The sequence below is a fragment of the Halolamina pelagica genome (assembly GCF_900115675.1).
In the GTDB taxonomy this organism is placed as follows: domain Archaea; phylum Halobacteriota; class Halobacteria; order Halobacteriales; family Haloferacaceae; genus Halolamina; species Halolamina pelagica.
Genome location: NZ_FOXI01000001.1, coordinates 267,815 through 324,127, shown reverse-complemented (window position 1 = coordinate 324,127; position 56,313 = coordinate 267,815). Strand labels below are relative to the sequence as shown.

General features: G+C 69.8%; 52 protein-coding genes (1 of these 52 running past the window's edge). 25 read left to right on the top strand and 27 right to left on the bottom strand.

Annotated elements, in window-relative coordinates:
* Positions 1 to 117: 117 nt before the first annotated feature.
* Together BMZ83_RS01725 and BMZ83_RS01720 are read right to left on the bottom strand one after the other, a co-directional pair.
* The gene (locus tag BMZ83_RS01725) at positions 118 to 459 is read right to left on the bottom strand and encodes a hypothetical protein (protein WP_074874972.1); all 342 of its coding nucleotides are present in this window, start codon (positions 457 to 459) and stop codon (positions 118 to 120) included.
* Positions 456 to 1,328, bottom strand: a complete 873-nt coding sequence (locus tag BMZ83_RS01720; protein ID WP_079990075.1) for a type II CAAX endopeptidase family protein — start codon at positions 1,326 to 1,328, stop codon at positions 456 to 458. The genes BMZ83_RS01725 and BMZ83_RS01720 overlap by 4 nt, the downstream gene beginning before the upstream one ends.
* 106 nt (positions 1,329 to 1,434) lie before the next feature.
* Between BMZ83_RS01720 and BMZ83_RS17170 the strand changes: the two genes are divergently transcribed.
* Together BMZ83_RS17170 and BMZ83_RS01710 are read left to right on the top strand one after the other, a co-directional pair.
* Positions 1,435 to 1,776, top strand: a complete 342-nt coding sequence (locus BMZ83_RS17170) for an ArsR/SmtB family transcription factor (protein WP_074874967.1) — start codon at positions 1,435 to 1,437, stop codon at positions 1,774 to 1,776.
* Position 1,777: 1 nt separating this feature from the next.
* Complete coding sequence (locus tag BMZ83_RS01710) at positions 1,778 to 2,080, top strand: DUF7521 family protein (protein WP_074874965.1); 303 nt, start codon at positions 1,778 to 1,780, stop codon at positions 2,078 to 2,080.
* An 8-nt stretch (positions 2,081 to 2,088) separates the two neighbouring features.
* Here the strand turns inward: BMZ83_RS01710 and BMZ83_RS01705 are convergent, their stop codons facing one another.
* Positions 2,089 to 2,880, bottom strand: coding sequence for an SDR family oxidoreductase (locus BMZ83_RS01705; protein ID WP_074874963.1), 792 nt, complete (start codon positions 2,878 to 2,880; stop codon positions 2,089 to 2,091).
* 110 nt (positions 2,881 to 2,990) lie between these two features.
* On the opposite strand from BMZ83_RS01705, the gene BMZ83_RS01700 reads away from it, so the two are divergent.
* The gene (locus BMZ83_RS01700; protein ID WP_074874961.1) at positions 2,991 to 3,692 is read left to right on the top strand and encodes a dolichyl-phosphate hexose transferase; all 702 of its coding nucleotides are present in this window, start codon (positions 2,991 to 2,993) and stop codon (positions 3,690 to 3,692) included.
* Between the two features lie 266 nt (positions 3,693 to 3,958).
* On the opposite strand, the gene BMZ83_RS01695 is transcribed toward BMZ83_RS01700, so the two are convergent.
* From BMZ83_RS01695 to BMZ83_RS01660, 8 genes are all read right to left on the bottom strand, one after another.
* The gene (locus tag BMZ83_RS01695) at positions 3,959 to 6,181 is read right to left on the bottom strand and encodes a DUF7846 domain-containing protein (RefSeq protein WP_074874959.1); all 2,223 of its coding nucleotides are present in this window, start codon (positions 6,179 to 6,181) and stop codon (positions 3,959 to 3,961) included.
* Complete coding sequence (locus BMZ83_RS01690) at positions 6,182 to 7,462, bottom strand: ABC transporter ATP-binding protein (protein WP_074874957.1); 1,281 nt, start codon at positions 7,460 to 7,462, stop codon at positions 6,182 to 6,184.
* Entirely contained in the window at positions 7,459 to 9,123 is a 1,665-nt protein-coding gene (locus tag BMZ83_RS01685; protein WP_079990074.1) for an ABC transporter permease, read from the bottom strand. Before BMZ83_RS01685 ends, BMZ83_RS01690 begins: the two co-directional genes overlap by 4 nt.
* On the bottom strand, positions 9,123 to 10,304 hold the full coding sequence (locus BMZ83_RS01680) for an extracellular solute-binding protein (protein WP_074874955.1): 1,182 nt from the start codon (positions 10,302 to 10,304) through the stop codon (positions 9,123 to 9,125). The genes BMZ83_RS01685 and BMZ83_RS01680 overlap by 1 nt, the downstream gene beginning before the upstream one ends.
* Entirely contained in the window at positions 10,297 to 11,457 is a 1,161-nt protein-coding gene (locus BMZ83_RS01675; RefSeq protein ID WP_074874953.1) for an alpha-1 4-glucan-protein synthase, read from the bottom strand. The genes BMZ83_RS01680 and BMZ83_RS01675 overlap by 8 nt, the downstream gene beginning before the upstream one ends.
* 86 nt (positions 11,458 to 11,543) lie before the next feature.
* Positions 11,544 to 13,139 carry a GMC family oxidoreductase gene (locus BMZ83_RS01670; protein WP_074874951.1) on the bottom strand — a complete coding sequence of 532 codons (1,596 nt, stop codon included), beginning with the start codon at positions 13,137 to 13,139 and terminating at the stop codon, positions 11,544 to 11,546.
* Positions 13,136 to 13,687 (bottom strand): gluconate 2-dehydrogenase subunit 3 family protein, encoded by a 552-nt coding sequence (locus tag BMZ83_RS01665; protein ID WP_074874949.1) that lies wholly within the window; start codon positions 13,685 to 13,687, stop codon positions 13,136 to 13,138. The genes BMZ83_RS01670 and BMZ83_RS01665 overlap by 4 nt, the downstream gene beginning before the upstream one ends.
* A gap of 42 nt (positions 13,688 to 13,729) precedes the next feature.
* A complete protein-coding gene (locus BMZ83_RS01660; RefSeq protein WP_074874947.1) occupies positions 13,730 to 14,884 on the bottom strand; it encodes a cobalamin-independent methionine synthase II family protein in 1,155 nt (384 codons plus the stop codon).
* Between the two features lie 108 nt (positions 14,885 to 14,992).
* On the opposite strand from BMZ83_RS01660, the gene BMZ83_RS01655 reads away from it, so the two are divergent.
* On the top strand, positions 14,993 to 16,255 hold the full coding sequence (locus BMZ83_RS01655) for an MFS transporter (protein WP_074874945.1): 1,263 nt from the start codon (positions 14,993 to 14,995) through the stop codon (positions 16,253 to 16,255).
* A 13-nt stretch (positions 16,256 to 16,268) separates the two neighbouring features.
* On the opposite strand, the gene BMZ83_RS01650 is transcribed toward BMZ83_RS01655, so the two are convergent.
* A complete protein-coding gene (locus BMZ83_RS01650) occupies positions 16,269 to 17,267 on the bottom strand; it encodes a Gfo/Idh/MocA family protein (protein ID WP_074874943.1) in 999 nt (332 codons plus the stop codon).
* Between the two features lie 61 nt (positions 17,268 to 17,328).
* On the opposite strand from BMZ83_RS01650, the gene BMZ83_RS16160 reads away from it, so the two are divergent.
* On the top strand, positions 17,329 to 17,568 hold the full coding sequence (locus tag BMZ83_RS16160; protein ID WP_074874941.1) for a hypothetical protein: 240 nt from the start codon (positions 17,329 to 17,331) through the stop codon (positions 17,566 to 17,568).
* On the opposite strand, the gene BMZ83_RS01640 is transcribed toward BMZ83_RS16160, so the two are convergent.
* A complete protein-coding gene (locus BMZ83_RS01640) occupies positions 17,565 to 18,041 on the bottom strand; it encodes a DUF5683 domain-containing protein (protein ID WP_074874939.1) in 477 nt (158 codons plus the stop codon). The two genes, BMZ83_RS16160 and BMZ83_RS01640, sit on opposite strands and share 4 nt — an antisense overlap.
* A gap of 86 nt (positions 18,042 to 18,127) precedes the next feature.
* Between BMZ83_RS01640 and BMZ83_RS01635 the strand changes: the two genes are divergently transcribed.
* From BMZ83_RS01635 to BMZ83_RS01610, 6 genes are all read left to right on the top strand, one after another.
* Positions 18,128 to 19,318 carry an MFS transporter gene (locus BMZ83_RS01635; RefSeq protein ID WP_074874937.1) on the top strand — a complete coding sequence of 397 codons (1,191 nt, stop codon included), beginning with the start codon at positions 18,128 to 18,130 and terminating at the stop codon, positions 19,316 to 19,318.
* A 108-nt stretch (positions 19,319 to 19,426) separates the two neighbouring features.
* Positions 19,427 to 20,881 (top strand): MATE family efflux transporter, encoded by a 1,455-nt coding sequence (locus BMZ83_RS01630; RefSeq protein WP_074874935.1) that lies wholly within the window; start codon positions 19,427 to 19,429, stop codon positions 20,879 to 20,881.
* Between the two features lie 53 nt (positions 20,882 to 20,934).
* Positions 20,935 to 22,494, top strand: a complete 1,560-nt coding sequence (locus BMZ83_RS01625; RefSeq protein WP_074874933.1) for an amidohydrolase — start codon at positions 20,935 to 20,937, stop codon at positions 22,492 to 22,494.
* Positions 22,491 to 23,150 (top strand): cyclase family protein, encoded by a 660-nt coding sequence (locus BMZ83_RS01620; protein ID WP_074874931.1) that lies wholly within the window; start codon positions 22,491 to 22,493, stop codon positions 23,148 to 23,150. The genes BMZ83_RS01625 and BMZ83_RS01620 overlap by 4 nt, the downstream gene beginning before the upstream one ends.
* A gap of 45 nt (positions 23,151 to 23,195) precedes the next feature.
* A complete protein-coding gene (locus tag BMZ83_RS01615) occupies positions 23,196 to 24,029 on the top strand; it encodes a rhodanese-like domain-containing protein (RefSeq protein ID WP_079990073.1) in 834 nt (277 codons plus the stop codon).
* A 184-nt stretch (positions 24,030 to 24,213) separates the two neighbouring features.
* Positions 24,214 to 24,507: a helix-turn-helix transcriptional regulator gene (locus BMZ83_RS01610; protein ID WP_245748678.1), complete on the top strand. Its 294-nt coding sequence runs from the start codon at positions 24,214 to 24,216 to the stop codon at positions 24,505 to 24,507.
* Between the two features lies 1 nt (position 24,508).
* Here BMZ83_RS01610 and BMZ83_RS01605 read toward each other — a convergent pair whose 3' ends face one another.
* The 6 genes from BMZ83_RS01605 to BMZ83_RS01580 are packed head-to-tail and all read right to left on the bottom strand — an operon-like array spanning position 24,509 to position 30,494.
* Positions 24,509 to 25,024: a DUF7529 family protein gene (locus tag BMZ83_RS01605; protein ID WP_074874929.1), complete on the bottom strand. Its 516-nt coding sequence runs from the start codon at positions 25,022 to 25,024 to the stop codon at positions 24,509 to 24,511.
* Between the two features lie 38 nt (positions 25,025 to 25,062).
* Complete coding sequence (locus BMZ83_RS01600; protein WP_074874927.1) at positions 25,063 to 25,536, bottom strand: DUF7555 family protein; 474 nt, start codon at positions 25,534 to 25,536, stop codon at positions 25,063 to 25,065.
* The gene (locus BMZ83_RS01595; protein ID WP_074874925.1) at positions 25,536 to 26,891 is read right to left on the bottom strand and encodes an ABC transporter ATP-binding protein; all 1,356 of its coding nucleotides are present in this window, start codon (positions 26,889 to 26,891) and stop codon (positions 25,536 to 25,538) included. Before BMZ83_RS01595 ends, BMZ83_RS01600 begins: the two co-directional genes overlap by 1 nt.
* Positions 26,888 to 28,018, bottom strand: coding sequence for an ABC transporter ATP-binding protein (locus tag BMZ83_RS01590; protein ID WP_074874923.1), 1,131 nt, complete (start codon positions 28,016 to 28,018; stop codon positions 26,888 to 26,890). The genes BMZ83_RS01595 and BMZ83_RS01590 overlap by 4 nt, the downstream gene beginning before the upstream one ends.
* Entirely contained in the window at positions 28,018 to 29,481 is a 1,464-nt protein-coding gene (locus BMZ83_RS01585; RefSeq protein WP_074874921.1) for an ABC transporter permease, read from the bottom strand. The genes BMZ83_RS01590 and BMZ83_RS01585 overlap by 1 nt, the downstream gene beginning before the upstream one ends.
* Entirely contained in the window at positions 29,478 to 30,494 is a 1,017-nt protein-coding gene (locus BMZ83_RS01580; RefSeq protein ID WP_074874919.1) for an ABC transporter permease, read from the bottom strand. Before BMZ83_RS01580 ends, BMZ83_RS01585 begins: the two co-directional genes overlap by 4 nt.
* 139 nt (positions 30,495 to 30,633) lie before the next feature.
* On the opposite strand from BMZ83_RS01580, the gene BMZ83_RS01575 reads away from it, so the two are divergent.
* Positions 30,634 to 32,487 (top strand): ABC transporter substrate-binding protein, encoded by a 1,854-nt coding sequence (locus tag BMZ83_RS01575; protein ID WP_074874918.1) that lies wholly within the window; start codon positions 30,634 to 30,636, stop codon positions 32,485 to 32,487.
* Positions 32,488 to 32,537: 50 nt separating this feature from the next.
* Positions 32,538 to 33,506 (top strand): TIGR03557 family F420-dependent LLM class oxidoreductase, encoded by a 969-nt coding sequence (locus tag BMZ83_RS01570; protein WP_074874916.1) that lies wholly within the window; start codon positions 32,538 to 32,540, stop codon positions 33,504 to 33,506.
* Positions 33,507 to 33,520: 14 nt separating this feature from the next.
* Here the strand turns inward: BMZ83_RS01570 and BMZ83_RS01565 are convergent, their stop codons facing one another.
* Together BMZ83_RS01565 and BMZ83_RS01560 are read right to left on the bottom strand one after the other, a co-directional pair.
* Positions 33,521 to 33,847, bottom strand: a complete 327-nt coding sequence (locus tag BMZ83_RS01565; protein ID WP_074874914.1) for a hypothetical protein — start codon at positions 33,845 to 33,847, stop codon at positions 33,521 to 33,523.
* Entirely contained in the window at positions 33,840 to 34,652 is an 813-nt protein-coding gene (locus BMZ83_RS01560; RefSeq protein ID WP_074874912.1) for a ParA family protein, read from the bottom strand. Before BMZ83_RS01560 ends, BMZ83_RS01565 begins: the two co-directional genes overlap by 8 nt.
* 385 nt (positions 34,653 to 35,037) lie before the next feature.
* On the opposite strand from BMZ83_RS01560, the gene BMZ83_RS01555 reads away from it, so the two are divergent.
* Both BMZ83_RS01555 and BMZ83_RS01550 read left to right on the top strand, forming a co-directional pair.
* Entirely contained in the window at positions 35,038 to 36,369 is a 1,332-nt protein-coding gene (locus tag BMZ83_RS01555; RefSeq protein WP_074874911.1) for a sodium:calcium antiporter, read from the top strand.
* Between the two features lie 212 nt (positions 36,370 to 36,581).
* Positions 36,582 to 38,642, top strand: a complete 2,061-nt coding sequence (locus BMZ83_RS01550; protein ID WP_074874909.1) for a S9 family peptidase — start codon at positions 36,582 to 36,584, stop codon at positions 38,640 to 38,642.
* Positions 38,643 to 38,688: 46 nt separating this feature from the next.
* Here BMZ83_RS01550 and BMZ83_RS01545 read toward each other — a convergent pair whose 3' ends face one another.
* A complete protein-coding gene (locus tag BMZ83_RS01545) occupies positions 38,689 to 39,612 on the bottom strand; it encodes an alpha/beta hydrolase (protein ID WP_074874907.1) in 924 nt (307 codons plus the stop codon).
* A 76-nt stretch (positions 39,613 to 39,688) separates the two neighbouring features.
* Between BMZ83_RS01545 and BMZ83_RS01540 the strand changes: the two genes are divergently transcribed.
* Both BMZ83_RS01540 and katG read left to right on the top strand, forming a co-directional pair.
* A complete protein-coding gene (locus BMZ83_RS01540; RefSeq protein ID WP_074874905.1) occupies positions 39,689 to 39,934 on the top strand; it encodes a DUF7120 family protein in 246 nt (81 codons plus the stop codon).
* 744 nt (positions 39,935 to 40,678) lie between these two features.
* On the top strand, positions 40,679 to 42,838 hold the full coding sequence (katG, locus tag BMZ83_RS01535; protein WP_074874903.1) for a catalase/peroxidase HPI: 2,160 nt from the start codon (positions 40,679 to 40,681) through the stop codon (positions 42,836 to 42,838).
* A 434-nt stretch (positions 42,839 to 43,272) separates the two neighbouring features.
* Here katG and BMZ83_RS01530 read toward each other — a convergent pair whose 3' ends face one another.
* Positions 43,273 to 45,645: an ATP-dependent DNA helicase gene (locus tag BMZ83_RS01530; RefSeq protein ID WP_074874901.1), complete on the bottom strand. Its 2,373-nt coding sequence runs from the start codon at positions 45,643 to 45,645 to the stop codon at positions 43,273 to 43,275.
* A gap of 256 nt (positions 45,646 to 45,901) precedes the next feature.
* Between BMZ83_RS01530 and BMZ83_RS01525 the strand changes: the two genes are divergently transcribed.
* The 3 genes from BMZ83_RS01525 (at position 45,902) to BMZ83_RS01515 (ending at position 47,396) form a co-directional block, all read left to right on the top strand.
* Positions 45,902 to 46,477: a DUF2391 domain-containing protein gene (locus BMZ83_RS01525; RefSeq protein WP_074874899.1), complete on the top strand. Its 576-nt coding sequence runs from the start codon at positions 45,902 to 45,904 to the stop codon at positions 46,475 to 46,477.
* 85 nt (positions 46,478 to 46,562) lie between these two features.
* Positions 46,563 to 47,174 (top strand): DUF6517 family protein, encoded by a 612-nt coding sequence (locus BMZ83_RS01520; RefSeq protein ID WP_074874897.1) that lies wholly within the window; start codon positions 46,563 to 46,565, stop codon positions 47,172 to 47,174.
* A gap of 42 nt (positions 47,175 to 47,216) precedes the next feature.
* Entirely contained in the window at positions 47,217 to 47,396 is a 180-nt protein-coding gene (locus BMZ83_RS01515) for a DUF7836 family putative zinc-binding protein (RefSeq protein ID WP_074874895.1), read from the top strand.
* A 22-nt stretch (positions 47,397 to 47,418) separates the two neighbouring features.
* On the opposite strand, the gene purD is transcribed toward BMZ83_RS01515, so the two are convergent.
* Both purD and rocF read right to left on the bottom strand, forming a co-directional pair.
* Positions 47,419 to 48,726, bottom strand: coding sequence for a phosphoribosylamine--glycine ligase (gene purD, locus BMZ83_RS01510; protein ID WP_074874893.1), 1,308 nt, complete (start codon positions 48,724 to 48,726; stop codon positions 47,419 to 47,421).
* A gap of 73 nt (positions 48,727 to 48,799) precedes the next feature.
* Positions 48,800 to 49,735 carry an arginase gene (rocF, locus tag BMZ83_RS01505; protein WP_074874891.1) on the bottom strand — a complete coding sequence of 312 codons (936 nt, stop codon included), beginning with the start codon at positions 49,733 to 49,735 and terminating at the stop codon, positions 48,800 to 48,802.
* 292 nt (positions 49,736 to 50,027) lie between these two features.
* Between rocF and BMZ83_RS01500 the strand changes: the two genes are divergently transcribed.
* From BMZ83_RS01500 to BMZ83_RS01490, 3 genes are all read left to right on the top strand, one after another.
* On the top strand, positions 50,028 to 51,392 hold the full coding sequence (locus tag BMZ83_RS01500) for an amidohydrolase (RefSeq protein ID WP_074875347.1): 1,365 nt from the start codon (positions 50,028 to 50,030) through the stop codon (positions 51,390 to 51,392).
* Between the two features lie 177 nt (positions 51,393 to 51,569).
* Positions 51,570 to 51,968 carry a DUF5805 domain-containing protein gene (locus BMZ83_RS01495; protein ID WP_074874889.1) on the top strand — a complete coding sequence of 133 codons (399 nt, stop codon included), beginning with the start codon at positions 51,570 to 51,572 and terminating at the stop codon, positions 51,966 to 51,968.
* A complete protein-coding gene (locus BMZ83_RS01490) occupies positions 51,958 to 52,989 on the top strand; it encodes a tyrosine-type recombinase/integrase (protein ID WP_074874887.1) in 1,032 nt (343 codons plus the stop codon). Before BMZ83_RS01495 ends, BMZ83_RS01490 begins: the two co-directional genes overlap by 11 nt.
* Before the next feature lie 108 nt (positions 52,990 to 53,097).
* On the opposite strand, the gene BMZ83_RS01485 is transcribed toward BMZ83_RS01490, so the two are convergent.
* On the bottom strand, positions 53,098 to 53,772 hold the full coding sequence (locus tag BMZ83_RS01485) for a plastocyanin/azurin family copper-binding protein (protein ID WP_074874885.1): 675 nt from the start codon (positions 53,770 to 53,772) through the stop codon (positions 53,098 to 53,100).
* A gap of 150 nt (positions 53,773 to 53,922) precedes the next feature.
* Between BMZ83_RS01485 and BMZ83_RS01480 the strand changes: the two genes are divergently transcribed.
* Complete coding sequence (locus tag BMZ83_RS01480; protein WP_074874883.1) at positions 53,923 to 54,954, top strand: ABC transporter substrate-binding protein; 1,032 nt, start codon at positions 53,923 to 53,925, stop codon at positions 54,952 to 54,954.
* A 44-nt stretch (positions 54,955 to 54,998) separates the two neighbouring features.
* Entirely contained in the window at positions 54,999 to 55,712 is a 714-nt protein-coding gene (locus BMZ83_RS01475; protein ID WP_166623241.1) for an ABC transporter permease, read from the top strand.
* Here BMZ83_RS01475 and BMZ83_RS01470 read toward each other — a convergent pair whose 3' ends face one another.
* Positions 55,713 to 56,313: the 3' portion of an ABC transporter permease gene (locus BMZ83_RS01470; protein ID WP_074874881.1), read on the bottom strand. It continues 152 nt past the right edge of the window; 601 of the gene's 753 nt are visible here — the last part of the coding sequence; its start codon lies off the right edge, out of view — the gene reads right to left on this strand; it ends in the stop codon at positions 55,713 to 55,715.

Genomic DNA, 56,313 nt, shown 5'->3' with positions numbered 1-56,313 from the left:
TGCACGTTGGGGTAGGCTGACTGACCTACCCCGTCCGCTCAACACACTGAGCGACAGCAGTACCTCGTTCTCGGAGTCGTTGTCTCGCCAACCAGCCACAGCGATGGTGTTCCCGACTCAGAGGTTCACCGCGAGCAGCCACCCCTGCCCGAACGCCAGCGCCGCGAGCACGAGGTGAGCCAGTGCCTCGAACGGACGCGTGTCGACGCCGTACCCCTCGTCGAGGGCGAGGCGCGTGACACGCAGCACGACGTACAGCGTGGCCGTTACCGCGGGGACGGCGACCAGTCCGACCAGGCGCGGGCCGCGCGTGACCGTGGCCTCCCCGTCGAGTCCGACGTGCCAGCCGACAATCATCCACTCGGGGAGCGCGGGCGCGACGACGACGCCGGCGGCGACAGTCGCGACGACCAGGGCGAACGAGGAGAGTTCCGGGAGTGCGCGGCGTGCGAGTCTCATGCGTCCACCTCCGACGCGTCGGCCGCGGATCGACGTTCAGGTCGCTCATTTGCCCACGTCGGCGTCTGTGCCTCCCCGGCGGCGAGTCTCTGTGGCCCGTAGCGTGCCACCAGTGCCAGTGCCAGCAGCCCGAACCCGCCGACCAGTAGCGTCGTGAACGGAACAGGAAGCGCCGACGGGCCGCCCACGAACTGCAGCGGGACGTTCACGCTCGCGTTGAGCGTCCCGTGCATGAGGATCGCTGCGGGCACACAGGCCCGAGAGCTGTTGTACAGCCACGTGAACACGACGGAGGCGACGACGACGAACGCTGCGTACCCCGCGGGCACCGTCTCGTATACGCCGAAGGCGAACATCGGCGCGTGCCACAACGCCCAGACGGCACCGACGACGACGCTCGCAGTCAGCGCGCCGTAGCGGCTCTGCAGATGCGGAAGCGCGAACCCGCGCCAGCCGAACTCCTCCTGGCCACCGCCGAGCAGCGTGGCGAACACCATGTTGATCGCGAACCCCCCGAGTGCGGGGGGAACGGCCGACTCGTCGATGCCGCCAGCCAACGCGACCATCACGACGCCCATCGCGATGCTGACGCCGATGGGGACCGCAAACGCGGCGGCGTACCACCGCGGCGCGCGGCGCCAGTCGAGCGTCGACCCGAGCCAGCCGCGGACGGACTCGCCACGCAAGCGGGTAACGAGAGCGGCAGCCGCAAGCGGGCCGAACGCGCCGGGGATGGCGGCGACCTTGACCATCGGTCCGTCGACGGCCGAGAGGACTGGAAACCACGTGCCCCACGAGAGGGCCAGGGTAAGTGTGAAGTACGTTGCAGCGGGGTATCGGTCGACTGCGTCGAGTAGGGGAGCAGCCATCTGTACACCCGACTTCGAGAGGGCACCCGATAGAGCGGGAGGCAGCGCTTCAGCTGCTGAAGCGTTCGGTAGCTCTTTAGGTACTTTTGCCAACAACTGGGCCACAGTGAGTGAGGCGAAGATCGAGGCCGTCGCAGGGCTGCTGGAGGACGAGACAGCCCGGGCTATCCTCACTCAGACGAGTCGAGAACCTATGTCCGCAAGCGAACTCAAACAGCGGTGTGACGCGTCGGGACCGACGATCTACCGCCGGCTCGAACAGCTCCGCGAGCGTGACTTGATCGAGGAACAGACCCGGCCGGATCCGGAGAGTGGCCACCACAAACAGGTGTACGCGCCGAACCTCCGGCGCGTGACCGTCGAACTCGTCGACGGCGAACTCCGCCTCGAGATCGACCGCCGGGAGGACATGTCCGACCGGTTCACCCGCCTGATCGAGAACATCTGAGATGCTCGGAGTACTCCAGATCGGCGAAGCAATCCGCCCGTTCCTCCAGGCCTACGAGATGGTCGGTGCGGCGCTAGGCCTGTTCATCGCCTACCTCGCCTACCGCGGGTATCGGCGCAACGACAGTCGGCCGATGCTGTATCTGGCCATCGGCTTCGGCATCATCCTCGGCCTGCCGGTTCCGATAGTGGTGATAACCTTGCTGTTCCCGTCACTTTCCGAACCCTTGGTTCAGGCGCTCATCCAGACGCTCGAGATCGCGGGGCTGCTCTGCATCATCTACGCGCTCCGGATGGAGCCGTAGCTGCTGATTCAGAGGTTGCTCGCGCCGGCACCGCCCTCGATGGGGAGCGCGACGCCGTTGATGTAGGAGGACTTCGGCGAGGAGAGGAACGCCACGGTCTCGCCGAGCTCCATCGGGTCGCCGATGCGCTCGAGCGGGATGCCGTCGCCCCAGTCGGCCAGCCCCTCCTCGTAGTCGTCGTAGTCGCCGCGGTCGACGGCCTGCTCCACCAGGTCCTCGATCCGGGAGGTCTCGTGGGGGCCCGGCAGCACCGCGTTCGAGCGGACCTCGGGCGCGAGTTCCTGCGAGAGCGTCTTCTCGAGGCCGATCACGGCCATCCGGACGGAGTTCGAGAGCACCAGCGAGTCGATGGCCTCCTTCACCGAGCGGGAGGTGACGAACGTCATCGTCCCCTGATCGGACTCCTTCAGGTGGGGTGCCGCCTCACGAACGGTCCGGACCGCGCTCATCACCAGCAGGTCGAACGCCTCGTACCAGTCCTCGTCGTCGGTGTCCATGAACGCGCCGCTGGGCGGGCCGCCGGCGCTCGTGACCAGCGTGTCAATGCCGCCGAACTCATCGACGGTCCGCTCGACGAGATGCTCGATGTCCGCCTTCTCGGTCAGGTCGCCCTGCACGCCGACGACCTCGCCGTCGCCGACGGCGTCGATCTCGTCGACGGCCTCGGCGAGTCGCCCCTCGTCCCGGCCGTTGACGACCACGTTCGCGCCCTCGCGGGCCAGCGCCGTCGCCGACGCCTTGCCGAGGCCGCTGCTCGATGCCGTCACTAGCGCACTCGTGCCGTCGAGTTCCAGATCCATACCCGAACGTTGCTCCGTAGACCCTTAAAGCCGATTCGCTCCGGAAACGTCGGGGGGGTTCTGGAAGCGTTTTCGGCAAGCCTAAACCAGTCCGGCACGACGCCGTATCCATGAGCGACTACGAGCTCGACGACGTGAGCGTCGTGATGGGCAGTTACAACGAGGCCGAGGCGATCGGCCCCGTACTCGAGGACATCGAGGCAGCGACGGACGGGCAGGCCGAAGTGGTCGTCGTCGACAGTTCCACCGACGGCACCGCCGAGATCGCCCGCGATCACGGCGCGACCGTGATTGATCAGGAGCCACAGGGGTACGGCTACGCGGTCTGTGAGGCGCTACTCTCCGCGACGAACCCCGTGCGGATCACGACCGACTGCGACGGCACCTACCCGATGGAGCGCATCCCGGACTTCCTCGACCTGATCAACGAGGGGTACGACGTGGTCAGCGGCGACCGGCTCTACCACGGCGCCGACACGATGCCGACGATGAACCGCTTCGGCAACTACGCGTTCGCCGGACTGTCGAGCGTGCTCGCCGGCGAGTACCTCCACGACGTGACGACGGGGATGCGCGCCTACCGCGAGGACGTGATCGAGGAGATCACCTGGACCGAGAACACCGGGCTCTCGGCGGAACTGCTCATCCGGCCGACGATGCGGGGCTACGAGGTGCGCGAGGAACCGATCGCCTACGACGAGCGTCTCGGCGAGACCAAACTCGACCCGTTCTCGGGCGGCGCGGAGATCGCCGGCTCGATCCTCCGGGTCTGTGCACAGGAGCGCAGGCGGCAGGTAACGAGTTTCTTCTGACGTTCGTCCCCCGAGGCAGACTTTTTGCGTCGATCGCGACAACGATCGGGCGGGTCCCGCACCCGGTTCATCTCCAGTCCGCTCCTCCTGTTCGTCGCCCTCCTAGCTGTCCTTCCGCTATACGGCCTCTACACCGGCGATATCGGGGTCCTGTGGGCCTCGCTGTGGCTCGGCGGCGTGCTGTTCGTCCGGAAGTGGCGTTGGTGGTGGGAACCGATCCGAGAACGTGTTCACCCCGACGCCGACCGGCAGTAGTACCCACTTCGCTACTCGGAACCGGCCACGACTGTCGCGTTCGCGAACTGGCCGGGCGGCGACGGCCCCAGCCCCGCGGGCACGCAGCGGTCCGGTACGGGGCAGCGTTCCTTGGTCGGCGACAGCGCGCGCACTTCCTCGCCACTAGTGTCGACCGGGAAGACGAGCTGGTAGCTGAACCCCGTGCTCGGCCCGGTGGAGACGAACACCGTGAGGGTGAGTTCGTCGCGGTCTCCGACGGCGAACGTTCCCGGCTCGTCGATGCCCTCGCCGGCGAGGCGCGCCGTGCTCTCGTTCACGGTGAGCATCACCCCGAGCGTCCCCTCACTAGCGTCCGCGGCGGCGTAGGTCTCCCCGGCGTCGCCGCCGACGCGGATCGACACCGACTCCGCGGCCTCGGGGACGCCGACGGCGGCGTCGAGGCGAACTGACTCGCCCGAGACGCGCTCGACGGGCCGGAGTTCGGCGGTCACGGACTCGCCGTCGACGGGGTTCCACGGGCCACGGATCACGTACCGCCGGAGGTCGTGCTCGGGGTTCGCGGCGGCCACGTCGAGTTCGTCGTAATCGCCGATGGCGTACAGCGACGGCCCGTCGAAGTCGGGATCGTTCCGGACCGCCTGGAACGGGTGGTTCAGCCACGGCCCGTACACCGGCGGGAGGAAGGTGAGCGTCCGCTCGTCGGTCTGGTTCCCCCCGAGCGCAGCGTTCCCGGCCGAGATCCCGCCTTCCGCCTCGAACGGTTCGTACGCGGCCGCGAGCTCCTCGCTGATTCCCGTGTTGTGTTCCAGCGGCCGTTCCGCGGTCGCGACAGCGACGGGGGCGGCGACGCCCGCCGCCACGACCAGGACGGCGACGGCGATGCGCCCGGCCGTCAGTCGATCCGGGAGGCGCGGCTCGGCGACGCTGCCCAGCCGGTCGGCCGCCCAAACCGCGGCGACGGCGCCGAACACCGCGGTCGGGACGAGCAGGTCGTAGTGGTAGTACGGCCCGAGGCTGTGGATGAGCCCGTCGTCCTCGACGCCGAGCGCCCCGAGGATGTTGAAGTTGCCCCAGAACGCGACGTTGCCCGCCGCGATCGAGACGAACATGCCGGCGACGATCGCTCGGCGCGCCACGAGCGCCGTCGACGCGCGGTCGGTCGCGTCCCGGACCCGTCCGCGGATCGCCGAGCCCGCGGTCGCCAGCACGCCCGCGGCCGCGAGCCCGGCGCCCACGACGCCCATCGCCACCCAGTCGGTGAACAGCTGAGTGAGCACGCGCCTGTTCGACTCGATCCCGAGTTCGAGCGTGTAGGTCTCCTCGTGGCCCAGGATCTCGCGGTGGCCGAAGCCGATCCCGTCGTGTGGCGCGAACGCCTGGTACGGGAAGACGAGCGGTTCGCCCGTCACGAGCACGTTGTACCCCAGCGCGGCCAGGACGCCGGCGATCCCGAGGCCGGCAGTCGCGAGTCGGCGGCCGAACAGCGCGCGCTGGTCGTCGTCGATCGGTCCGAACCGCGCCTCGCCGACCTGCGCGACAGGCGCCCGCCACGCGCCAGAGCGGGCGAGCGTGCCGACAGCGTGGAGGATGAACGGCGACGCGAACAGCACGGCGGTGTACGGCCGGGCGAAGAAGGCGAGGGCGATCGCCCCGCCGGCGACCGCCGCCGACCGTCGGCTCTCAGTTCGCTCGCCCCGGAGGTAGGCGACCGCGAAGCAGAGTTCCAGCGCCGCCGTCAGCGCGTAGGGGAGGTACACCCCCGACTGGACGAGAAAGAGCGGCGACGCGAGCACGAGGACGCCGGCGACGACGCCGACGCGCCAGTCGTACAGTTCGCGGGCCAGCGCGGCTGTACCGCCCACGACCCCCGCGGAGATCCCCGCCAGCGCGATCGGATAGCCCCCGAGGACGCGACCGAGCGCGAAGGCTGCGGCCGGGACGGGTTGGTACTTCGAGTACAGTCCCTGGGCGCTCTCGACGAAGAACCACGGCCGGAACGGGCCGTCGACGGGCGGGCGGAGGAACAGCCGCCCCGAGAGCAGCAGTTCGGCCTGCTGGAGGTAGACGCCCTCGTCGTGGTTGAGCGAGTGGTACGGGAACACCCGGGTCGCGACGAGGAAGGAGACCACCGCGGCGACGAGTCCGAGCAGGAGGATCGCGACCCGACCGCGGTCGAGTCGGGTACGGACGGCGTCGACGGCGGCCGAGAGTGATGCGGAGCGCGACGCGGGGAACGGGGACCGACCGGACATCTACGCCGCGGGGTACCACGCGAGCGTGTGGTCGGCCACGAGTCGGACGCTCACACGCTCACCGATCTCGACCTCCTCGGCGTGGTTGTGGAGACACCGGACGACGGGGCCGTCGTCGAGTTGTACGTGGTAGACGAAGGAGGGGCCGGTGTACTGCCGTTGAACCACCTCGCCGTCGGCGGTGGAGGTCGACGGCGCTGAACGGCCGTCGTCGTCGGTCGAGGTCGACGGCGTAGATCGGCCGTCGTCCTCAACGCCGAACGCAGTCCCGCCGTCGGCGGTGGGAACCGGTTGGGTCTCGGCGGAGATCGGGCCGGCCTCGCCGTCGACGGGGCTGAGCCGGAGGTCGTCCGGCCGGACCAGCACGTCGACGTCGGCGCCGACGTACTCGTCGGTCACACCCTCCAGCAGATCGCGGCCGTAGGAGCCGATGACCGTGTCGACCGAGCTCTCGGTGACCTTCCCCGGAACGAAGCTGGCCTGCCCGAGGAAGGAGGCGACGAAGCGGGACTCGGGGTGTTCGAACAGCGACGCCGGGCTACCGACCTGTTCGATCTGACCCTCGGACATCACCGCGACGCGGTCTGAGATCGACAGCGCCTCCTCCTGATCGTGGGTGACTGAGACGGCCGTGACGCCGGCCTCGTTGAGGATGCGGGCGACCTCCTCGCGCATCTCGACCCTGAGCGCCACGTCGAGGTTCGAGAACGGTTCGTCGAGCAGCAACACGTCGGGTTCGGGGGCGAGCGAGCGCGCGAGCGCGACCCGCTGGCGCTGGCCGCCCGAGAGGTCGGCGGGCGAGCGGTCGCCGTAGCCGTCGAGGCCGACCAGGTCGAGCAGGTCGTCGACGCGCCGGTCGGCGGCCTCGCTGTCGGGGTCGTCGAGGCCGAAGGCGACGTTCTCGGCGACCGAGAGGTGGGGGAAGAGCGCGAACTCCTGGAACACCATCCCCACGTCGCGATCCTCCGGGGGGACCTCCCGACCGTCGCCGGCGACGATCTCGTCGGCGACGCGGACGGTCCCCTCCGTCGGCGACTCGAGGCCGGCGATGGCCCGGAGCGTCGTCGTCTTCCCGCAGCCGGAAGGGCCCAGCAGCGTGAGCAGTTCGCCCTCGCGAACGGTGAGGTCGACGCCGTCGACGGCGCGTTCGCCCGCGAACTCCTTCGCGACGTTCGTGAGTTCCAGCACCGCGTCGGCGTCGTCGGCGACCGTCGAGTCAGTGCGCTCGGCTGCTCGCTCCGCCCTCGGCCCGTCGGTCGTGGATGTGGGTTGCTTGCTCATTTGTCGCGTCCCTGAACGAGGAGGGGGATCATCGAGAGCCCGGACACCACCACCAGCACCAGCGCCGGCAGCGCCGCCCGGCCGTAGTAGCCGCCCTCCTGAACTCGCCAGATGTACGTCACCAGCGTTGTAAACCCTGTCGGGTGCAGGATCAACGTCGTGTCGAGTTCCTTCATCGTCGTGAGGAAGACCAGCGCGGCGCCCGCGAGCACGCCGGGCGCGATCAGCGGCAGCGTCACTCGCCGGAACACCCGCCGCGGCGGCTCACCCAGCACGCGCGCCGCGCCGAGCAGTGCGGGGTCGACGCCGAGCACCGACGAGCGCGACGCGCCGACGGCCTGCGGGAGGAATCGAACCACGTAGGCGAACACCAGCAGCGGGAGCGACTGGTAGACGGCTCGGGCCACGCTCGGCCCGAACCACGCCGCCAGCTGGTTGCTGCTGAAGAACACCAGCGCGAGCGCGAGCACGACCCCCGGCATCGCGTAGCCGAGGTAGGTCGCGCGCTCGGCCAGCCACGCGAAGCGCGCCCGCGAGCGCCCCGAGTAGTACGCCACGGGGATCGCGAGCGCCAGCGTCGCCGCCGCCGCGAGCGCGGCGACGTAGACCGAGTTGAGGGCGAACCCCCACTCGAACGCCCGGCCGCCGACCTCGTAGGCGAGCGCCTCGGCCCGGACGAACCACATCGTCAGGATGCCGACCGGGAGCGCGAGCGTGAACGTCGAGACCAGCGCCGGCAGCAGCATCGCCGGCCAGCGCAGCCGTCCCAGCGAGATCATCGCCGTCGACGACGCCGCCGCGCCGTAGCCGGAGTCCTCGCCGCTACCGATCCGCGACTCCAGCGCGACGACGACGGCCGTCACGGTGAGCAGCTGGAGCGACAGCAGCGTGGCGTTGTTGCGGCCGTCGCCGAAGCTGTTGAGTTCGACGTAGATCATCCGCGTGAACACGTCGTACTGCATGATCGACGGCGTCCCGAAGTCCGAGAGCGCGTACAGCGCGACCAGCAGTCCGCCCGCGGTCACCGCGGGGAGGATCTGCGGCAGGATCACCCGGCGGAACGCCGAGAGGTACCCGACGTTCAGCGTGCGTGCGGCCTCCAACTGCGTCTCGTCGAAGGAGAGCAGCGCCGCCCGAGTCGTGAGGAACACGTAGGGGTAGACGAACAGCGTCAGCACCAGCGCGGTGCCGCCCAGCCCGTACACCTCGGGGATCTGGACCCCGAACGGCGCCAGCGCGTCGGCCAGCGCGCCGTCGGGGCCGAACGCCGAGATGTACGCGAACGCGCCGACGTAGCTGGGGATCACCAGCGGTAGCGCGATGACGACGGTCCAGAACCGGCGGAACGGCAGGTCGGTCTGCACCGTCAGCACCGCCAGCGGCACGCCGAGCAGGACGGAGGCCGTCGTGACGACGGCGACGAGCGCGAGGCTGTTGGCGAACACGTCGCCCGAGGAGCCGATCAGCGAGAGCGCCTCGTCGGTCGGCACCTCGCTCGCCCGTAGCAACAGCCAGATCAGCGGCGACAGGACCGCGGCGGCGATCGCCCCCGAGAGCAGGACCAGCGGCGTCGAAACGCCGTCGTCGTCCAGGCCCAGGAAGCGGCGAAGTCGCTGGCGGACCCCCGCGGACTCCCCCGCGGCGTCGCCGACGGCGCCCATCAGAGCACGCCCACCTCCCGCATGAGGTCCACTGTCGGGCCGATGTTCGAGAGCTTCGCCAGGTCGAACTCCGGCGGGTTGAGCTCGTCGATGCGGGGGAGGCCACCGACGGGCGGCACGCCCGGAATCATCGGGTAAGCGTACGCGCGGGTGGCAAAGTACTCTTGGACTTCGGCCGAGAGCAGGTGGCGGACGAAGTTCTGTGCGAGCTCCTGCTTGGGGCTCGCCGAGAGCACGGCGGCGCCGGCGACGTTGATCAGCGCGCCCGCGTCGCCGCTGGTGAAGGCGAGGTCGATCGGCGCGCTCGGCCGCGCGGCCTGCACGCGGAGCGCGTAGTAGTGGTTGGCGAAGCCGGCCCGGAGTTCCCCGTCTGCGACGGCGTTGGAGACGAAGAACTCGTTCGCGTACTCCGTGATGCCGGCGTCGACCATCCCCTGGATCCACTGTCGGGTGGCGTCCTCGCCCTCGGTGATCCGCATCGCGGTGATGAACGCCTGGAAGGCACCGTAGGTCGGCGCCCAACCCATGTCGCCGGCGATGCCCGAGCCGGGCAGGTCCATCACGTCGTCGGGGATCTCGCTCTCGTCGAGCGCGTCGGTGTTGTACGGGATCGCGCGAGCGCGGCCCGCAGTCCCGACCCACTCGCTGTTGGGGTGGAACTCGTCGGGCACGGGGTCGGTCACGTCACTCGGGAGTTCGGTCGTCAGGTCCTCGGCGGCGACGGCCGCCAGCGACCCGGCGTCGACCGACCAGAACACGTCGGCGGGCGTGGCCGCCCCCTCGCTGATGAGGGTGTTCGCGGCGTCGGCGGTGCCGGAGGCCCGCGGCGTCGCCTCGAAGTCGGGGTAGATGTCCTCGAGCTTGTTGATCAGGTCGCGGTAGAGGCCGCCCTCCCCGCCGCCGAGGTAGATCGTGAGCTCGCCCTCGAGGTTCGGGAGGTCCTCGATGCGCGTCCCGCTGATCTCCTCGCGGCCCTGCGCGAGCGCGCCGGAGCCCCGGAACTCGGAGAACTCGGCGTCGCCGATGGTTTCGTTCCCGCCAGTCGGCGTGTCGGTACCGTCGCCCCCGGGGCCGTCGGTTTCGGTGCCGCCGCCGCCACAGCCGGCGACGCCGACGAGGCCGGCGCTCGCGATGCTCGCGAGCAGGCGGCGCCGGCGCTTGGAGGTCGGTTCCTCAGTCATCGGCGGGCACCTCCACACGGTCGGCGGCGGGCGTTTCCAGCGCGTCGAGACAGTCGAGCCAGTCGTTCATGTATTCACCACAGTAGTTCAGGAACTCGCCGTTGTTCCACGCCTCGAAGTCGCCGGCGGCGAGCGCGTCGGCCATCGACGCGAACGCCTCGCGGTAGGAGCTCGCGCCGGCGGCGGCGTCGTCGATCACTTCCCAGACGTGCTCGTTGAGTTCGAGGCCCGCGACCTCGTTCTGCAGGTCGTCGAACGTCGAGCGCGGGGCCTTGTTGTGCTCACACAGCGGGCCGCCGTTGTACACCTGCTTGCCCAGCACGTCACAGGCCCGTTTGAGGAACAGCCCCGACCAGATGTCGTCGAAGCGGCCCACGTCCCAGCGGTTGTCGTCCATCGGCAGCTGGTAGAACGCCGGGATCACCTCGCGGCGGAACGCGAGGTTCATCGAGCAGACCGTCAGGTACTGGCCCTCGGCGGCGACGAAGTCCTCGCCGAAGTCGGCCCGGGCGGTCCGACTCTGGGCCTGTCCCTGCAGGTCGCCGTCCATCAGGATTCGCACTGCGTCGAGGTCGGGGACGTTCGTCCAAAGACCCTGCGAAGCGACGACGTCGTCGACGCGGGTGGGCTCGCGCTCCAGGTCCTCGTCCATCGCCGCGTAGGGGTACCCACGCGGGTAGAGATCGGCGTCGGCGTCGTCCAGCACGTTGACCCAGGACTCGTCGGAAGCGCGGGCCTCGATCTCGCCCTCGTAGGCGAGGTTCTCCATGTGGGTGCCGAAGAAGTCCTCGTCGTGGGGCAGCGTGTCGTCGTCGATGAACACGCCGTACTCGAAGCGCTCGTTCGCCCACATGTACAGCAGGCCGAAGGAGGTCTGGGCGTGGCTGGCTTCGGGGATCAAGTGGCTGTAGTCGTCGACGCCCTGCTCGGCGAACCACGCCTCGCGTGCGGTCCCGTCGAAGACGGCGCCGTCGACGCCGAGGTCGTCGAGCATCGCCGCCATCTCGTCGGTGTCGCAGAAGTCCTCCGTGACCAGCACGACGAACAGGCGGTCGGTGTCGAACCCGTACTCGCGAGCGTTCGCGACGTACTCCCGCATGCACTCGTACTCCCGTATCGTCGGGACGATCACGCAGATGTCCTGCTCACTCATTACCAGCGGGTTGTTTAGGGAGTCCTAAAACCCTGCCGATTTTTCGGGCGGCCAAAAATTGGTCGCGTGGCTGAAGTGACGCCGACTCAGAGCCGGGCGTCGATCGCGTCCGCGGCTTTCAGCGCCAGCGCGGCGATGGTGAGCGTCGGGTTCATCGCGCCGCCGGTGACGAACACGGAGCTGCCGGCGATGGAGAGGTTCGCGAGATCGTGGGTTCGGAGGTCGGCGTCGACGACGCTCGCGTCGGGATCGGTCCCCATCCGGGTCGTGCCCATGTGGTGGTACGCCGGGCCGGTCGCGTCCGGGCCGACGACCCACTCGATGTCGGCGCCCAACTCCTCCAACACCGCGCGCTGGATCTCGTTGGCGCGCTCGATGGTGCGGCGCGTGCGGTCGTCGAGCGACCAGATCACCTCGGGGACGGGGTTGCCGTGGTCGTCGGTCCGCGAGCGGTCGAGCGTGATGCGGTTCTCCGCGCGCGGGAACTGCTCGACGAGCGCGCCCATCGCGACGTGGTTGCCGTACCCCTCGCGGATCTCCGCGAGCAGGTCGTCGCCGAAGCTGTCGGCGCCCATCGCGATGTCCGCCGGCGCCGGGCCGGCGTAGTTGAGGAACTCCAGTTTGATCGCCCCCCGGCTGTCGTCCTCGCGGTCGTAGAACTGGTGGCTCTCGGTCGTGTTGAAGCCGACGTGCTTCTGGCGGGTGCGCTCGTCGAGGCGGCCGCCGACGCCGGCGAACAGGTGGTCCATGAAGTACCGCCCGACCGCGCCGGAACCGTTCGCCAGCCCGTCGGGGTACTGCTCGCTCTCGGAGAGGAGGAGCAAGCGCGGCGTCTCGACGCCGCCGGCGGCGAGGACGAACTCGTCGGCCTCCTGTCGGTACTCCTTACCCTCGGGAGTCACATAGACAGCAGCAGTCACCTTCTCGCCCGAGTCGTCGTGTTCGAGCCGCTGGACCGGCACCTCGTCGACGACCCTGGCGCCCCCCTCCTGGGCGCTGTCGACGTGGCGGGTCGCGTCGTACTTCGCGCCCGAGGGACAGACCGGGCGACAGGTGCCGTAGCCCACGCAGGCGCTGGCCTCGTCGGTTGGCTCGGAGTTCCGTGCGTTCGGCACCGAGTGGGTGGCGATCCCCAGTTCCTCGCAGGCCTCCGCGAACAGCGAGTCGCTGTAGGAGGGCGGGAACGCGGGCATCGGGTGGGGCTCCTCCCGTGGCGGCGCGAACGGGTTGTCCGACGCGCCGGCGACAGCGAGCGCCTCCTCTGCGGCGGCGTAGTAGGGCCGGAGGTCGTCGTAGTCGACGGGCCAGTCCTCGGCGACCCCCAGCTCCGAGTCCACCCGGAAGTCCTGCTCGTGCATCCGCATCACCATCCCCTGCCAGTGGAGTGTCGAGCCGCCGACGCCCTTCACGCGGGCGGCGTTGAGGGGGTAGAGCCGCTCACCGCCCGAGGTGTAGGCGTCCCGGGGCCCGCCCATCCCCCAGATCGGCGTGTCGTCGCCGGGCCGGAGGTGGGTCTCCATACGCTCCTCGCGCTCGTCGGGGTCGAACCGCGGGCCAGCCTCCAGCACGATCACCTCGTGACCCGCGCTCGCGAGGCGGTCGGCGACGATCGCGCCCGCGGGCCCGGCACCGACGACGCACACGTCGGCGTTCTCCGTGGGTGTTCGGTCCGGTTGACTCATTCCGGCCCCTTCTGGTAGCTCGCTGTCCCACCCGGATATCCCGGCGGGTTCTCGAGTCCGGCCAGCGACGCCCCCGTCGGCGACGCGTAGAGGCCGAACAGCAGATCGTTCACGAGGTAGTAGCGCACGCGCTCGTCGTCGTCGCCGTCGGGGTCCGGGTCGGCCGTGTCGACGGCCATGTAGGCGAGCAGCTCCTCCCTCGCCGCGGCGTCGAGCGCGGCGTAGCGTTCGCCTTCGAGGTTCTCGGCGTACTCGTCGAGCGTTTCGATCGCGGCGACCATCCCGCGCCCGTGCTCCGGCCGGTCGCGCACGCGCGGTCGGACGTACGCCTCCACGAACTCGGCGGCGTTCTCGACCTCGCTTGGGTAGAGGACGGCCGCGAGCGCGACCAGCGTCTCCAACTCGTCCTCGCCGAGTTCGGGCGGGTTCGCGTCGCTCGCCGTCGTCGTCTCGTCGTCCCGCGCTGCACTCGGCGCGGAACAGCCGGCGACGCCGCCGGCGCCGACCGCCGACAGCGCCGCGAGCGCGTCCCGTCGGGTGAGCCGCATCTGCCCAGGATTTTGGTGAGCCTAAAGAAGAGCGTTGTGGTCCTACCGCAGGCGATCGGAGGCGATCTCCGCGCCCTCGACGAGCGCTTCGAGTTTGGGCCACGCGATGTCGGGGTGGACCATGCCGAGGCCGGCCTGCGTGCCGAACCCGCAGTCCGGCGCGGCGACGATCTCGGTGTCGTCCGGGACCACGTTCGCCACGCGCTCGATGCGGTCGGCGATCGTCTCGGGGTGGTCGATGATGTTGGTCTTCACGTCGACGACGCCCGGGATGAGCGTCCAGCCGTCGGGCAGCGGGTGCTCGGCGAACGCGCGGTACTCGTGCTGGTGGCGCGGGTTCGCCTGCTCGACGCTGAGCCCGGAGATGTCGGCCTCGTACAGCGTCGGCAGCATGTCCACGAGGTCGGTGTCGAGGTGGTGCGGGCCCTCGTAGCTCCCCCAACAGGTGTGCAGGCGGACCTGCTCCTCGGGGATGCCCGAGAGCGCCTCGTTGAGCGCGTCGACGTGCATCTCGACCACGCCGCGGAACTCCTCGACGGTGTCGTCCGCGAACAGGTGGCTGTGGCCGGTCGCCAGCAGGTCCGGCGCGTCGATCTGGATGGTCGCGCCCGTGTCGGCGAAGATCTGGTACTCCTCGGCCATCGCGTCGGCGATGGCGTAGACGTACTCCTCGTGGTCGTCGTAGTGTTCGTCGACGTGCGTTGCGGCGACGACGCTCGGCGAGGCGGTGGTGAAGAAGGTGTCCTCGACGTCGACGCCGGTGCCCTCGAGCGTCTCGCGGAACGTCTCGACCTCCCGTTCGGCCTGCTCGTGGCCGTCGTAGCGGATCTCGCCGGTGACCGCGGGCTGTTTCGCGAGGTCGATCACGTCCGTCTCGAACGTGTCCTCGGCGACCGCGGGATACTCCTGCAGGTCGGCCCACAGCTCCTGTTCGCGCTTGCCGCCGATGTTCGTGAGCCGGTCGCCGACGTAGAAGTTGAAGGAGACGCGGGACTGCTCGCCGTTGTTGATCTCGTCGATGCCCGTCGCGAGCTGGCGCTCGACGACGTCCTCCGTCGCCTCAGTACTCACGCGGTCCCACTCGTCGGCGTCGACCTCGCCGCCTGACTCGCGCGTCCGGAGGAGGTCGAGCAGTTCAGGGGGACGCGGGAGGCTCCCGATGTGAGTCGTCTCGATCCGGTCGTCGGGGGTCGTCATGTCTGATAATACTTAGGGCGGTAAATATAACTGATGGTTTTCTCCCGAGGGGACCGGGCGGCGCGGCGAATCCGTCCTTTGAAGCCGGTCCGCATCAGCAGGGAGCACATGGACGGAAACGACCGGCGGATCGTCGGGCTCGCGGGCACGGCCCACGCGCTGGTCCACACGTACGAACTGTCAGTACCGATCATGGTCGGGATCTGGCTCACCCAGTTCACGACGACCGCCGCGGAACTGGGTGCGGTCGTCGCCGTGGGGATGGCGCTGTTCGGTATCGGCGCGCTGCCGGGCGGGGTTCTGGCGGACCGCTACGGCTCTCGAACGCTGATCGCGCTGTGTCTGACCGGGATGGGGGGCTCGTTCCTGGTGCTCTCGGTCGCCCCCTCGACGGCCGCCGGCGTGCTCGAGGGGCTCCCGCTGCTGTCGACGAGTCCGGCCGTGGTCGCGATCGCGGTCGCGCTGGTGCTCTGGGGCGCCGCCGCGAGCGTCTACCACCCGGCCGGCCTCGCACTGATCAGTAAGGGCGTCTCCGAGCGCGGGCGCGGGTTCGCGCTCCACGGGATGGCCGGCAACGTCGGCATCGCCGCCGGCCCGCTGGCCACGACGATCATGCTCGCGTTCATGGACTGGGAGACCGTCGCCGCGGTGCTCGCGGTGCCGGCCTTCGTCGCCGCCGGCGCGGCGCTGCTGCTCGACGTGGACGAGTCCAGCGCCGCCGACGAGGAGGACGTCGACGACGACGCCGAGAGCCCGGACTCGCTGGGCGCGTTCCTCCGGATCTCCGGCTCGCTGGTCAAGAGTTCGTTCGCGTTCGTGTTCGTCGTCGTCATCTGCTCGGGCCTGTACTACCGTGGCGTACTCACGTTCCTGCCGGAACTCCTCGCCGGCCTGGAGACGTTCCAGCCCATCGAACTCGCCGGCACCGAGCAGGAGCCCGCGAACTACGTCTACTCCGGCCTGCTCGCGGTCGGCGTCGCCGGCCAGTACGTCGGCGGCCGACTGACCGACATCATCGCCCCCGCGCGGGGGATCATGCTCGCCTTCGGCGGGATGTCCCTGATCGCGCTGGTGTTCATGCCGCTGGCCTCCGCCGGCGCCGTGCCGCTGCTGGTCATCAGCGCCGTGCTGGGCTTCGCGCTGTTCACGGTCCAGCCGATGTACCAGGCCGCGGTCGCCGAGTACACCCCCGAGGCCGCCCGCGGGCTCTCCTACGGCTACACGTACCTGGGCGTGTTCGGCATCGGCGCCCTCGGCGCCGGGATCGCGGGGACGATCCTGACCTACGGCACCCCGACGGCGCTGTTCGTCGTGCTCGCGGTCATCGCCGCCGTCGCGAGTGCGGTGGGGCTGCTGCTGATGCGGCGGTAGAAAACGCGCGCTCCTACGCTTCGGTGTCGACGACCACTCGCTCACCCTCCGACGCGAAGATCGCGTCGACGACCTCCTGCACCCGGTTCGCTTCCGCGAAGCTCACCAGGTCGCCGCCCGAGTCGGCGGCTGACGACTGCCGCCTCTCACTGTCCAGCTCCGCGACGAACTCGTCGACCAGCGCCAGCGTGTTCTCGCCGGGGTCGTCGACGACGACCTGCTGCTCCTCGCCCTCCGCGCTCTCGGCGAGGCGGTACCAGTCGAGCAGCGTCAGCGACCCCTCGGTGCCGACGACGGTCATCGAGTTCTGCTCGTCGGCGCCGCAGTCGGCCAGCAGGTCGATCGTGCCGCCGATTCCCTCGACGCCGAAGTAGCCGGTGATGGACTCCTCGTACCGGTCGGGCGCGGTGTAGTCGATATCGGCGTTCACCCAGTCGACGGCCCCGAACGCCTCCTGCACGCCGAAGAGGTAGTGGGTCCCCACTTCGCGCAGCGGGCCGCCCTGCTCGCGGCCGGCGAGCCACTCCACGTCCTGCCACTCCCGGGGCCACTGGGGGAACCGGAACGTGAGTTCGATGCGCTGGGACTCGCCGATCTCGCCGGCGTCGACGCGGTCGATCAGCTCCCGCACGCCGGGCGTGTAGCGGAACGGGAGGTTGATCGCCGTCGGGCGGTCGGTCGACTCCTCCAGGGCGACGAGTTCGGCGCCGACCGTGGCGTCTTCGGCGATCGGCTTCTCGCAGATGACCGCCTTCTCGGCGTCGATGGCGGCCTCGACCACCTCGCGGTGGACCGTCGGCGGCACGCCGACGTAGACGACGTCGACGGCGTCCTCGGCGACTATCGTCTCGTAGTCGGTGTAGGCCGCACAGTCGTACTCCTCGGCGAACGATTCGACCTTCGAGGCGACGAGGTCGCAGGCGCCCCAGACCGTCGTCCCCTCGTGTGCGCTGAACGCGTCGGCGAGGCGGTGGCCGATGACCCCGCAGCCGACGATTGCGACGTTGTACACAGCGGATCGACGGTACGGGGTGGCTTCAGCCTTCGGCACTCGGTCGGCCTCCGGAGGGGTTATGTCCCGCGACGGCGACGCCGGAACTGTGTCGGCGACCGACCACGACGTGTTCGATCGGCTCCCGGGGCGGTACGCCCACGCCTACCTCGTAGTGGCGTTTTTCGTCCTCCCCGCGGTGGCGGTGATCCTGAGCGGCGGCGGGGTCGAACGCCCGCCGGGCCCGATCGCGACCGCCCTGCTCTGGATCGTCGTGGTCCACCACAGCATCTTCCTCGTGGTGGCGGTCCTGTTCGATTAGCTCCCCAGCGGCGGCTCGCGGCCGTCGGCGACGACGTAGGCGTCGTACACCGCGTACAGCCAGATCGCGGGGTAGAGCAGGAACCCGACCAGCACCGCCATCGAGAGCACCGCGACGAAGCTGGCGACGATGATCGCCGCCCCCTTGCCCGGCTCGCGGTTGTAGAACTGCCCGAGTCCCGGCAGGATCGCCGAGTAGACCGCCGCGACGAACGGGTTCTCCCCGTTGGTGAGCACCTCGATCACGTCGTCGAGCGACGACTCGGGCGACTGCTGGCGCACGCCACACTTCGGGCAGATCTCGGCCTTCTCGCTGATCACCGCGCCGCAGTCCCGGCAGTACACCTCGCCCTCGCCGGGGGTCGTGGGCGAGCCCTCCGTTTCGGTCGCCGTCGACTCGGTATCGTTCTCCGGCGCCGTCGTCCCGTCGTCGCCACCGGTCCCGTCGGGCGTCGACTCGTCGCTGTTGCTCATACCCGCACGTTCGGGTCCGGGTGCGGTAGCTCTTGTGGCCCGCCGAACCCGGAACGCTTTCCACGCTGGCGGGTCCGGATCGGACGATGGCTTCGACCGCCGTCGCGCGCTACTACGCCTACAAGGCCACGAAGGCGGTGGAGCTCTACCGGCCGATCATGTACCTCTACTTCGCCAGCGCCGGGCTCTCCTTCTTCCAGATCACGGTGCTCGAGGCCGCCTACAACGTGACGACGGTGGTCGGCGAGATCCCGACGGGCTACCTCGGCGACCGACTCGGGCGGCGAAACGGGCTCGTGCTCGGCACGCTGGTGATCACGCTCACGCTGCTGGGACTCGGGCTGGCCGGACGGCTGACCGACCCGTTCCCGGCCTTCCTCGCGCTGTACGTCTGCTGGTCGCTCGGCTACACGTTCCGATCCGGCACCGAGGACGCGTGGATCTACGACTCCCTGGTCGGCGACGACCAGTCGTTCTCGGACCTGCGCGGCCGCGGCGAGTCGTTCGCGCTGACCGCGGGCGTCGCCGCCGCCGTCGCCGGGGGGTACCTCGCGTCGGTCGAACTAGCCTACCCGTTCTTCGCCGCCGCCGCGGTGACGGGCGTCGGCGCCGCCATCCTCCTGACCGCGGACGACGACCGCGCCGACGCCGACGACCCGAGCGACCGGACGACGCTGTCGGCCAGCCTCGACGCCGTGCGCGCCGCCTTCGCGGACCCGCGGCTCCGGGCGTTCCTCGCGCTCTACTACGTGCTGTTCTCGGCGGCGACGTACCTCGCCTTCATCTTCCTCCAGCCGCGGATCGAGACCGTCGCGGCGGGCTACCCGCTGGGCGACGTGGAGACGCTGCTGGGGTGGTACTACGCCGCCATCAGCCTCGCTGCCGCCGGCTTCACCTACCGGGCCGAGTGGATCCGGGAGACCGTCGGGCTCCGGCTCTGGTTCGTCGCCGTCCCGCTCGGCGTCGGCCTGTTGCTCGTCGGCCAGTGGGTGCTGCCGGTCTCGGCCTTCCTCGCGTTCGTGCTGATCCGCGGGCTCTCGGAGGCGACTCGCGTGTTCGCGAGCCAGTACGTCAACGACCGTATCGACGCCGTCGGGCGGGCGACGACGCTGAGCGCGATGTCGATGGTCAGCGGGCTGAGCGTGATCCCGTTCCAGCTCGGCAGCGGACTGCTCTCCGACGCCGCCTCGCCGGGCGCCGCGCTGGCGGCGGCGGGCGGGCTGCTGGTTGTGGGGACCGTCCTCGTCCACCTCGTGTCGACGCCCGTCGACGAGTGAGCGGCCGACTGTACGGGGTCACTGACGCCGGCCACGCGGCGCCGCCGAATCCGGCGAACCCGGCAGGATGGGCAAACCCTTTCGCAGTCGGGGCAGAACGCGGAGACGGTGTCCCGTACTGCTGCCGTTCTCCGGCTCCCGATCCTCTACATCGGGCTGGCGCTCGCCCGCGCCGGGCTGATCGACCGCGAGCGGGCGGTCGAGACCGCGGACCTGGCCTGGCCCCGGATCGTCACCGGCGTCGCCCGCATGTCGAAAAACGCCGCCGACGTGGCGATGGTGGGGGCGGTGCTCGGCGCCGACGCGATCGCCGGCGTCGGCGTCGCCGGCCCGTTCTGGGGGCTGGCGTTCGCCATCGGGGGCGGCGTCGCGGGCGGGACGATCGCGCTGGTCTCCCAGCGCTACGGCGCCGACGCCTACGAGCAACTCGGGCTCGCGGTCCGCTCCAGTGCGCTGCTCGTTATCGTGGTCTCGCTGCCCGTCGTCGTCGTGTTCTGGCTGTTCCCGACCGAGCTCGTGGGGCTCATCAACAGCGACCCGACCCAGATCGAGTACGGCGCACGCTACCTCCGGATCGTCGGCCTCGGCATCCCCTTCGCCGGACTGAACCTCGTCGGGAGTCGCGTGCTCGTCGGCGCCGACGACGCCTACACCGCGATGCAGGTCCGGGCCGGCGGCGCCGTCGTCAACATCGTGCTGAACGCGGTGTTCATCATCGTCCTCGGCTGGGGCGTCGCCGGCGCGGCGCTGGGGACGGTGCTCTCGAACGTGTTCGCCGTGAGCGCCTTCGCCTTCGGGCTCTCGCGGGGCAGCGCACCCGGCTTCGGCCAGTTCCCGGTGGAGATCAACCCCGTGGGTACCTACGTCGACGGCGACACGCTCAAGGACCTCGTCCGGATCGGTACCCCTGTCGGCGCACGCAACCTCGTCTGGACGGCCGCGGAGTTCCCGATGCTCGCGATCCTGGGGACCTACCGCGACGGCACGCTCGCGGCGTTCGTCGTCGCCCGACGCATCTGGGGGATCATGAACACGCCCGGCTGGGGGTTCGGCCTCGCCTCCTCCAGCCTCACCGGGCAGGCGCTGGGCCAGGGGAAGGAGGCGCTCGCGGAGGCGTACGGCCGCGACATCATCCGGTTCTCGGTCGCGACCTACGCCGTCTCGGCGCTGATCGCGGCCGTCTTCGCGCGGCCGATGGTGAGCCTGTTCATCAACCCCGACTCCCCCCCGGCGACGGAGCCGATCGCGGTGAGCCTGATCTACGCGGCCTGCGTCGCGATGCTGTTCCGGGGGATCTCGGGTTCCTCCATCGGCCCGCTCGACGCCAGCGGCGACACCCGCGTCCCGTTCCTGAGTCAGCTCCTGGGCATGTTCGGCGCCTCGATCCCGCTGATCTACATCGGGTCGGTGACGCCGCTGGGGATCTGGGGGGTCTACCTCGCCTTCATCGCCGAGACGACCGTGCCGGCGGCGGTCAACTACTGGCGGTTCAACAGCGGCAAGTGGAAGGAGATCAGCCGCGAGATCCGCCCCGAACAGGACGACGCGAGCGCCGTCGACTGATCCGCGCGGGCGGTCGTGGGAACGCTTAACCTCGCTCCACCCGGTCGCCCTGTATGTCCGAACTGCTGGTACGCGGTGGGACGGTCCACACGCTCGACGACGACCGGACGACCGCCGAGGCGGTCCTGTTCCGTGACGGTCGCGTCGCCGCCGTCGGCGACCCCGAAAGGGTCGAAGCGGCGGCCACCGACGCCGACGTGGTCGACCTCGACGGTCGGACGGTCCTCCCGGGGTTCAACGACGCCCACACCCACGTCTTCTCGGTCGGGATCGGCCTGCTGGAGACCGACCTCTCGGCGGCCGACGACCGCGAGGCGGCGCTCGACCTGCTGGCCGAGAACGCCGCATCGACGCCGGCGGGCGAGTGGGTGCTCGGGTTCAGCTACGACGAGAGCACCTGGCCCGCGGGCGAGCGCGACTACCTCACGAGGGCCGAACTCGATTCGGTGTCGGAGGCGCACCCGATCGTCGCCGTCCGCGTCGACGGCCACTCGGCGACGCTCAACAGCCGCGGGCTGGAGGCGGTCGACTTCGACGGCGTCGAACACGACGTCCGGACCGAGAGCGGCGATCCCACGGGGCGGGTCGTCGAGGACGCCACGGGCCGCGTGCGTGCGGCCTCCTACCCCGAGGTGCCGAAGGCTCGCGACGCGCTCGACGCCGCGATCGACCACTACCACGAACTCGGCGTCACGTCGATCCAGACGGTCGCGGGGCTGACCCGCGTCCGCGACCACGGCTACGTCCAGCAGGAGGCGCTGTTCGCCCACTGGCGCGAGAACGACCTCGACCTCCGGACGACGTTCTACGTCCCGCAGTGGCAGGCCGAGTCGCTCTCCGACCTCGAGTTCGCCTCCGGGTTCGGCGACGACTGGCTGCGCCTCGGCGGCCTCAAGACGTTCTCGGACGGCTCGATCGGCTCCGAGACGGCCAAGACCCATCGCGAGTTCGCCGGCGGCGGCTTCGGCGAGATGGTCAACGACCGCGAGCAGCTCCGGGAGTGGTTCGCCCACGCCGCGCGCACGAACCAGCAGATCGCCACCCACGCGATCGGCGGCGAAGCCATCGACGTCGTGATCGACGAGTACGAGCGCGCCCTCGAAGCGTACGACGACGAGTTCGACCCGCGGCTCCGGATCGAGCACGTGGAACTCGCGACCGACGAGGCCGTCGAGCGAATGGCCGACGCGGGCATCGTGGCGTCGATGCAGCCCAACTTTCTGCAGTGGAACGGCGACGACGGGCTCTACGAGAACCGCCTCGACGCCGACGTGCGCCCGGAGAACAACCGCTACCGCGACGTGCTCGACGCCGGCGTCCCGCTGGCGTTCGGGAGCGACAAGATGCCGCCGGGGCCGCTGTACGGGATGCAGTTCGCCGTCGACTCGCCCCACGAGAGCCAACGCCTCACCGTCGACGAGGCGCTCGCAGCGTACACCCGCGGCGCGGCCTACGCGGAGTTCCGGGAGGACGAGAAGGGCGTGCTCGAACCCGGGCGCTTCGGCGACGCGGTCGTGCTCGACGCCGACCCCTACGAGCACCCCGACTCGTTCGACGAGATCGGCGTCGAGCTGACGATCGTCGACGGCGAGATAGCCTACGACGGTCGATGACGCTCCACGACCTCACCCACCCCATCGAGTCCGGGATGCCGGTCTACCCCGGCGACCCGGAAGTCAGCGTCGACGCCGCCGACACGTACGAGGAAGACGGCTGCCGGGTCAGTCGGCTCGCCTGCGGGAGCCACGCCGGCACCCACGTCGATGCGCCCTCACACACCGAAGCCGACGGGGCGACGCTCGACGCCTACCCCGTCTCGGCGTTCGTCCGCGACGCCGTCGTCGTCGAGTGCGGCGACCTCGACGCTCGAGAGCCGATCCCCGAAGCGCGCGTCCCGGGCTCCGAGACCGCACCCGGCGCCGACTGCGTCCTCTTCCGAACCGGCTGGGACCGGTACTGGGGGAGCGAGCGCTACCGGGACCACCCGTACCTCTCGGTGAACGCGGCCGAGCGCTGCGCCGAGCGGGACCTGGCCGTCGGGATCGACGCGTTCAGCCCCGATCCGACGCCGCCGGCAGCGGGCGAGCTAGCCCTCGGCGACCGCGACCCCTTCGGCGCCCACCACGCGCTGCTGGGCGGGGGCGTCCTCGTCTTCGAGAACCTGACGAACCTCGGCGCGGTCCCGGCGCGGGTCGAGCTCCGCGCCCAGCCGATCGCCCTCGGGGGTGACGGCGCGCCCGTCCGGGCGGTCGGCGTCGACCGGTCGTAACGCCGCGGACGAAGCCTGTATGGGGGTCGACACCGAACACGACGTGTGAACCGACGCGAGTACCTCGCCGCGCTCGGGGCGGCGTCGACGGCGGCAGTCGCGGGCTGTAGCTCCGGTGGCGGCGACGAGAGCGGCGTGGCGCCGTTCGAACACCCCGGCACGCTCGAGGAGACGTTCGTCGCGAACGGCGACTACCCCGACGACACCGACCCGGCGGACGGCTACCCGCCTGAGTTCCCCGACCCGCCGGCGGCGCCGGACGTCGATCCCGACGCGCTGGAGACGCTGTCGGTCAACGGCGAGACGGTTCGGCTGCTCCCGATCGACGCTGCCCACGCGTGGTTCCGCCGCGCCGCCGCGCGGTTCGTCGACGCGCGAGGGCTGGACCAGTACACCCGGTCGCACCTCTACGGGAGCGTCCTCTCGCCGGCACAGCAGGGCTCGACCGGCGGCGGCATCGACGGCTGGCCGACCGACGAGCGCATCGTCGCCTACTGTGGCTGTCCGCACCACCTCTCCTCGGTGCGGGCCGCAGGGCTCCGGAAGGCCGGCTTCGAGAACGTCTACGTCATCGACGAGGGGTTCCGCGAGTGGTCCGACCGGAACTACCCGATGGCCGGGACGGCGTTCGGCGACGGCGACGCGGCGGCCGTCTCGGAGTGGCGCCTCGACGGCGAGATCGACCCGGAGTACGCCGGCGAGTACGCGTGGGCGTCGGCCGGGCGGCAGTACGAGGCGGCGCCGATCGGCGACGACGGGGGGTTCTCCATCCACCTGCGGTTCGCGGGCGTCGACGCCGAGACGCCCGTCCGAGTCTCGACGCCGGCGTTCACTCGCTCCCGGCCGCTGGGCGAGTTCGCCGAGGGCACGATTCGGTAGGCGTCGAACGGGCCGTCCGAGGCGGTAACATTCGTGTCACCGGGTTACCTCGGGGTCAAGAATCGCTTAAGGGTCGCGCGCGCATACGGGTGTCCGTGCGCGAAAACATCCCGAACGGATCGATCGAGACCGACGCCTTCGAGGCGACTGAGCGGCCGACAACTACCAGCGGCGAGGGGCGACAGTGAGCGAAGTCGCCACGGAGGCGGAGATGGCCGACCTCCCGCCCAGCGCGAAGCTGGTCCACCTCGTGCTGCAGGAACACGACCGAATGACCCAGAGCGAGGTCACCGAGGAGACCCAACTCGCGGGCCGGACCGTGCGCGACGCGCTCGGCCGGCTGGAGTCGGCGGGACTGGTAACCGAGGAGATCTGCCTGCAGGACGCCCGCAAGCGAGTGTACACCGCGAACAGCCCCGACTCGGAGCCCGACCCCGCGGAGGCGGAGACGGCCGAAGGCGCCGCCAGCGGGGACTGACTCAGCTTCTCCCGGCCAGCGTCTCGATCCCCTCGGGAAACAGCTTCTCGATCGACTCGTGTTCGACCGAGCCGAGGCGCTCACCGTTCAGCCGCTTGAGGTGGGTCCGAACGGTTCCCTCCCGGCTCGCCTGGCGGTACAGCGCCACCGCGTCGGTCGCGCGGTAGGTGCCGGCGATCAGCACCACGGTTTCCGTCGCCGGATCGAGCAGTTCGACGACGAAGAAGAGGTCCCCGCCGACCTGCCGGCGGTAGGCGTCGTACTGCGGGAACGCCGCGCGCTCACAGGCCGCGGCCACCTCGTCGGCGACGCTCTCGGGGACGACGTGGACGAACCCCGAGTAGCCCCGGTCGGCGTCGTCGGGCACCGGCGCCGTGTCGACCGCCGGGACGACGACGGCCTCCCAGCCGTCCTCGCGCCGCTCGTCGGCGATGCGGTGTGCGTCCTCGACGGCGGCCGCGCTTCCCTCCCTCCGCGTATCGTGGTCGGCGTCTGCCACGCCGTCGTCGCGGTCCATGCCCGGATTCGGGGGAAGCGGAGGGAAAAACCCTCCCCTCACCAGAACACGACGATCTCGAGCACCAGCGACGCGAGCAGCAGCATCGCCGCCGCCACGAACAGTTTCGCCGCCGGCGAGAGCCGCGCTTCCGGTTCGAGACCCAGCGTCGGCAGCGGGGGGACGCGTTGAACGGTCGCTTGGAACTGCGACTCCTCGCGACTCCCGACGACCCGGCCGCCCTCCTCGGGGCGGACGATCCGGTAACCGTCCTCCTCGAACTCCACGTCCCAGCGCTTGGCCGGGCGGAGTTGGAACGCGGCGTAGGCCAGCAGGGACACGCCGAGGAAGAAGAGCACCAGCTCCACCCCGAACCAGCCCACGCCGAGTGCGAGGGAGACGGCGCCGCTGCCGACGAACACGACGAGCGTGAACACGAGCCCGTACACCAGCGCGTCGACGGCCTGTCGCAGGCGGAACCGGACGCCGCGGTCCCCTGGCGGGCTGCCCGGGGGTCGCCAGTCGTCGGCCATCACTCCGCGTCGCCGACCGACGGGCCGACCGCCGCGGGCTCCTCGTACTCGTCGTCGTGGCGGTGACAGCGGCTCTCGCGTGCGGTCGCGTCGACGCCGTGGGCCGCCGGCGGCTCGTGGTCACAGACGCTCCCGAGTTCCTCACGGAGGTGGTCGAGCGCGGGCGCCTCGTCGCCGTCGCGGGCGAGGTCGGTCGCGCGGTCGACCGGCTCCCGGATCGAGCCCGGCAGCTCGCGGTCGGCGAACAGCTCCTCGACGACCTCGTCGACGGTGGCGAAGCGGGTCTCGAAGCCGAGGAACTCGCGGGCCTGCTCCGAGAGCGAGCGCTCGGCACGGCTGCGGGCCCGCAGCGTCTCGCGGAACACCTCGATCGCCTCCCACGTCTCGTCGTCGACGTCCTCGAATCCCTCCGGGCGGATCTTGACCGGGCAGCGCGTCGAGAACGGGCACCCCTGCGGCGGGTCCCGCGGGCTCGGCGGCGTCCCGCGCAGGGTCATCCGGTCGATCTCGGCGGTCGGGTCCGGCTCGGGGACGGCCGACAGCAGCGCCCGCGTGTAGGGGTTCGCGGGGTCCTCGAACAGCTCCTCCGTCGGCCCGAGCTCCATCACGTTGCCGAGGTACATCACCGCGACGCGGTCGCAGATGTGCTCGACCACGCTCAGGTCGTGGGCGATGAACAGGTAGGTGAGCCCGAGTTCCTCCTGGAGGTCCATCAGGAGGTTCAGGATCTGGGCCTGCACGCTCACGTCCAGCGCGGAGACGGGCTCGTCGAGGACGACGAACTCCGGCTCTAAGGCCAGCGCGCGGGCGATCCCCACGCGCTGGCGCTGGCCCCCGGAGAACTGGTGGGGGTAGCGGTAGTAGTGCTCCTCCTGCAGGCCGACCTTCTCCAGCAGGCTGCGCACGCGAGCGCGGCGCTCGGCGGGCGTCCCCCAGTCGTGGACGTCGAGCGGCTCGCGCACGATCTCGCCGACGGTCATCCGGTCGTTCAGGCTCGACTCGGGGTCCTGGAAGACGACCTGGGCGTTCCGGCGCCAGGCCTGCAGGTCCTCCCCGGAGAGTTGGGTCACGTCGTCGTCGCCGACGCGGACCTCGCCGCCGGTCGCGGCCTCGAGGCGGACCAGCGTCCGCCCCAGCGTGGTCTTCCCGCAGCCGGACTCGCCGACGATCCCCAGCGTCTCGCCCTTCTTCACGTCGAAGCTGACGCCGTCGACGGCTTTCACGGGCTGGCCGCCGATGAGGTCGCCCGACTCGTAGTACGTCCGGAGGTCGCGCACCGAGAGCAGCGTCTCCCCGGGGTCGCAGTCCAGCCCGGCCAGTCCGGTCGCCGTACGCTCGGGACCCGGGCGGCTCATCGCGACTCACCTCCGGAATCGACGGCCCCGGCTCCGGGTGGCGCGTCCTCGATCGCGTGACGGTCGACCGCCTGCTCCCGGGTCTCGTCCTCGGGGTAGAGCAGGCAGGCCGCGGTGTGGTCGGCGTCCGCGTCGGCGGTCTCGGTCGCGACGGGCACCGGCTCCGGGTGGACCTCCCGGCAGGCGTCGAACGCCTCGGGACAGCGCGGCGCGAACCGGCAGTCCGTCGCGGGCGCGTTCGGCGTCGGCACCTCGCCCTCGATGGTCTCGAGGCGGTCGGCGCCGCGCTGGGTGCTCGGGATCGAGCGGAGCAGCCCCCGAGTGTAGGGGTGCCGCGGGTTCTCGAACAGCTCCACGACCGGCGCCTGTTCGACCACCTCGCCGGCGTACATGACGGCGACGCGGTCACAGACCTCCGCGATGACGCCCATGTCGTGGGTGATGAAGAGGATGCTCAGCCCGTGTTCCTCCTGGAGGTCCGCGAGCAGTTCGAGGATCTGGGCCTGGATCGTCACGTCGAGCGCGGTCGTCGGCTCGTCGCAGATCAGCAGGTCCGGGTCGCAGGCCAGCGCCATCGCGATCACGGCGCGCTGGCGCATCCCGCCGGAGAACTCGTGGGGGTACTCCGAGACGCGCCTCGCGGCGTCGGGGATCCCCACGTCCTCCAGCAGTTCGATCGCCTTCTCGGTGGCTTCCAATCCGGAGAGCCCGCGATGCAGCGAGAGCGCCTCCTCGATCTGGTTGCCGACCGTGTAGACGGGGTTGAGCGTCGACAGCGGGTCCTGGAACACCATCGCGACGCCGCCGCCGCGGACGCTCTCGTACTGCGTCTCGCTCAGTCCGGTGAGTTCGCGGCCGTCGAACCGGATCGAGCTGTCGGGCAGGAGTTCGCCGGGCGAGTCGACCAGCCCCATGATGGAGCGGGCGGTGACGGACTTCCCGGAGCCGGACTCGCCGACGAGACCCAGCGTCTCGCCCTCGGCGATGCCGAAGGAGATCCCGTCGACGGCCCGGATCGTCTCGCGCTCGGTGTGGAACACGGTCTGGAGGTTCTCCACTTCGAGCAGGCGGTCGTCGGCCGGCTCCGCGGCCGTCCCGGCGTCCGATCGCGACGAATCGGCGACCATCAGGCACCACCCCCTGCAGCCGCGGTCTGGTCCTGTTGGCCGGTTTCCACGTCGCTCTGGGGGTCGATGGCGTCGCGGATCCCGTCGCCCAGCGCGTTGAAGCCGGTGACGACGATCACGATCAAGATGCCGGGGAGCAGCGAGATGTGCCACGAGGGCGTGGCGACGTAGGGCTGGCCCGCGCTGACCGCCCGGCCCCACTCCGGCGTGGGGGCGTTGATCCCCAGCCCGAGGAAGGAGAGCCCGGCGACGCCGATGATGACGCCCCCGAGCGTGAGCGAGGCGTAGATCAGCAGGTAGCCCACCACGTAGGGGAGCATGTGCTTGCGCATCGTGACCGACGGGCGCTGGCCGAAGCTCTTGGCGGCGTCGATCCACTCCCGCTCGGAGACCTGCAGCGCGGGGCCACGCACCGCGCGCCAGAGCCCCGGCCAGCCGGTCAGCCCGAACAGCAGCGCCAGCACGACACCCCCGTTGTAGAGGTTCGCGAGCCAGGTTCCGGAGAGCACGAAGGAGGCGAGCATGATCACCAGCAGCTGGGGGAGCGCCTGGATGCTGTCGCTGGCGATCACGATCCCCAGGTCGACCAGGCCCTTGTAGTACGCCGTCGCGAGCGCGAACACGACGGCGGCCCCGCCGGCGAGGACGAGGCTGGCGACGCCGATGAACAGCGACACGCGCGCCCCCGCCGCCATGAAGGTGAACAGGTCCTTCCCGCTCGGCAGGGTGCCGAAGGGGTGGAACCTGTCGTACTGGTCGTACTGCATCGGCCCGACGTTCTCGCCGCCCTGGCCGCGGGACTGTGACTCGCCGTTGGCGTCGCCGACGTAGATCTCCTCAACGCCGCCGGTCTCCTCGCTGTAGTACTCGATCGAGTGGAGGTACGGGTCGGCGATGTTGGCGTCGACGGTCGTCGGCCCCAGCGCGGGCGCGAACACCGCGAGCACGACGAACGCGAAGATGATCGCCAGCCCGAACAGCCCCCACGAGTGGTTGCGGAAGCGTCCGACCATGTCGTCGACGGGCGCCCAGTCGGCGTGGCGGTAGTTGTCGCGGTAGACCAGGTAGCTCCACCAGCCGACGAGCAGCCACACGAACCCGTAGGCGTAGATCAGGGCGACCCGGAGCAGCCACGCGGCCGCCGGCGAGAGCCCCATGAACGTTCCCACCCACTCGCCCGAGGGGAGTTGGTAGCCGGCGTTGTCGATCACCGACCGCGAGAGCAGCGTCGGGAGGCCGGCGAGCCCGTCGCCGACGCCCGCGATCGTCGCCGCGGCCCCCTGCAGGAAGCCGGGGAGTGCCGCGCCGACCGCGTCCCACGGGAGACTCATCACGAGGTTCGCGAGCGCGCCGAACTCGACGGCGACCAGCACGGCGACGACCGCGAGCACGCGCAGGGCGGGTACGGGCTCGTCCGCCAGCCGTTCCCGCAGCGTCGCGTCCTCGTCGTCGACGACGCTCACGCGCCCTCACCCCCGTAGCCGACGCGGGGATCGATCAACGTGTAGAGCAGGTCCTGCACGATGTTGATGCCGACCGACAGCAGGATGAAGAAGAACATCAGCGAGCCTACGAGCGGCAGGTCGGCGTTGATCGTCGCCGCGTAGAACAGGTAGCCGAGCCCGTTGATGCTGAACACCGTCTCGACGAGCACGCTCCCGCCCAGGAGGAGGAACGCCTCGCCCGTGATGATCGGCACCAGCGGGATGAGCGCGTTCCGGAACACGTGCTTGTAGACGATCTTTCGGCCGGGGACGCCCTTCGCGCGGGCGGTCTCGACGTAGTTCTCGTTTTTCGTCTCCAGCACCGCGGTCCGACCGATCCGCATCTCGTTGCCCATCGACGCCGAGCCGAGCACGAGCGCGGCGGGCAGGATCGCCTTGAACGCCCCGAAGAAGTTCTCGGGGACCCAGAGCCGCTGGAGCTCCGGCGGCGTGACGATGTTCGTCTCGACGAGCCAGGACTCCCACTGGAACCCGAACAGCTGTTCGGACTGGGTGAGCACGGCCACGAAGATCACCGCGAGCCAGAAGTTGGGCATCGCCCGCCAGACGATGCCGCCGAAGGAGGCGACGTAGTCGCTCAGCGTGTTAGGGTTGAGGCCGGCGTAGAACCCAAGGGGGAGCCCGACGAACAGCGGGAGCATCACCGACCAGAACCCCAGCCAGATCGTCCGGGGCGCGTAGACGCCGATCAGCTCCCAGACCGGGCGCCCGCGGTTGACGACCCACGAGTAGCCGAACTGCAGCGTGAACAGGTCTCGGAGGTAGTCGACGTACTGAAGCCAGAGCGGTTGGTCGAGTCCGAGGCTCCGCCGGACCGACGTGTACGCCTCGGTGTCGCCCGACGCCCCGATCACCGCCGCGGCCGGATCGATCGGCCCCATCCGGAGGATCACGAAGGTGATCGTGGTCCCGAAGAAGACGATAGGGATCATCAGGAGAACCCTGCGCGCGAAGTAACTCCAGCGACTCATTCGTGGACGGACCAATTAGCCGCCCGTTAATACGTCTTCCCCCAGCCGGCCGAATCGCCGGCAAGAACGTATTTCTCCTCGGAAACGAGGGGCCTGAAACCACCGCAAAACCTAACCGTTGGCTCAAACAGGAACGGGTATGGCTGATTCAGACGAACTGCAACGACGGCAGTTCCTCAAGGCGACCGGCGGGCTCGCGGCTGCGGGCGCGCTCGCGGGCTGTACCGACGGCGGTGAGGAGACGCCGCCGGGCGAACTCGGGACCGACACCGATACCGACACCGAGGCGACCGGCGACGACACGCCGGCCGGCGGCGACGACCAGACGACCCTCCGGCTCATCAACGAGTCGGCGAACACGCTCGACCCGATCGCGACCGTCCTCACGACGGAGGCCGTGAAGGTCTCCCAGATGTTCGACGGGCTCGTCGGCAAACCCCACGGGACCGCCGACGTGACCAACGCGATCGCCGAGAGCGTCGACGTCTCCGACGACGGCACCGTGTACACGTTCTCGCTCCGGGAGAACGTGGTCGCGCACAACGGCGACGAGGTCACCGCCGACGCGGTCGTCTACTCCTGGGAGCGACTGGCCGGGTCGAGCAACTCCACGTCGGACTACGTGCTGCTCGGCGACCTCGGCGTCGAACACGAGACCGACGACGAGGGGAACTACGTCCCCGGCAGCCTCGCCGTCGAGGCCGTCGACGACTACACGGTCGAGGTGACGCTCTCCTCGCCGTACTACGCGGGCATCGACATCATGGCCGACTCCTCGTTCGTGATCGTTCCCGAGGGGATCGTCGGCGACATCGACGGGTACGACGGCCAGATGGCCTACGACGAGTTCACCAGCGAGCCCGTCGGCACCGGCCCCTTCGAGTTCGAGAACTGGAGCCCCGACAACGAGGCGTCGGTGGTCGCGTTCGACGACTACTACGGCGAGGAACCGAGCATCGACCGGATCCACTGGCAGGTGATCGCCGACCCGAACGCGCAGTTCAACTACGCGATGAACCGGAACGTCGACGCGTTCCCCATCCCCAACGCGCAGTACGACCCGGAGAAGGTCAGCGTCGAGGAGACAGACGACATCGGGCGCCAGATCGGGACCTACGGGCCGCTCCAGAACGACGAGACCGTCGACTACCTCCGGATCGCCGGGCTCTCGACCAGCTTCATGCTGTTCAACACGAACAACGTGATCGAGCCCGCACGGAAGGCGGTCGCGTACGTGATGAACCACGAGGAGCTCGCCGCCGACGCGTACAAGGGACGCCAGACGCCGGGCTACCACATGACGCCGCGGTCGCTGTGGCCGGGCGGCCCGGAGGCCGCCGAGGAGCACGCCCGCGAGAACTACCCCTACGGCTACAACGAGTCCGACATCGAGTCCGCCCGTGCGCTGATGGAGGATGCCGGCTACAGTCAGGACGACCCCTACGAGTTCGAGATCATCAACACCCCCGGCTCGACGAACAGCCAGATCGCGGGGAACCTGCGTGACCAGCTCTCGGCTGCCCACATCGACCTCACGATCAACACCGCCGAGTTCTCGACGCTGCTCGACCGGGAGTTCGCGGGCAACCGCGACTCCGGGCTCGGCTCCTGGGGGATGGCGTGGGCCGACCCGATGAACGTGCTCGCGCTGCTGTACCCGCCGAACACCCGGACCACCAACAACGAGGGCGTCGACGCGCCGCCGCTGGTGGGGCTCAACTGGGTCGAGACCGACGCCTCCCAGCGCGCCCGCGAGGCCTGGCAGACGATGCAGAACAACAAGCGCGACACCGAGGAGGACCGCCAGGCTCGCGCCGACGCGATCCGCAAGCTCGAGGAGGCCAACTGGGAGGACTGCGCGCTGATCAACTACGGCTACCCCGCCAACGAGCGGTTCAGCTACGACTGGGTCGACATGCCGCTGTTCGGCCAGCTCGGCGCGCTCGGGAAGTACAGCGACGTCGAGATCGACACCGAGGCCCAGCCGAACTGATCGGCCCGACCCGGCGGCTCTTTTTTGCTGCTGCCGCCCCGAGTCGCCGTATGAACATCGGCGTATTCGCGGCTCACGAGCAGTACGGTCCGACCGAACTGCTCGATCACGCCACCCGAGCCGAAGCGGCCGGCTTCGACACCGTCTGGACCAGCGACCACTTCCACCCGTGGTGGCACACCGACGCCCACTGCGGCGCCGCGTGGCCGTGGCTGGGCGCCGCGCTCGAACGCACCGACGAGGTGCGCATGGGCACCGGCGTCACGCCCGCGATCGGCCGCTACCACCCCGGACTGATCGCCCAGACGTTCGCGACGCTGGCGACGATGGCGCCCGGCCGAGTCCACCTCACGCTCGCGACCGGCGAAGCGATGAACGAGCGCCCCCTGGGGTACGACTGGCCGGACTACCCCGAGCGCAACCGCCGGATGCGGGACGCCTGCGAGATCATCACCCGCCTCTGGGACGGCGAACGGCTCAGCTACGACGGCCACCACTGGTCGGCCGACGACGCCAAACTGTACACGCTCCCCGAGGAACGCCCGCGGCTGTTCGTCGCCGCCAACGGGCCAAAGAGCGCCAGGGTCGCCGGCGAGTACGCCGACGGCCTCCTCACGCTGGTCGACCCCGAGACGTATCGGGAGAAGCTCGTTCCCGCCATCGAGGCCGGCGCCGAGGAGGCCGGCCGCGACCCCGACGACATCGACCGCATCCGGCAGTTCAGTGTCTCCTACGCCGACGACCCCGGGGCGGCGCTCGACGCCGTCGAGTTCTGGACCGGGTCGATGGCGGTCGACTTCTCCGAGGACGTGTACGACCCCCGGGAGGTCGAGCGCCGCGGCAAGCAGGTTCCGAAAGCGGACTGGGACGACTGGGGGCTGATCACCGACGACCCGGCGGAGGTTCGGGAGGTCGTCGACGAACACCGCGAGGCGGGGTTCGACGAGATCGAGTTCCTCTCGACCAGCCCGGATCAGGCGCGGTTCATCGACGACGTGAGCGAGGAGCTCGAGCTCTGAACGGATCGGGAAACTCAGTCGTCGCGCTCGTCGAGGATCTGCTCGACGACCTCGTCGGCGTGGTCGGCGAGCACCTGTACTGCGGCGTCGTGGAACTCCCGGCCGGTCACGTCCCGGATGTCGTGTTCGCGTCGCAGCAGCATCTCGACCTCGAACTCCGCGTCCTCCAGCGTCTCGAGGGTCTCCGGTCGCACGTAGATGCTCTTGGCGGTGGTCGCGTCGAACTCGAAGGCGGGGCCGTTACCGTCCTCGGCCTCGGTGGTGTCGGTCGGTTCCTCGGCGTCGTCGTCGGCGCCCTCGTCGGCGTCCGAGAGGCCGGCGAATCGGTTGTCGTCAGGCATCGTTCTCCACGATCTCGGCGAGTCGGTCGAGTCTGTCGAGCATGTCGTTGTCCGGGTCGTACTCCCGGAGCGTCCGGCCGTCCCGCCACGCGCGACTGAACGCGATGCGGTGGCGGATCCCCGGCCCCGGGGAGTCGGGGTCGTCGAACTCGTCGGACCGGCAGAACTCGGGGAGGTGCTCCTCGAACGGCGAGTCCTCCAGGTCCTCGATGATGCGTCGCTCCTCGTTGTTGCCCGAGAGGTCGTTGGGCACGACCGCGAGCAGTTCCAGGTCCACCTCGTTCCGGATGGGGACGACCTGCTGGTCCCACATGCGCTCGAACCCGCTGACGCTGGGCTCGCTCATCAGTAGCGGGACGATCACGCTGCCGGTCCCGATCAGCGCCGCGTCCGAGAGCGGCCCCAGACTCGGCGGCGAGTCGACGACGATGTAGTCGTAGGCGTCGCCGAGCAGCTGGTCGACGATCCGGCGGCGGACCCACAGCATCCCGAACGTGGAGTTCCGGATGCGGTCCTCGATCTCGTCGAGGTCCACGTGGGCGGGCAGCACGTCGAACCCGTCGCGCTCGACGACGGTCTCGGCGGCGTCGACGGGGTCGTCGTCGGTGAGCACGTCGCCGACGTGGGGGCTGTCGCGCTCGTAGGCGTCCTTCAGGCCGACGCCCTCCGTAGCGTTGCCCTGCTGATCGAGGTCGACGAGCAACACGTCGTGACCCCGGGCCGCGAGCGCGTCCACGAGGTTGATCGCGATGGTGGTCTTGCCGACGCCGCCTTTCTGGAGCGAGACGCTGACCGCGCGTCCCATCAGGCTGCCACCCCACAACGTGGAGTCCGACCGGACGGAGTGCCCCGACGCGTCCCCGTTTGCACGACTGCAGCCTCCGGAAGCATACGTTCGACCGTCCGGCGGCGCCCACTTAAGATTTCTCACGATGCCTGAACCGTCGATACACCGAAGGAAGTTCGAAATTTCCAGAATGTTCAGTCACGCCCCACTACCCACCCGTCCCCGTTCGTTTCGCCCCGTACCCCCCGAACCTCGCGGACAGACTGCCGCTCCCGTGAGTTTCGGGGAGCGAGCGGGATCAGCCCCGAATCGGCGGCTGAGGCGCTCAGAACCCGTGGAAACCCCGGCGTCGTCGCTATCCTGTGGTTTTTACCGACCCCGGTGCTCGCTCAGTCCAACCGGAATGAACACGAGAAAGCTCGGAGCGCTCTGCGTCGCAGCAGTACTGACGCTCCCGTGGTTGGGCGGATGGCTGACCGGGATGGCCGACGGGCTCACGGCGGGGCCGACCGTCGCCGTCGCCGGGATCGGGATCCTCGGAGCGTCGTTCCTGCTGACTTGGGGCGCCGAAACCGCGGAGAAGGACGTCCCGCGGGCGTTCGCCATCGCCGTGCTCGCGGTGTTGGCGGTGGCGCCGGAGTACGCCGTCGACGCGCTGTACGCGTGGCAGGCGGGCGTCCAGGCCGGCACGCCCGCCGGCATCGAAGCCGGCAACCTCGCCGTCGCGAACATGACCGGGGCGAACCGCATCCTGATCGGGATCGGCTGGGCCGGGATCGCGCTGTTCACCGTCTACCGCGCCGGAGCGAGCCGGGACACGGCGGTGAAGGACCGGCGCGGGTTCCTGAAGAACGCCGTCTCGCTCGATCGGGACATCAGCCTCGAGATCTCGTTCCTGCTGGCCGCGACGGTGTGGGCCTTCCTCGTCCCCCTCGGCGCCGGCATCGACGTCTTCGATATGGCCGTCCTCGTGGGGCTGTACGTCCTCTACATCGGCGTCGTCCTCCGGGGCGAGCCCGAGGAGGACGTCGAACACGTCGGCGTCCCGGCGATGCTGGGGCGGATCCCCAACCCGTTCCGGGCGCTGACGGTGATCGCGCTGTTCCTGTTCTCCGGGCTGATCATCTTCACCGCCGTCGAGCCGTTCGCTCACAGCCTCGAGCTGCTGGGCGAGGACATCGGCGTCCCCTCCTTCTTCATGATCCAGTGGATCGCGCCGCTGGCCTCCGAGTCGCCGGAGCTCATCGTCGTCGTCGTGCTGGTGCGGAAGGCGCGCTCGACGGCGGGGTTCAACGCCCTCATCTCCTCGAAGCTGAACCAGTGGACCCTGCTGATCGGGACGCTGGTGATCGTCCACTCGATCGCGCTCGGGGAGTACGGCGCGCTGGCGTTCGACGCCAAGCAGGCCGCCGAGATCTGGATCACCGCCGCCCAGTCGCTGTTCGCCATCGCGTTGGTCATCAACTTCGAGATCGACGTCCGCGAGGCGCTCGTCCTGCTGGTGCTGTTCCTCTCGCAGGTGGTCCTCGAGTTCCTCGCGCTCCGGGAGGTCGTCCACCTGCCGGTCACGGAGATCGAACTGCTCCACCTGTTCACGGCGACGTACGTCGTCCTCGCGCTCGGCCTGTTCGCCACCCGCCGTGGGGAACTCGTCCAACTCGTACGCGACACGCGCCGGATCATCAGGAGCGCCGTCCACGGCAACCCCGAGGAGCACCCCTTTACCGACGACTGATCGTCACGGCGACCGTCTGCCGTGACGGACGACTGATCTGTCCGGCCCCGGTCGGCCGGACAGGACGACTGCTCGTCTCCTCCCCGAGAACGAACCTCCCGTTCGCGAGCCGGACCTAGTCCGGCGACTGCAACGGGGTGCCGGGACGGACGACCGACCGACAGAACGGCCGCGGGGCGTACGTTTTTCATCACTCGGTTCACATCCCGTGCGTGGACGAACTCACCCCCGAGCGGTTCTACGACTTCTCGATCGCGTCCGGTGCCGCCGTCTCCCCCGACGGGGAGCGTGTGGCGTTCCTGGTCAGCGAGTTCGACGCCGAGGAGGACGACCGCCACACGTCGCTGTTCGTCGCACCGACCGACGGCTCCGCCGAACCCTACCGACTCACCCGCGCCTCCAGCGCGTCCAGCCCGCAGTGGTCGCCCGACGGCGACCGACTGGCGTTCGTCGCGGCCCGCGAGACCGACGCCGGCCTCGCCGTGGAGAACGGCTCCGAGATCGAGGCGGAAGACGACGACGAGGAGAACGGCGAGCCGGTCGGCGACGGCCCGAAGCCGCAGGTCTGGTCGTTCGACATGGCCCGCGGCGGCGACGCACGCCAACTCACCGACCGCGACTACGGCGTCGCCGAGTTCGACTGGGCGCCGGACGGCGAACGCATCGTGATCTCGGCCCGGGACCCGACGGAGGCGGACGAGGAGTACCTCCGCCAGCGCGAGGACGACGGGCCCATCGAGATCGACCGCCTCCAGCACAAGGGCGACGGCGCGGGCTGGCTCGACGAGGTGTCGAGCTACCTGTTCGTCGTCGACGCCGAGAGCCGCGAGACGGTCCGCCTCGATGGGGCCGTCGACGACGCGGAGAAGGGCGACCGCCGCGGCCTCCAGCCGGCGTGGTCGCCCGACGGCGACCGCATCGCCTTCGTCGCCCAGCACGAGGAGGATCCCGACGACACGCACGTTCGCAACGTCTACACGATCCGCCCGGACGGCACGGGCTACGAGCAGGTCACCGACGCCGGCCTGCGCGTCGCCGCGCCCGAGTGGTCGCCCGACGGCAGCCGTATCGCCGTCGGCGGCGGCGAACCCTACAACTGGTACAAGCCGACCGAGGCGTACGTCCTCGACGTGGAAAGCGGCGAGTTCGACTCGGTCTCCGGCTCGCTCGACCGCACGATCGCGTTCGGCGGCAACCCCCAGTGGCTCGACGACGACACGCTCGTGGGGCTGTTCGGCGACGAGGGCAACACCCGGATGGTGCGTCTCGACGCTCACAGCGACGACCCCGAGCGCGTGTTCGTCGCGCAGGGGCGCAGCAGGTCCGTCTCCGGCCTGTCAGTCAGCGACGGCGGCGAGACGCTCGCGTTCCGGATGGACGACCCCGAGGACGGCGCCGACGTCTACGCGATGGGTCGTGAAGGCCTGGAGGCGGAGAAGGGTACCGAGGCCGACGAGGCGGGACTCGCACAGGTCAGCGAGGTCAACGCCGACCTCGTCGACGAGCCCCACGACTGTGTCCGGGTGTCCTGGGAGAACTCCGACGGCGTCACGATCCACGGGCTCGCGTACCTCCCGCCGGAGTTCGACCCCGAGGACCCCGAGCCGCACCCGGTAGTCTCCTCGGTCCACGGCGGGCCGATGTCCTACGACTCGCCGGCGTTCGGCTTCGACCAGCTGTTCTGGACGAGCAAGGGGTACATCGTACTGCGGACCAACTACCGCGGCTCGACCTCCTACGGCCAGGAGTTCGCCGAGCGCCTCCGGGGCACTCGCGGCGACAAGGAGGTCGACGACGTGAAAACCGGCGTCGAACACCTCGTCGAGGAGGGCTGGGCCGACGAGGACCGACTCTACCTCACCGGCTTCTCCTACGGCGGCATCACCACCGCCGCGGCGGTCACCAAGACCGACATCTTCGCCGGCGCCGCCGCAGAGCACGGCATCTACGACTTCTACGCCACGTTCGGCACCGACGACAACCACCTCTGGCACGAGGACGAGTTCGGGCTGCCGTGGGAGAACGTCGACACCTACCGCGAGATCTCGTCGATCACCGACGTGGATCAGGTGGACACGCCGCTCCTGATCACCGCGGGCGAGGAGGACTGGCGCTGCCCGCCGACGCAGGCCGAACAGCTGTTCGTCTCCGTCCGGAAACAGGGCGTCGACTCGCGGCTGGTGATCTACCCGGGCGAGCACCACAACATCGGCGATCCCGACCGCGCGATCCACCGGCTCGAGGAGTTGGCGACCTGGTTCGAGGACCACTGACGGGGTCGGCTTTTCCGAACCCGACGACGAGAACGTGTCCGGCCGGCTACCGCAACGCCGCCCCGAGATCCCGCCCGATCCCGGCGGCCACGTCCTCGGCGGCGTCGATGGCCATCGTCGCGAACCCGTGGACCTGTGCCGGGTAGTTCTCGTAGCGCACGTCGACGCCGTCGGCGAGTAGCTGTTCGGCGTAGTTCTTTCCCCCATCCCGGAGCGGATCGAACCCGGCAGTGATCACCGTCGCGGGCGCGACCCCCGAGAGGTCGCCCGCGTTGCTCGGGTCCGCGTAGGGGTTCCGTCGGTGGATCTCGTTCTCGATGTAACAGTCCTCGAAGAACCGGAGGTCGGCCCGGTCGAGCACGATGCCCGCGTTCCGCCGGACCGATTCATGGCGCTGTTCGACGCCGGTCGCGGGGTAGATCAGCGCCTGGTGGGCGAGGTCCGGGCCGTCGCGTTCGGCGGCCATCAGGGCGACGACCGCCGCGAGCGTCCCGCCCGCGCTGTCGCCCGCGACCGCGAGCCCGTCGGCGCCGCCGAGACGATCGGGGTTCGCGGCCGCCCACTCCGTCGCGGCGTAGCAGTCCTCGACGGCGGCGGGGAACGGGTGTTCGGGGGCGAGCCGGTAGGCGACGGAGAGCACCGCACAGCCGCTCTCGCGGGTCAGCCGCCGGCAGAGCACGTCGTGGGTCTCGAGCCCGCCGAGCACGTAGCCGCCGCCGTGGAAGAACACCACCGTGGGCACGTCGCCAGCGTCCGGCGGCCGGTAGCGTCGCGCGCGAACATCGCCGGCCGGCCCGGGGATCCGCAGATCGGTTACGGATCCGACGGCGGGTCGGTTCCGGGTCCCGTACCGACTCACGAGCCGTGCGACCGGCCGGAGGAGCTTGAGCCCGACCCGACTGTGCGGGAGTGAGAGCCGTCGACGCTCGAGGGCGGCCTCCGCCTGCGGGTCGATCGCGTCCGCTTGCACGGACCGGGGTTGGGAGCGACGGTGCATATACCCACCGAGCGCAAAGTTCACACCGCTCCAGCATGGAGGGGGAGACATGGCGCAGATCGAGGTCGACCTCCCCGACCGTATTACCGGCGAACTCAACCGTCTCGTGGAGTCCGGCGAGTTCCTCAACCGTGAGCGGGCCGTCGAGGACCTGCTCCAGCGCGGCGTCTCGGCGTACGACATCGAGGAGGAACCCACCGAGGAGATGGACAGCGACCTGTTCACCCAGACGGTCGAGGACCAGCAGGACCCCGCGATGCAGGAGGGGGGGAACGAGGACGAACCGACGTTCTGACGCGGCGACCTGTCACCCCTCCCGCGACCGTCCCGGCGACACCGAGCGGGTAGTCACTGCACACGTTTTCGCGACCGTGTCGAACGGGTCTCACGCAACCCACAGCGCTCGGCCCTAAGAAGCAAGTAAGGAAGATCCGCCCACTGTCGCGTGGGCGTCCCGAACCGTTGCGATGTGGGGTGGGGGGAGATGCCGGAATGCGTCGGCGTCACGGTCGGGAGTCTTCCTTACTGCACTGAGGAGGTAGTGGGTGCCGAACATTAAATGGTGGCTATATTGACGGGGGCGGGAAGTCGGAAAAGAATCCGCTGAGCCGCGTTCGTGATCCGCCGCCGTCGCTCGAGCGAATCGGCCGATACGGTCACCCCGTCGCCGACGCGACGGTAGGCCCCTCCACGGTCGTGGCGTTGGCGGTCCCGCGATCGCGTGAGGACTGGCCGTCGACGCCGACTGCTCCGTCGTGCTTCGGCGCTGATCCGTTCCCGTTTTCGGCGGCAGTTCGTCGTCCAGCCACGTACCTCCCTTTCCTGCCGAGGACGGCCCAACCAATAACGGGCCCTCCGGTGCTGAGACTCGCACGCTCGGCGAGGACTCTCGCTGCCCTCACGAGAACGAGATTCGTTGTCGGGGCGGGGTTTCCTAACCCGCAGATTTTCTTTCCGAATCGAGTATTTTCGCGTTCACAGCCGAAGACCATTACCGAGTTGAACAACCTTAATACGCGGAGGGGGCATCTATTGTACGATGGCTAAGACCAACCAAGAGTGGTGGCCACAGCTACTGAACGTGGACATCCTCGACGACAACGCGCGGGACGTGAGCCCGTACGAGGAGGAGTTCGACTACGCGGAGGAGTTCCGGAAGCTCGACCTCGAGGAGGTGAAGTCGGACATCCGGGAGGTGATGATGGACTCGAAGGACTGGTGGCCGGCGGACTACGGGACCTACGGGCCGCTGTTCATCCGGATGGCGTGGCACAGCGCCGGGACGTACCGGACGGCCGACGGTCGCGCCGGCGCCTCCGGCGGGCTCCAGCGCCTGCCGCCGGAGAGTAGCTGGCCGGACAACATCAACCTCGACAAGGCCCGCCGCCTGCTCCAGCCGGTCAAGCTGAAGTACGGCCGCAAGCTCTCGTGGGGCGACCTGATCGTCCTCGCCGGCAACGTCGCCCTGGAGACGATGGGCTTCGAGACCTTCGGGTTCGCCGGCGGCCGCGAGGACGAGTTCAAGTCCAACGAGGCCACCGTGTGGGGCCCCGAGGAGGAGTGGGAGGAGACCTCGCCCGAACGCTTCGAGGACGGCGAAGTTGGCAACCTGAAGGACCCGCTCGCGAACACCGTGATGGGGCTCATCTACGTCAACCCCGAGGGCCCGTACGGCGAGCCCGACGTCGAGGGCTCCGCGGCGAACATCCGGGAGGAGTTCACCCGCATGGCGATGAACGACGAGGAGACGGTCGCGCTCATCGCCGGCGGGCACACCTTCGGGAAGGTCCACGGCGCGGACAACCCCGAGGACCACCTCGGCCCCGAGCCCGAAGCCGCACCCATCGAGGACCAGGGGCTGGGTTGGGACCAGGACCTCGACGACATCGGCGGCATGATCACGAGCGGTATCGAGGGTCCCTGGACCGACTCGCCGATCGAGTGGGACATGGGCTACGTCGACAACCTGCTCGATCACGACTGGACCTCGGTCAAGGGGCCCGGCGGCGCGTGGCAGTGGAAGCCGGTCGACGCCGACAGCGTCGAGGACGCGCCGGGCGCACAGGACCCCTCAGAGTCCGAGGAGCCGATGATGCTGACGACCGACGTGGCGCTGAAGCACGACGACGACTACCGCGAGGTGCTCCAGCGCTTCCAGGAGAACCCCGACGAGTTCCAGGAGGCCTTCGCGCGAGCGTGGTACAAGCTCCTCCACCGCGACATGGGCCCGACCGAGCGGTACCTCGGTCCGGAGGTCCCGGACGAGACGATGGTCTGGCAGGACCCGATCCCGGACGCCGACTACGAGTTCGTCGGCGACGCGGAGATCGCCGAACTCAAGTCGGAGATCCTCGACTCGGAGCTCTCCCGCTCCCAGCTGGCCAAGACCGCGTGGGCGTCGGCGTCGACGTACCGCGACAGCGACAAGCGCGGCGGCGCCAACGGCGGCCGCGTCCGGCTCGAACCCCAGCGTAGCTGGGAGGTCAACGAGCCCGCGGAACTCGAGACGGTTCTCGAGACCCTCGAAGGCATCCAGGAGGAGTTCAACGGCTCGCGTGACGACGACGTTCGCGTCTCGCTCGCCGACCTGATCGTGCTGGGCGGCAACGCGGCCGTCGAACAGGCGGCCGCCGACGCCGGCTACGACGTGGAAGTGCCGTTCGAGCCGGGCCGAACCGACGCAACCGAGGAGCAGACCGACGCCGAGGCCTTCGAGCACCTCGAGCCGAAGGTCGACGCCTTCCGGAACTACCTCGGGAGCGGCGACTACGACGACATGTACGAGACGCCCGAGGAGCGGATGGCCGACAAGGCCGACCTGCTGAACCTGACGGTGCCCGAGATGACGGTGCTGGTCGGCGGCATGCGCGCACTCGGCGCGACCTACCAGGACACGGACCGCGGCGTCCTCACGGCGCAGCCGGGGACGCTCACCAACGACTTCTTCGCGAACCTGCTCGACATGGACTACGAGTGGGCGTCGATCGACGAGGACGACCGGGTCTTCGAGGTCCGCGACCGGGAGACCGGCGAGGTCGAGTGGGAGGCGACCCGTCTGGATCTCATCTTCGGCTCGAACGCGCGACTCCGGGCCACCGCGGACGTCTACGCGGCCGACGACGGCGAGGAGCAGTTCGTCGAGGACTTCGTCGACGCCTGGGCGAAGGTCATGCGGAACGACCGCTTCGACCTCGAATAGGCTCACGACCCGCCGAACCGACCCCGTCTTTTTCGAGACCGAACCCGTCGCGTCCAGCGAACAGGGTACGCTCCAAATATATCCGGGCCGGGGAACCAGGCGAACCTGGGCAAAACGGACGGGATCGAACGGGGCTGGCTGCCCCGCCCACCGGTGACGCTGGTCCCGCATCTCGTGTTCGTCGCGGGCAGCGTAGTGCTACTTGCCGGTCTCTCGCAGTTCCTGTTGCTGCTGGTCGCCGGCGGGCTCCGGTTATCGCGCTGCTCGCCCTCGTGGTCGTCGGCGCCCCGGGAGGGGACTCGTGTACGCCGGCTACCGGCTCCCCGGCGGGGATACCCCGAAGTACTACCCGTGGGCGGCGACGAGCGAGGAGCGCTGACGAGCGGCTCCCGTGGCCGCGGACGGGGAGTTCGAAGACGGAGGGACGCTCGCGGTCACCGATGCTGGTCCCAGAACCGGTCGACGCCGAGTTCCAGCATGTCCGACGAGACGGGCTGGAACTCCGCGCGCTCCGGTTCGGGGAGGTACTCCCGGACGGAGTTCCACGATTTCCGGGCGTAGCGGGCGTCGACGAGCGCACGGATCCCCACCTCCTCGGGCCCACGGATGACGCGGCCGATGGCCTGCCGGGCCTTGCGGACCGCGGGAACGGTCAGGGCCGTCTCGAACCCGTCCCCGAACTCGCGGTCGTACGCCGTCCGCACCGCCCGGGTACGGGGCGAGGCGGTGTTGATGATCGGGACGCCACAGACCACCGCGGCTGCGAGCCGGTCGCCCTGGTAGTCGACGCCCTCGGTCAGTGTACCGCGGATGCTCGTCACCAGCACCTTCGGCTCGCCCCGGAAGAACTCGGCTTTCAGCTCCTCGGTCACCTCGTCGGTCGAGGAGCTGTCGAGCAGCACCGGCTCGTCGAGCCGCCCCTCCAGTCGCTCGGCCATCCACTCCGCTTCGCCGTAGCTGGGCATCCCGACGAGGACGTTCCCCGGCGAGCGTGCGACCGCCGCGGCGGCGTCGACGTGCAGGCGCCGACACTCGGTGGCCTCGCCCGGTTCCCCACGGTTCCCGTAGGTGAACTTCGGCGCGTCGACGGCGAAGGACTCGCGGTTGTCCTCGGGGAACCCGAGACCGTAGCTCCGGGTCGTGACCGGCCGTCCCTCGCGTTCGAGGTGGTTCAATCCGGTCACCTCGCGGAACACGTCGAGCGGTTCCAGCGTCGCGGACATCAGCACGCCGCCGCCGAACTCGGCGAGGCGGTCGCCGATGGCCCGGCTGGGGACGCAGTTGTGCAGGGAGAGCCGCGCGTTGTACGCCCGTCGCCACGAGTCCGGGCGCTCGGTCTCGTCCCACGTTCGCTCCAACTCGATCTCCCGGAAGAAGGACTCGTGGTCCTCGCGGTACCACGCGTTCAGCACCCGCCCGACCGTCGTGACCGCTCGGGAGGCGTCCTCGTCCTCCAACTCGTTCAGGATCCTGGTGACGACGGCGCCGACCACCTCCGCACGCGACCAGACCGCCTCGCCGAACCCCGCACGCTCGGCCCAGTCCGTGATCTCGTCGGTCCCGGGCGTCTCCGGATCCCGGAGCGGGAGTTCGGCGCCGTCCAGTTCGTTCAGTTCGGCGCGCCAGCCCGGGCGCTCGCTGTCGAGGTGTGCCTTCACCCGGCGGTCCAGTTCCTCGCGGAGCGACTCGCAGAACTCCCGCACGTTCCGGAGCTCGTCCAGTTTCACGTCGCTCTCCTGGAGTTCGCCGCGGACGAGGTCGGCGTCGTCGGTACCCGTCGACGGCGTCGGTTCGTCGTCGAACTCGACCGCCTGGACGACGCGAGTCAGCTCCGAGACCGCGTCCCGGAGCGTCCGGTCGCCCACGCCGTCGCTGACGAGATCCCGCACCCGCGGTTCGAGCATGTGGGCCTCGTCACAGACCACGAACGTCGAGTCGTCGACGAGCGCGCCGGTGAACTGCCCGGAGGTGGTGGGGTCGAACGCGTGGTAGTAGTTCCCGATCACGACCTCCATGTGGCCGAGAACCGCGCCCATGATCGAGTGCGGGCAGCTGCCGTGACCCGCGGCGAGACTGACCAGTTCCTCGGTGTCGATCAACCCCCGATCGGTGAAGTCGAACGGGACGGCCTCCGCCGGATCGCCGTCCTCGGGCAGGTCGGCGAGGTACTGCGCGTAGAACGGGCAGTACTCCGTGCTCCCGGTTCCGGTGCCGTACTCCTCCGTGTCCGGGCGGTACGGGGTCGGTTCCCCGGCCGTCTCGAGGTAGTCGGCACCGCTGCTGCCCGAGTCGGCGATGCCAACCTGCTGGCTGCGGGCCCCACTCGCCAGCCCGTCCGCCGTCGTCGGGCCGCCGTCGCCGACGAGGTTCCGGGTACGTTCACGGAGTCCCTCACAGCGGTCGTAGACGTTCTCGTCGTCGACGCCGCCGCGGTTCTCGCGGGCGTAGGGGCACACGTCGGCCTTCCCGACGAGGGTGAGCCCCGAGACGGGATCGTGCTTCGCGGGCAGGTTCTCGTTGATCGTCCGGAGGTCGTCCTCGAACTGGCGCAGTTGCTGCTTGACGCTGGTCAACACGAGCACGCGCTCGAACCCCGACTCCGGATCGCGCACGCGATCCAGCCCCGCCGAGAGCGCGAGCATCGTCTTCCCCGTGCCGCAGGCCCCCTCCAGCGCGAGGAAGCCGTCGTTCTCGGCCGCCTCGACGGCCGCCTCGATGCCGTCGCGCTGCTCGGGGTAGGGTTCGGGGTGGCCGAACAGGTCGCGCCAACTCACTACCGACGACTGGGCGGCGGCCAGTTTAGGCATGTCGGACGTGGTCGCGCCTTCCCACTTGAGTGACCGGACGAACGTTGAAGAGGGATGCCGGGACCAGCGCCCACGTGCCCTGAGACCCGCCGCGTGGGAGACCAGCACGGAGTGCGAGAGGTCCCGCGCGACCCGACGCCTCCCCGCCAGCCAAACGCTTACCTTCGGCGCCGTCACGAACTCGCGTATGCCGAGCAACGCTGTCGGGACGAGTCGGGGCGTCCCGAACCGAGCCGCCACGTCGGGAGGTGACTGAATGGCCGTCGAGACCGAACCCGAGGACGAACCGGACGTCGACGACCTGCTCGACGAACTCGAAGCGTTGGAACTCGCCGTCGCGGACGGGGACGAGGAAACCCAGTCCCGCGTTCGCGACACCATCCGGATGGCCAGACGCATCGACGAGACGCCGCCCGTGTTCGGCCGGGTGATACGGGGGTTCGACCGCCACGACGCCGCCGAGGCGCTGGTCGGCAGCGTCGTGTTCGGGATCCCGATGGCGATCGAGGGCGGAACCCTGGAGGCCGGCGAGTATCTCGCGCTCCACCCGCTGTACTTCCTCGGGACCGTCCTGTCGGGGATCGGTATCGTCGTCGGCCTGCTCTACGTGGCCGAGATCCAGGACGTCCGCGTCGTGGACCCGCTTTTCGGCGTGATCCCCCGCCGACCGACGGGGCTGCTCACGATCGCTGCAGTCGCCGCGTTCGCGATGATGACCGGCTGGGGTCGCGTCGACTGGGCGGCGCCGTGGGTGGCGCTCTGCCAGACGGCGGTCTGTTTCGTCGGGATGGCGATCGGCGGCGCGCTCGGGGACATCCTCCCGGGGAGCTGAGCGAACCGTCCGATCCGCCCACGACGTGTCGTTCCCGCGGAACGATGGCCACGAAGCTTATGCCCGTTCCCGGGAAGCGTACTCCATGGAGCTAACTCGCCGAGCAGTCGGTACGTTAACGGTCGCCGGGATCGCGGGACTGGCCGGCTGTAGCGGATCGACGAGCTTCAGCGCCGAGTTCGCGGTGACCGACACCGGCGACACGGGCTACGAACGGACCGGCCAGCGCGAGCCGACCATGAGCCGGACGTTCGCGGGCCAGGACGTCGAGATCACCAACACCGTGACCGAGTACCGGAAGGAGATCGACCTCGGGCCGCTCGGCAGTTCGGACGTCGGCGTCTTCGCGGCCTTCACCTCCCCGCAGGTCGGGGTCGCGGGCCAGACGTTCAACCCCATCTCGAACATGAGCAACAAGGAGCTCGCCCAGCGCTTCCAGCAGCGGTTCGACGGCATGAGCGACGTGAGCCGCGAGTCAGAGGAGGAGGTCGACGTGCTCGGTTCCACCCGGACCGTCACGAAGCTCTCCGCGACCGTCACCGTCGACGGCAACGAGGTGCCGGTGTTCCTGCTCATCGCGAACTTCAACCACGAGTCGGACGTGGTGGTCCCCATCGGCATCTTCCCGCAGGAGCGCGAGGACGAGGAGGGACCCAACGTCCGCCAGCTGATGGCGAACATGACTCACCCCGCCTGATCCGCGACAAGCTTTATCGGCCGCCGGGTCCCACTGAAGGACATGGTCGAAGCGTTCGTCCGTCTACTGTGTCCGGAGTGTAACAAAGAGTGGGAGTCGAACCCGAGCGACCTGCCCGACACCGACCAGAACCTCAGCTGCCCCGACTGTCACGCGACCCGCCGGCTCGCACAGTTCATGCGGACCGATCGCGACCTCGAAGTCGTCCAGCAGTTCGAGTAGTAGCCTCCCCTTTTCGGACCTCTCAGTCCCGTAGCGACGCCATGTGGTCTACCCGCGACCGGACCAGCGCCTCGGTCCCGATGTCCTCCCTGATCCGGAGTCCCTCGCCCGCAGCGTCGAGCGCGTCCGAAGCGATCCCCTCCGCCGTCGGGATGTCGTCGCCGAGCCCGACGACCGCGAACGATCGCGAGGTCGTGGTGAACAGCCCTGCCTCCCGGGCGTCGACGGAGGCGTAGAACAGCAACGCGTCGCCGCCGTGGGCCGTCGCGGCTGCCTCGACCGTCGCCTCGTCGACCTCGATCTCGGCGCCGGAATCGGGATCCGTCGGGTAGCCCGCCGGGACCGCGTACTTACAGACCGTCGCGCGGTTCGCGAACCGCGGTTCCGGGAGGCGCTCGCCCTCCCGGGCGGCGACAACGACGTCGAGCAGCGGCGTCTCCATGACCGGGAGCACGTTCATCGCCTCGGGGTCGCCGAAGCGGGCGTTGAACTCGACCACCGTCGGCCCCTCGGCAGTGAGCATGAACTGGCCGTACAGGACGCCCGTGTACTCCGGGAGCGCGCCGACGGTCGCCTCGAGCACGTCGACGGCGTCGTGGTAGTCCTCCTGCGTCATGAACGGGAGCGTCGGCCCGGCGTCGCTGTAACTCCCCATCCCCCCGGTGTTCGGCCCCTCGTCGCCCTCGTAGGCGCGCTTGTGGTCCTGGACGGCGGGGGTCGGCCGGACCTCCCCGTCGGCGACGAACGCCTGAACGGTGAACTCCTCGCCCACCAGTCGCTCCTCGATCACCCACTCGTCGTGGTCGCTCCCGCGAACGTAGGCGGCGGCCTCCTCGTGGCTCACCTGGTCGCCGGTCACTCGGACGCCCTTCCCGCCGGTGAGTCCCGTCGGCTTGACCGCCACGTCCTCCCCGACGGACTCGACGTAGTCGGCCGCCGCCGCGGCGTCGTCGAACGTCTCGAACCCGGGCGTCCCGGGGATGTCGTTGTCGGCCATGAACTCCCGTTGGAACGCTTTGTCCGTCTCGATCCGGGCGGCGTCGGCTGTCGGGCCGAACGTGAACACCCCCGCCGCGTTCAGCGCGTCGGCGGCACCCGCCGCGAGCGCCGCCTCGGGCCCCACGACCGCCGCGTCGGCGCCGACGGACTCGGCGTACTCGACGACGGCGTCGGTGTCAGTCTCCTCGGCCGTCTCGGTTCCCGCCGCCAGCGCGGCGATCCCGGGGTTGCGGTTGCTCGAAAGCGCGTAGACCTCGGCGTCGGGCGCCAGCGCACGCGTGATCGCGTGTTCCCGACCGCCGCCGCCGACAACCAGTACGGTCTCGGACATGCCCGGAGAGTATGAGCACGGGAGTGTAAACGTTGCTGTCCGATCCAGTCGAGAAATACACGAACGTGGGTATCTACAGGATGCGCTTGCCGAAGGCGCTGGCCGCGAGTTCGACGGCCAGTTCGGCGGTCTCGTTGTGCTGGTCGAGCGTCGGGTTGACCTCGACGAGCTCCATCGAGCGCATGCCGCCGTCCTCGGCGACCTGCTCCATCGCGTGGTGAGCCTCCCGGTAGTCGACACCGCCCCGAACCGGCGTCCCGACGCCGGGCGCGATCGTCGGATCCAGCCAGTCGAGATCGAGGCTGACGTGATACCCCTCGGTGCCGTCGCTCGCGACCGCCAGCGCGTCCTCGACGACGTCGGCCAGGCTCCGGTCGTCGATCTCCGACATCGTGTACGCGCTGATCGGGCTGTCCCGAAGGATCTCCCGCTCGGCGTCGTCGAGCGACCGCAGCCCCACGATGGCGACGTTCTCGGGGGCGAGACGCGGGGCGTTGGCCCAGTCGACGTCCTCCCACTCCCTGACACCCAGCAACGCCGCGAGCGGCATCCCGTGGACGTTACCGGAGGGTGTCGTCGTCGGGGTGTTCAGGTCGCCGTGGGCGTCGAACCAGACGGCGCCGACGTCGGCCTCCGCGGCGGCCCCGGACACGGTCCCGATGGCGATCGAGTGGTCGCCGCCCAACACCAGCGGCGTGTGCCCGTCCGCGAGCGACTCCCGGACCTCGCTCGCGAGCCGGCTACAGACGTCCTCGGTCTCCCGGAGGAAGCGGGCCTTCCCCTCGCTGGGCGTCCGGTAGTCCGGATCGCGCTCCTCAGCCCGCGGGACGAGTAGGTCCCCCGTGTCTTCGGTGGCCACCCCGGCCTCCGCCAACCCGTCACTCAGCCCTCCGTAGCGGATCGCTGACGGCCCCATGTCGACGCCACGGCGATCCTGCCCGTAGTCCGTCGGCGCGCCGATGACTCGCACCGACCGCCCGTCCCCGTCGAAGTTTCCGCTGTCGGCCATGTCGACGGGTTCGGGAGGGGAGCGGTTAGTCTTGGGGAATGTCCTGAGCGGTCGTCGCGAGAATTCGGTCGGCAGCCCGCTCAGTGATCAGTTCCGGCAGTCCGCCCGGCCCGGTTGGACGGGCGCGGGTTTTCGATATAGCGCTATGAAGTTTACAAGACACACCGACGACACCTCGGAAGCGCCGGAACAGGCCTCACTCACCGCCGGCCGAGGAGTTAAGCCCCCGCCAGCCCCCGCTCGGGGCGTGAAACAGCGACTGTTCGCGGACGTCGACGACTTGGCCGAACGGATGGACGAGCTCGCCGTGGAGCAGTGGGAGCACCCGGAGCTGGGCCTCCACGAGGAGCGAGCCAGCAGGCTGCTCCGCGAGACGCTCGACGCGGCCGGCTTCGAGATCGAGGCGGGCGTCGGCGACATGCCCACGGCGTTCGTCGCGAGCTACGGATCCGGCGACGGACCCACCATCGGGATCCTCGGGGAGTACGACGCGCTGCCGGGGCTCTCACAGGCCGTCAGCGCGGAGCGGGAGCCGATCGAGGCCGCCGGCCCGGGCCACGGCTGCGGGCACAACCTGTTCGGCACGGCGGGCGTCGGCGCCGCGATCGCCGTGTCCCGGGCGCTGGAACGGGGGGATGCCGACGGCGAACTGCGGTTCTACGGCTGCCCCGCCGAGGAGACGCTGGTCGGCAAGACGTTCATGGCCCGGGACGGCGTCTTCGACGACCTCGACGCCGCCGTCACCTGGCACCCCAGCGATCACACCGCCCCCCAGCGCGGGAGTTCGCTCGCGCTCGACTCGCTTTCCTTCACCTTCGAGGGCGAGAGCGCCCACGCCGCGGCGTCGCCGGAGTCCGGCCGGAGCGCGCTCGATGCCGTTCAACTCCTCAACACGGGCGTCGAGTACATGCGCGAACACGTCCCCGAGGAGGTGCGCGTCCACTACAACGTCCAGGAGGGCGGCGACGCGCCCAACGTCGTCCCCGCCGAAGCCTCGGTCTGGTACTTCGTGCGTGCGCCCACGCGCGAGGGCGTCGAGCGCGTGACCGCGTGGCTGCGCGAGGTCGCCGACGGCGCGGCGACGATGACCCGGACGACGGTGAGCGAGCGGTACTACACGGGCTGTCACCGACTGGTCTCCAACGGCGCCATCGCGGACACGTTCCGCGAGAACATGGCCGAACTCGGGGCGGTCGAGTTCGACAGCGAGGAGCACGAACTCGCCGGGGAACTGCAGGAAACCTTCCCAGAAGGCGCTATCGAGGACAGCCTCTCGGAGTTCGAACCGCCACACGACGAGGCCGCCGCCGACGCCGCACTGTACGGGGAACCGATGGACGCCTTCGACGACGGCGAGACCGGCGGCGGCTCGACCGACGTGGGCGAAGTGAGCCAGATCACGCCGACGGCACAGTTCCGCGCGACGACGTGGGCACTCGGCACTCCGGGCCACTCCTGGCAGGCCGTCGTCGCCAACGGGGACTTCGGCCGGTCCGCGGTCCCCTACGCCGCCAAGCTGCTGGCCGGCACGGCGCTGGATCTACTCACTGACGACCAGCGACTGGCTGCGGCCCGGGAGGAGTTCGAAGGGGAAGTGGACGGCTACGAGAACCCGCTTCCCGAGGACGCCGACCCGCCGTTCGAGCTCACACGGTAATCGACGTTAGCGGGACCGGACGACGAGAGCAGCGTAATCGACCTTGCCGGCACCAAATGATCGAAATAAACGCAACCGGTACCAGCTTTCGGCGGGTGTTCGGTCCCCACCGCGAGGATTAAGGCCCTAATCCTCGCTTCCGGTACGTTAATGTGGCCCGCGACAGAGCCACGACCCATGGGCGCAGACGCCGACAGCGAGACGGTCCAGGTCAAGACGCGAGTCCCTGCCCACCAGCGCGAGGCGTGGCGCGAGGCCGCCGACGAACTCGGGATGAGTCAGAGTGAGTTCGTCCGGACGATGGTCCAGGCGGGCCGCAGCGGCTTCGAGGCGGCCGACGAGTCCGGGGGACCGAGTAACCCCGAGCAGGGCGGTTCTCCGGGCGCCGACCCCAGGGGTGACGGCCTCGAAGCGCGGGTCCACGGGACACTCTCGGCCGACGAGGCGGTCGACTGGGAGGAACTGGTTGACGCGGTCCTCGGGGACTTCGAGGACCGGCTCGACCGGATCACCCAGGAGTCCGAGGCGATCCGCTACAGCGGCCGGAAGGGGGGGTACGTTCTCGATGGCGAGTAGGCAGGCGGATCCCGAGGTGGCCGATCCGATCGACTACTACCTCGAGGACATGGAGATGCACGGTCGGGCCGAGCGCACCCGTGACGCCTACGAGCGGGTTCTCAGGGGGTTCGCCGCCTTCCTCGACGACCGCGGCGTCGACGCCGGATCGGCCGGCCACCGCGACTGTCTCGCGTGGGTCCACTCGGTGCGGGACGAGCTCTCACCGAGCACCGTCGCGACCTACGCGACCACCGTCAACCGGTTCTACGACTACATGAACCGGGTGGGCGCGTTCGACGAGAACCCCATGGCGCTAGTGATGGAGGAGATGGACGAGTCCATCGAGAAGGACCCCGAACGGCGCGACGTGGACGTGGCGACGATGGGGGAGTTCCTCGGGCGGATCCGCCACCCGCTCCACCACGCGGTCGTCCTCACGCTGTTGAAAACCGGGATGCGCGTGGGCGAGCTCTGTAACCTCGACTGCCGGGACCTCCGGTTGGCGGACCCCGGACTCGAGGGGTACGACCTCGACGGCCGGCCCCAGCTGGACGGCCGCGGCGACGCGGTCTACGTCGACAGCGCGCCCGCCCGGGGCGAGGCCTACAACGGCGAGGTCCGGGAGGAGTCGAACAAGCGCAAACGCTCGACGGTGATCCCCGTCGACGACGAACTCCGACGGTCGCTCCGACGCTGGCTGGCGATCCGCCCGGATACCCCGAGCGAGGCCGACCCGCTGTTCGTCTCGACGGCCACCGACTGGGGCCGACGACTCTCCGCCAGGGCGGTACGACACTACGTTCGCGGGTACGCCGAGGAGATGGGCTGGTACGAGACCGGCGCCGGCGCGGGGGAGAACGTCACGCCCCACTACTTCCGGCACTTCTTCACCACCCACCTCCGGGATCGGACCGGCGACAGGGGCATCGTGAAGTACCTCCGCGGGGACGTGGCCAGCGACGTGATCGACACGTACACCCACAACTGGGGGGACCAGGTCCGGGAGACGTACCTCTCACACGTCTACCGGTTCGACTGAGCGCCGACGTGTAAATCGTATTCCGCGATATCGAAATCGGGTGTGGCGGGACGGGTCACCACTCCCGAGAAGACGCGTCGAAAAATCGCCGCTGCACCCCGTGAGGGGTTACTCGTCGCGGTTACGGTAGGCCCGCAGCAGCGCGCCGGCGCCGATAGCCGAGAGCGCGCCGGTCGCCGTGAACCCGGGGCCGCTGGCCTCGGTGGTCTCGTCGTCGGGGGCGGCGGTCGCGGTGTCCGTCGGCGTGCTCTCCGGCGTCGCCGTCTCGTCGCTACCGGTGAACTCGTCGTAAGCGATGGATCCCTGCTCGACGATCGCGCTCGATTCGGGCACGTCGCCGTGTTGGGGGCTGCTCCCCTCGGCGGGGCCGCCGGGCTCGCTGACGACGAACCGGCCGACCATCCCCAGCGACTGGTGGGGCATGCAGTAGTAGTCGTACGTGCCTTCCGTGGAGAAGGTCAGTTCGTGTGAGCCCTCGCTGATGACCTCGGTGTCGAAGGTGTCGGCGCCCTCCGGGATGCGCTCGTCGTAGGAGACGACGTTGTGGGAGCCGCTCTCGATCGTCCACCGGATCGTGTCCCCGGGCTGGACGTGGAGCCCGACGGGGTCGAAGTAGTACTCGCCGTCGTCGCTCGAGACCATGCTGACCTCGTGGGTCTCGCCGCCGGTTGCCGTCTCCGACTCCTGTGCGCCCGCTGAACCGGCGACGACTGACGTCGCAACGACACCGGCACCGATCGTTCGCAGGAGGGACCGTCGGCTCGCGCTGTCTGGTACTTTCACGGTCACGCACTACGGCTGTGAACCGTTTATCGGTTCCGTTATCGGACCCCGGTATCGGCCGAATTCGGGCGAGAGAGAGTCTGTAATGCGTTACCACGCCCCAGTCGGCTATCCGCTACGTTTATTTCCGACGGGACCCCGGTAGCGGCCGTGTCACGGACCAGACGCTCGGTCCTCGCCTCGCTCGGCGCCGGCGCCCTCACCGCCGGCTGTGTCGGCCTCCCACGGGGCGGCTCCGACAGCGTGAGCCTGCTGTTGAACTGGACGCCCAACGGGCTGCACGTGCCCTACTACGCGGCCAGAGCGCAGGGGTTCTACGAGGAGGAGGGGATCACCGTCTCGGAGATCCGCGGGGGCGACGGGTCGGATTTCGCCGCCCGGCAAGCCGGGCTGGGGAACACGGAGTTCGCAGTCACGAGCAGCGATCAGGTGCTGCTGACCGACGGCGGCGGCGTCGACGTCACCTCGATCGCGGTGATGATGCAGCGAACCCCGACCGTCGTGTTCGCGACGCGGGAATCGCTTGGCGAACCGCTCGACGATCCCGGGCAGCTCGCCGGCACGCGTGTCGGGACGGGCCCGGGGATGGTGCGGAAGCTGACCGAACTGTACCTCGAGGCCGTCGACGTCCGTGAGGAGGTCGAACTCGTCGACGCCGGCTACAACACCGTCCAGCGCCTGCTCGACGGCGACGTCGACGCCGCGGGCGGCGTGTTCGGGGACGCCATCGACGCTCGCTATCAGGGCGCGACCGTGGACAGCCTGCAGGTCGCCGAGCAGGTCCCGGCCTACGGCCACCTGCTCGCGACCGCCCCCGACTACGCCGCGGAGAACCCCGAGACGGTGCGCGCGTTCCTCCGGGGGACCGCCCGCGGCGCCGCGTGGGCGACGAACAACCCCGAAGCCGGCGTCGACGCCGTCGTCGACGCCAACGAGAGCCTCGCCGAGGTGCGCGAACAGACACGGGCCACGTGGGACCGGATGGCCGAAGCGCACGTGGTCGGACCTGCCGTCGAGGCGCACGGCTGGGGCTGGCACGAGTCCGCCCCCTGGACCACCGTCGCCGACGCGCTCCGCGAGGCGGACTCGGGCGAGGTCGCCGATCCCGCCGGCGTCTGGACCAACGAGTACCTCGACACGGACGACGAGTACGTCGGCGAGTACGCCGAACGCGTCTCGTGATCCCTCGCTCCGGACTTGTCGGACGGGTCGGGCCGCCCGCCGTGGTGTCGCTCGTCCTCCTCGGCTGGTGGCACGTGGCCGCGGCGACGACGCCGCGGATACTCCTCCCGGCCCCGGCGGCGGTCGTCGCCACCGTCATCGCCGAGCCGTCGACGTTCGCCCGAGCAGTGGCGATTTCGGGGTTCACGGCGGCCGGGGGGCTCGGCCTCGGTTCGGTGATCGGGCTCGGCCTCGCGTTCGTGGCAGTTAGCTCCGCCCCGGGTCGGGCGGTCGTCGAACCGACGGTCGTCGGGTTCCGGATCGCACCGCTGACCGCCGTGGCGCCGCTGGTGTTGCTCTGGTTCGGGACGGGCGTCCCGGTCCGGGTCCTGCTCGTCTCCCTGATGACGACGTTTCCGGTCACTGTCGCCTCGATCGATGGGCTGGCGTCGACGCCCCAGGCGTCGCTCGACCTGTTGGCCTCCGTCGGCGCGTCGGAGTGGCAGACGTTCCGCTCGGTTCGCGTGCCGGCGGCGCTCCCGAGCGTGTTCGCGGGGGTGAAACTCGGCGCCGCGCTCGCGGTGACGGGGACGGTCGTCGCCGAACTCCTCGCGCTGCGGGGCGGCCTCGGTGCGGGCGTCTGGGAAGCGGGCCGGTTCGTCCGGACGGCCGAACTGTTCGCGTACCTCATCGTGATCGCCCTCTTCGGAGTGGCGTTCTACGGGACCGCAGCGCTCCTCGAGCGAGCCGTGAGGCGGCGTTGGGGGATCGCGGACTGATCACGCGACGGCCCGACGGAGGCGCGAACCGAGCAGGCCGACCGCGCCGTAGAGCGAAAACCCGACGAGGAACACGACCGACAGCGCGGCGAGTAACACGTCGGGGCGGACGTTCTCGGCGGCGACGAGGATCAGGTAGCCCAGCCCGCTGTCGGCGACGAACCACTCCGCGAGCACGCTTCCCACGACGGCCAGCGTCGCCGCCTGTCGGAGGCCGCCGACCACGTCGGGAACGGCGTAGGGAAGCCGTATCGAGAGCAGGACGCGGTGTCGGGGGGCGTCGACGGATGCCGCGAGGTCGAGCGCTGCCTCGGGGGTCTGCCGGAAGCCGGCGGCGGTGCTCACGGCCATCGGGAACAGCGTCATCAGCGCCACGAACGCGATCCCGGTGGCGAACCCGGTGCCGAAGTAGATCAGCAGCAGCGGGGCGATCGCGACGACGGGGAGCACGCGTGCCGCGATCAAGTACGGCGAGACCGCCCGCCAGAGCGGCGGCAGTTCGCCGACGGCGACACCGAGCACGAACCCGGCCAGCGAGCCCGCGGCGCCGCCGACCAGTACCTTGACCGTCGTCGCCACGGCGGCGTCGGCGTAGAGCCCC

Bases quoted from the DNA above. Each gene is read 5' to 3' on its own strand.
- BMZ83_RS01540 (WP_074874905.1), top strand. From the start codon at position 39,689: ATGGCGCAGATCGAGGTCGACCTCCCCGACCGTATTACCGGCGAACTC.
- BMZ83_RS01595 (WP_074874925.1), bottom strand. From the start codon at position 26,891: ATGAGCCGCCCGGGTCCCGAGCGTACGGCGACCGGACTGGCCGGGCTG.
- BMZ83_RS16160 (WP_074874941.1), top strand. From the start codon at position 17,329: ATGTCCCGCGACGGCGACGCCGGAACTGTGTCGGCGACCGACCACGAC.
- BMZ83_RS01695 (WP_074874959.1), bottom strand. From the start codon at position 6,181: ATGTCCGGTCGGTCCCCGTTCCCCGCGTCGCGCTCCGCATCACTCTCG.
- BMZ83_RS01605 (WP_074874929.1), bottom strand. From the start codon at position 25,024: ATGGACCGCGACGACGGCGTGGCAGACGCCGACCACGATACGCGGAGG.
- BMZ83_RS01640 (WP_074874939.1), bottom strand. From the start codon at position 18,041: ATGAGCAACAGCGACGAGTCGACGCCCGACGGGACCGGTGGCGACGAC.
- BMZ83_RS01555 (WP_074874911.1), top strand. From the start codon at position 35,038: ATGAACACGAGAAAGCTCGGAGCGCTCTGCGTCGCAGCAGTACTGACG.
- BMZ83_RS01575 (WP_074874918.1), top strand. From the start codon at position 30,634: ATGGCTGATTCAGACGAACTGCAACGACGGCAGTTCCTCAAGGCGACC.
- BMZ83_RS01580 (WP_074874919.1), bottom strand. From the start codon at position 30,494: ATGAGTCGCTGGAGTTACTTCGCGCGCAGGGTTCTCCTGATGATCCCT.
- BMZ83_RS01520 (WP_074874897.1), top strand. From the start codon at position 46,563: ATGGAGCTAACTCGCCGAGCAGTCGGTACGTTAACGGTCGCCGGGATC.
- BMZ83_RS01685 (WP_079990074.1), bottom strand. From the start codon at position 9,123: ATGGGCGCCGTCGGCGACGCCGCGGGGGAGTCCGCGGGGGTCCGCCAG.
- BMZ83_RS01725 (WP_074874972.1), bottom strand. From the start codon at position 459: ATGAGACTCGCACGCCGCGCACTCCCGGAACTCTCCTCGTTCGCCCTG.
- BMZ83_RS01670 (WP_074874951.1), bottom strand. From the start codon at position 13,139: ATGAGTCAACCGGACCGAACACCCACGGAGAACGCCGACGTGTGCGTC.
- BMZ83_RS01525 (WP_074874899.1), top strand. From the start codon at position 45,902: ATGGCCGTCGAGACCGAACCCGAGGACGAACCGGACGTCGACGACCTG.
- BMZ83_RS01635 (WP_074874937.1), top strand. From the start codon at position 18,128: ATGGCTTCGACCGCCGTCGCGCGCTACTACGCCTACAAGGCCACGAAG.
- BMZ83_RS01710 (WP_074874965.1), top strand. From the start codon at position 1,778: ATGCTCGGAGTACTCCAGATCGGCGAAGCAATCCGCCCGTTCCTCCAG.
- BMZ83_RS01675 (WP_074874953.1), bottom strand. From the start codon at position 11,457: ATGAGTGAGCAGGACATCTGCGTGATCGTCCCGACGATACGGGAGTAC.
- BMZ83_RS01600 (WP_074874927.1), bottom strand. From the start codon at position 25,536: ATGGCCGACGACTGGCGACCCCCGGGCAGCCCGCCAGGGGACCGCGGC.
- BMZ83_RS01560 (WP_074874912.1), bottom strand. From the start codon at position 34,652: ATGGGACGCGCGGTCAGCGTCTCGCTCCAGAAAGGCGGCGTCGGCAAG.
- BMZ83_RS01515 (WP_074874895.1), top strand. From the start codon at position 47,217: ATGGTCGAAGCGTTCGTCCGTCTACTGTGTCCGGAGTGTAACAAAGAG.
- katG (WP_074874903.1), top strand. From the start codon at position 40,679: ATGGCTAAGACCAACCAAGAGTGGTGGCCACAGCTACTGAACGTGGAC.
- BMZ83_RS01570 (WP_074874916.1), top strand. From the start codon at position 32,538: ATGAACATCGGCGTATTCGCGGCTCACGAGCAGTACGGTCCGACCGAA.
- BMZ83_RS01680 (WP_074874955.1), bottom strand. From the start codon at position 10,304: ATGACTGAGGAACCGACCTCCAAGCGCCGGCGCCGCCTGCTCGCGAGC.
- BMZ83_RS01660 (WP_074874947.1), bottom strand. From the start codon at position 14,884: ATGACGACCCCCGACGACCGGATCGAGACGACTCACATCGGGAGCCTC.
- BMZ83_RS01620 (WP_074874931.1), top strand. From the start codon at position 22,491: ATGACGCTCCACGACCTCACCCACCCCATCGAGTCCGGGATGCCGGTC.
- BMZ83_RS01665 (WP_074874949.1), bottom strand. From the start codon at position 13,687: ATGCGGCTCACCCGACGGGACGCGCTCGCGGCGCTGTCGGCGGTCGGC.
- BMZ83_RS01700 (WP_074874961.1), top strand. From the start codon at position 2,991: ATGAGCGACTACGAGCTCGACGACGTGAGCGTCGTGATGGGCAGTTAC.
- BMZ83_RS01625 (WP_074874933.1), top strand. From the start codon at position 20,935: ATGTCCGAACTGCTGGTACGCGGTGGGACGGTCCACACGCTCGACGAC.
- BMZ83_RS01690 (WP_074874957.1), bottom strand. From the start codon at position 7,462: ATGAGCAAGCAACCCACATCCACGACCGACGGGCCGAGGGCGGAGCGA.
- BMZ83_RS01705 (WP_074874963.1), bottom strand. From the start codon at position 2,880: ATGGATCTGGAACTCGACGGCACGAGTGCGCTAGTGACGGCATCGAGC.
- BMZ83_RS01490 (WP_074874887.1), top strand. From the start codon at position 51,958: ATGGCGAGTAGGCAGGCGGATCCCGAGGTGGCCGATCCGATCGACTAC.
- BMZ83_RS01590 (WP_074874923.1), bottom strand. From the start codon at position 28,018: ATGGTCGCCGATTCGTCGCGATCGGACGCCGGGACGGCCGCGGAGCCG.
- BMZ83_RS01500 (WP_074875347.1), top strand. From the start codon at position 50,028: ATGGACGAGCTCGCCGTGGAGCAGTGGGAGCACCCGGAGCTGGGCCTC.
- BMZ83_RS01495 (WP_074874889.1), top strand. From the start codon at position 51,570: ATGGGCGCAGACGCCGACAGCGAGACGGTCCAGGTCAAGACGCGAGTC.
- purD (WP_074874893.1), bottom strand. From the start codon at position 48,726: ATGTCCGAGACCGTACTGGTTGTCGGCGGCGGCGGTCGGGAACACGCG.
- rocF (WP_074874891.1), bottom strand. From the start codon at position 49,735: ATGGCCGACAGCGGAAACTTCGACGGGGACGGGCGGTCGGTGCGAGTC.
- BMZ83_RS01530 (WP_074874901.1), bottom strand. From the start codon at position 45,645: ATGCCTAAACTGGCCGCCGCCCAGTCGTCGGTAGTGAGTTGGCGCGAC.
- BMZ83_RS01720 (WP_079990075.1), bottom strand. From the start codon at position 1,328: ATGGCTGCTCCCCTACTCGACGCAGTCGACCGATACCCCGCTGCAACG.
- BMZ83_RS01565 (WP_074874914.1), bottom strand. From the start codon at position 33,847: ATGCCTGACGACAACCGATTCGCCGGCCTCTCGGACGCCGACGAGGGC.
- BMZ83_RS01655 (WP_074874945.1), top strand. From the start codon at position 14,993: ATGGACGGAAACGACCGGCGGATCGTCGGGCTCGCGGGCACGGCCCAC.